This window comes from Natronospira elongata, assembly GCF_034931365.1.
Classification (GTDB): Bacteria; Pseudomonadota; Gammaproteobacteria; order Natronospirales; family Natronospiraceae; genus Natronospira; species Natronospira elongata.
Map to the genome: position 1 here is coordinate 1 of NZ_JAYGII010000022.1, position 43,269 is coordinate 43,269.

The 43,269-nt window shown below is 61.8% G+C and carries 47 protein-coding genes and 1 pseudogene; 10 read left to right on the top strand and 38 right to left on the bottom strand.

The window, feature by feature from the left end; all coding sequences use genetic code 11:
• The 9 genes from VCB98_RS09915 to VCB98_RS09955 all read right to left on the bottom strand — a co-directional run.
• Nucleotides 1–216: hypothetical protein (locus VCB98_RS09915; RefSeq protein ID WP_346052173.1), on the bottom strand; the 216-nt coding region annotated here is incomplete at its 3' end.
• A 497-nt stretch (nt 217–713) separates the two neighbouring features.
• Nucleotides 714–1,454 (bottom strand): S-methyl-5'-thioinosine phosphorylase, encoded by a 741-nt coding sequence (locus VCB98_RS09920; RefSeq protein WP_346052175.1) that lies wholly within the window; start codon nt 1,452–1,454, stop codon nt 714–716.
• Nucleotides 1,455–1,482: 28 nt separating this feature from the next.
• Complete coding sequence (locus VCB98_RS09925) at nt 1,483–2,040, bottom strand: hypoxanthine-guanine phosphoribosyltransferase (protein ID WP_346052177.1); 558 nt, start codon at nt 2,038–2,040, stop codon at nt 1,483–1,485.
• Complete coding sequence (locus VCB98_RS09930) at nt 2,037–3,182, bottom strand: mechanosensitive ion channel family protein (RefSeq protein WP_346052179.1); 1,146 nt, start codon at nt 3,180–3,182, stop codon at nt 2,037–2,039. The genes VCB98_RS09925 and VCB98_RS09930 overlap by 4 nt, the downstream gene beginning before the upstream one ends.
• A gap of 10 nt (nt 3,183–3,192) precedes the next feature.
• Nucleotides 3,193–4,212 carry a beta-N-acetylhexosaminidase gene (nagZ, locus tag VCB98_RS09935; RefSeq protein WP_346052181.1) on the bottom strand — a complete coding sequence of 340 codons (1,020 nt, stop codon included), beginning with the start codon at nt 4,210–4,212 and terminating at the stop codon, nt 3,193–3,195.
• 4 nt (nt 4,213–4,216) lie between these two features.
• Nucleotides 4,217–4,693 carry a L,D-transpeptidase family protein gene (locus VCB98_RS09940; protein WP_346052183.1) on the bottom strand — a complete coding sequence of 159 codons (477 nt, stop codon included), beginning with the start codon at nt 4,691–4,693 and terminating at the stop codon, nt 4,217–4,219.
• Nucleotides 4,683–5,189, bottom strand: coding sequence for a CYTH domain-containing protein (locus VCB98_RS09945; RefSeq protein ID WP_346052185.1), 507 nt, complete (start codon nt 5,187–5,189; stop codon nt 4,683–4,685). Before VCB98_RS09945 ends, VCB98_RS09940 begins: the two co-directional genes overlap by 11 nt.
• A gap of 5 nt (nt 5,190–5,194) precedes the next feature.
• Nucleotides 5,195–6,523: a 23S rRNA (uracil(1939)-C(5))-methyltransferase RlmD gene (gene rlmD / locus VCB98_RS09950; protein ID WP_346052187.1), complete on the bottom strand. Its 1,329-nt coding sequence runs from the start codon at nt 6,521–6,523 to the stop codon at nt 5,195–5,197.
• Nucleotides 6,516–7,322: a 3'-5' exonuclease gene (locus tag VCB98_RS09955; protein WP_346052189.1), complete on the bottom strand. Its 807-nt coding sequence runs from the start codon at nt 7,320–7,322 to the stop codon at nt 6,516–6,518. The genes rlmD and VCB98_RS09955 overlap by 8 nt, the downstream gene beginning before the upstream one ends.
• 208 nt (nt 7,323–7,530) lie before the next feature.
• Between VCB98_RS09955 and VCB98_RS09960 the strand changes: the two genes are divergently transcribed.
• From VCB98_RS09960 to VCB98_RS09970, 3 genes are all read left to right on the top strand, one after another.
• On the top strand, nt 7,531–9,519 hold the full coding sequence (locus VCB98_RS09960) for a TonB-dependent receptor plug domain-containing protein (protein ID WP_346052191.1): 1,989 nt from the start codon (nt 7,531–7,533) through the stop codon (nt 9,517–9,519).
• A gap of 62 nt (nt 9,520–9,581) precedes the next feature.
• Nucleotides 9,582–10,484 carry an ABC transporter substrate-binding protein gene (locus VCB98_RS09965; protein ID WP_346052193.1) on the top strand — a complete coding sequence of 301 codons (903 nt, stop codon included), beginning with the start codon at nt 9,582–9,584 and terminating at the stop codon, nt 10,482–10,484.
• Nucleotides 10,484–13,255 (top strand): response regulator, encoded by a 2,772-nt coding sequence (locus tag VCB98_RS09970; RefSeq protein ID WP_346052195.1) that lies wholly within the window; start codon nt 10,484–10,486, stop codon nt 13,253–13,255. Before VCB98_RS09965 ends, VCB98_RS09970 begins: the two co-directional genes overlap by 1 nt.
• Before the next feature lie 8 nt (nt 13,256–13,263).
• Here the strand turns inward: VCB98_RS09970 and acpS are convergent, their stop codons facing one another.
• From acpS to rpoE, 13 genes are all read right to left on the bottom strand, one after another.
• Nucleotides 13,264–13,686, bottom strand: a complete 423-nt coding sequence (gene acpS / locus VCB98_RS09975) for a holo-ACP synthase (protein ID WP_346052197.1) — start codon at nt 13,684–13,686, stop codon at nt 13,264–13,266.
• On the bottom strand, nt 13,686–14,432 hold the full coding sequence (gene pdxJ / locus VCB98_RS09980; RefSeq protein ID WP_346052199.1) for a pyridoxine 5'-phosphate synthase: 747 nt from the start codon (nt 14,430–14,432) through the stop codon (nt 13,686–13,688). The genes acpS and pdxJ overlap by 1 nt, the downstream gene beginning before the upstream one ends.
• A complete protein-coding gene (gene recO / locus VCB98_RS09985) occupies nt 14,429–15,205 on the bottom strand; it encodes a DNA repair protein RecO (protein ID WP_346052201.1) in 777 nt (258 codons plus the stop codon). Before recO ends, pdxJ begins: the two co-directional genes overlap by 4 nt.
• Complete coding sequence (era, locus tag VCB98_RS09990; protein WP_346052203.1) at nt 15,202–16,101, bottom strand: GTPase Era; 900 nt, start codon at nt 16,099–16,101, stop codon at nt 15,202–15,204. Before era ends, recO begins: the two co-directional genes overlap by 4 nt.
• A complete protein-coding gene (gene rnc / locus VCB98_RS09995) occupies nt 16,094–16,768 on the bottom strand; it encodes a ribonuclease III (RefSeq protein ID WP_346052205.1) in 675 nt (224 codons plus the stop codon). Before rnc ends, era begins: the two co-directional genes overlap by 8 nt.
• Nucleotides 16,765–17,133: a DUF4845 domain-containing protein gene (locus VCB98_RS10000; protein ID WP_346052207.1), complete on the bottom strand. Its 369-nt coding sequence runs from the start codon at nt 17,131–17,133 to the stop codon at nt 16,765–16,767. Before VCB98_RS10000 ends, rnc begins: the two co-directional genes overlap by 4 nt.
• A 12-nt stretch (nt 17,134–17,145) precedes the next feature.
• Entirely contained in the window at nt 17,146–17,937 is a 792-nt protein-coding gene (gene lepB / locus VCB98_RS10005; protein WP_346052209.1) for a signal peptidase I, read from the bottom strand.
• Nucleotides 17,938–17,966: 29 nt separating this feature from the next.
• Nucleotides 17,967–19,784, bottom strand: coding sequence for a translation elongation factor 4 (gene lepA / locus VCB98_RS10010; RefSeq protein ID WP_346052262.1), 1,818 nt, complete (start codon nt 19,782–19,784; stop codon nt 17,967–17,969).
• Nucleotides 19,785–19,908: 124 nt separating this feature from the next.
• Nucleotides 19,909–20,148, bottom strand: a complete 240-nt coding sequence (locus VCB98_RS10015) for a glutaredoxin family protein (protein WP_346052211.1) — start codon at nt 20,146–20,148, stop codon at nt 19,909–19,911.
• A gap of 23 nt (nt 20,149–20,171) precedes the next feature.
• Complete coding sequence (locus VCB98_RS10020; RefSeq protein WP_346052212.1) at nt 20,172–20,639, bottom strand: SoxR reducing system RseC family protein; 468 nt, start codon at nt 20,637–20,639, stop codon at nt 20,172–20,174.
• Nucleotides 20,636–21,655: a MucB/RseB family sigma factor regulatory protein gene (locus VCB98_RS10025; protein ID WP_346052213.1), complete on the bottom strand. Its 1,020-nt coding sequence runs from the start codon at nt 21,653–21,655 to the stop codon at nt 20,636–20,638. Before VCB98_RS10025 ends, VCB98_RS10020 begins: the two co-directional genes overlap by 4 nt.
• Entirely contained in the window at nt 21,652–22,251 is a 600-nt protein-coding gene (locus VCB98_RS10030) for a sigma-E factor negative regulatory protein (protein WP_346052215.1), read from the bottom strand. The genes VCB98_RS10025 and VCB98_RS10030 overlap by 4 nt, the downstream gene beginning before the upstream one ends.
• 17 nt (nt 22,252–22,268) lie before the next feature.
• On the bottom strand, nt 22,269–22,856 hold the full coding sequence (gene rpoE / locus VCB98_RS10035; RefSeq protein ID WP_346052217.1) for an RNA polymerase sigma factor RpoE: 588 nt from the start codon (nt 22,854–22,856) through the stop codon (nt 22,269–22,271).
• 242 nt (nt 22,857–23,098) lie between these two features.
• On the opposite strand from rpoE, the gene nadB reads away from it, so the two are divergent.
• Nucleotides 23,099–24,775, top strand: coding sequence for an L-aspartate oxidase (nadB, locus tag VCB98_RS10040; RefSeq protein WP_374729208.1), 1,677 nt, complete (start codon nt 23,099–23,101; stop codon nt 24,773–24,775).
• A gap of 27 nt (nt 24,776–24,802) precedes the next feature.
• Here nadB and VCB98_RS10045 read toward each other — a convergent pair.
• From VCB98_RS10045 to VCB98_RS10075, 7 genes and pseudogenes are all read right to left on the bottom strand, one after another.
• A pseudogene (locus VCB98_RS10045) lies at nt 24,803–25,168 on the bottom strand (hypothetical protein); the annotation flags it as partial.
• On the bottom strand, nt 25,131–25,394 hold the full coding sequence (locus tag VCB98_RS10050; protein WP_346052221.1) for an FAD assembly factor SdhE: 264 nt from the start codon (nt 25,392–25,394) through the stop codon (nt 25,131–25,133). The gene VCB98_RS10050 and the pseudogene VCB98_RS10045, both read right to left, overlap by 38 nt.
• Nucleotides 25,394–26,176: a succinate dehydrogenase iron-sulfur subunit gene (locus tag VCB98_RS10055; RefSeq protein ID WP_346052223.1), complete on the bottom strand. Its 783-nt coding sequence runs from the start codon at nt 26,174–26,176 to the stop codon at nt 25,394–25,396. Before VCB98_RS10055 ends, VCB98_RS10050 begins: the two co-directional genes overlap by 1 nt.
• A gap of 48 nt (nt 26,177–26,224) precedes the next feature.
• Nucleotides 26,225–28,015 carry a succinate dehydrogenase flavoprotein subunit gene (gene sdhA / locus VCB98_RS10060; RefSeq protein ID WP_346052225.1) on the bottom strand — a complete coding sequence of 597 codons (1,791 nt, stop codon included), beginning with the start codon at nt 28,013–28,015 and terminating at the stop codon, nt 26,225–26,227.
• 4 nt (nt 28,016–28,019) lie between these two features.
• Complete coding sequence (gene sdhD, locus VCB98_RS10065; protein WP_346052227.1) at nt 28,020–28,400, bottom strand: succinate dehydrogenase, hydrophobic membrane anchor protein; 381 nt, start codon at nt 28,398–28,400, stop codon at nt 28,020–28,022.
• Entirely contained in the window at nt 28,397–28,795 is a 399-nt protein-coding gene (gene sdhC, locus VCB98_RS10070; RefSeq protein WP_346052229.1) for a succinate dehydrogenase, cytochrome b556 subunit, read from the bottom strand. Before sdhC ends, sdhD begins: the two co-directional genes overlap by 4 nt.
• Nucleotides 28,796–28,923: 128 nt before the next feature.
• Nucleotides 28,924–29,166: a DUF1674 domain-containing protein gene (locus tag VCB98_RS10075; protein WP_406672203.1), complete on the bottom strand. Its 243-nt coding sequence runs from the start codon at nt 29,164–29,166 to the stop codon at nt 28,924–28,926.
• Between the two features lie 131 nt (nt 29,167–29,297).
• Here VCB98_RS10075 and ygfZ point away from each other — a divergent pair, with 131 nt between their 5' ends.
• From ygfZ to VCB98_RS10090, 3 genes are all read left to right on the top strand, one after another.
• Nucleotides 29,298–30,230 carry a CAF17-like 4Fe-4S cluster assembly/insertion protein YgfZ gene (gene ygfZ / locus VCB98_RS10080; protein ID WP_346052233.1) on the top strand — a complete coding sequence of 311 codons (933 nt, stop codon included), beginning with the start codon at nt 29,298–29,300 and terminating at the stop codon, nt 30,228–30,230.
• A gap of 195 nt (nt 30,231–30,425) precedes the next feature.
• On the top strand, nt 30,426–30,863 hold the full coding sequence (locus VCB98_RS10085) for a hypothetical protein (protein ID WP_346052235.1): 438 nt from the start codon (nt 30,426–30,428) through the stop codon (nt 30,861–30,863).
• Between the two features lie 271 nt (nt 30,864–31,134).
• Nucleotides 31,135–31,968 carry a universal stress protein gene (locus VCB98_RS10090; RefSeq protein WP_346052237.1) on the top strand — a complete coding sequence of 278 codons (834 nt, stop codon included), beginning with the start codon at nt 31,135–31,137 and terminating at the stop codon, nt 31,966–31,968.
• Between the two features lie 77 nt (nt 31,969–32,045).
• On the opposite strand, the gene lysS is transcribed toward VCB98_RS10090, so the two are convergent.
• The 4 genes from lysS to VCB98_RS10110 all read right to left on the bottom strand — a co-directional run bounded on the left by lysS (nt 32,046) and on the right by VCB98_RS10110 (nt 37,624).
• Nucleotides 32,046–33,551, bottom strand: a complete 1,506-nt coding sequence (gene lysS / locus VCB98_RS10095) for a lysine--tRNA ligase (protein WP_346052239.1) — start codon at nt 33,549–33,551, stop codon at nt 32,046–32,048.
• Between the two features lie 68 nt (nt 33,552–33,619).
• Nucleotides 33,620–34,727, bottom strand: a protein-coding gene (prfB, locus tag VCB98_RS10100) for a peptide chain release factor 2 (protein ID WP_346052241.1) whose coding sequence is annotated in 2 segments (ribosomal slippage) — nt 33,620–34,642 and nt 34,644–34,727 — 1,107 coding nt in all. Because the reading frame shifts where the segments join, the coding sequence is not laid out codon by codon here.
• 129 nt (nt 34,728–34,856) lie between these two features.
• The gene (recJ, locus tag VCB98_RS10105; RefSeq protein WP_346052243.1) at nt 34,857–36,590 is read right to left on the bottom strand and encodes a single-stranded-DNA-specific exonuclease RecJ; all 1,734 of its coding nucleotides are present in this window, start codon (nt 36,588–36,590) and stop codon (nt 34,857–34,859) included.
• Nucleotides 36,587–37,624 carry a hypothetical protein gene (locus VCB98_RS10110; RefSeq protein WP_346052245.1) on the bottom strand — a complete coding sequence of 346 codons (1,038 nt, stop codon included), beginning with the start codon at nt 37,622–37,624 and terminating at the stop codon, nt 36,587–36,589. The genes recJ and VCB98_RS10110 overlap by 4 nt, the downstream gene beginning before the upstream one ends.
• Nucleotides 37,625–37,644: 20 nt before the next feature.
• Between VCB98_RS10110 and VCB98_RS10115 the strand changes: the two genes are divergently transcribed.
• Nucleotides 37,645–38,025 carry an Mth938-like domain-containing protein gene (locus VCB98_RS10115; protein ID WP_346052247.1) on the top strand — a complete coding sequence of 127 codons (381 nt, stop codon included), beginning with the start codon at nt 37,645–37,647 and terminating at the stop codon, nt 38,023–38,025.
• Nucleotides 38,026–38,203: 178 nt separating this feature from the next.
• Here VCB98_RS10115 and rpoS read toward each other — a convergent pair whose 3' ends face one another.
• Genes rpoS through surE form a run of 5 tightly spaced genes read right to left on the bottom strand, consistent with a single transcriptional unit; the run spans nt 38,204 to nt 42,047 of the window.
• Nucleotides 38,204–39,217 carry an RNA polymerase sigma factor RpoS gene (rpoS, locus tag VCB98_RS10120; protein ID WP_346052248.1) on the bottom strand — a complete coding sequence of 338 codons (1,014 nt, stop codon included), beginning with the start codon at nt 39,215–39,217 and terminating at the stop codon, nt 38,204–38,206.
• A gap of 41 nt (nt 39,218–39,258) precedes the next feature.
• Nucleotides 39,259–40,017, bottom strand: a complete 759-nt coding sequence (locus VCB98_RS10125; RefSeq protein WP_346052250.1) for a peptidoglycan DD-metalloendopeptidase family protein — start codon at nt 40,015–40,017, stop codon at nt 39,259–39,261.
• Between the two features lie 31 nt (nt 40,018–40,048).
• Nucleotides 40,049–40,633 carry a YqaA family protein gene (locus VCB98_RS10130; protein WP_346052252.1) on the bottom strand — a complete coding sequence of 195 codons (585 nt, stop codon included), beginning with the start codon at nt 40,631–40,633 and terminating at the stop codon, nt 40,049–40,051.
• On the bottom strand, nt 40,633–41,292 hold the full coding sequence (locus VCB98_RS10135; RefSeq protein WP_346052254.1) for a protein-L-isoaspartate(D-aspartate) O-methyltransferase: 660 nt from the start codon (nt 41,290–41,292) through the stop codon (nt 40,633–40,635). Before VCB98_RS10135 ends, VCB98_RS10130 begins: the two co-directional genes overlap by 1 nt.
• A complete protein-coding gene (surE, locus tag VCB98_RS10140) occupies nt 41,289–42,047 on the bottom strand; it encodes a 5'/3'-nucleotidase SurE (protein WP_346052256.1) in 759 nt (252 codons plus the stop codon). The genes VCB98_RS10135 and surE overlap by 4 nt, the downstream gene beginning before the upstream one ends.
• Before the next feature lie 153 nt (nt 42,048–42,200).
• On the opposite strand from surE, the gene VCB98_RS10145 reads away from it, so the two are divergent.
• Nucleotides 42,201–42,740, top strand: a complete 540-nt coding sequence (locus VCB98_RS10145; protein WP_346052258.1) for a Smr/MutS family protein — start codon at nt 42,201–42,203, stop codon at nt 42,738–42,740.
• A 47-nt stretch (nt 42,741–42,787) separates the two neighbouring features.
• The gene (locus VCB98_RS10150) at nt 42,788–42,940 is read left to right on the top strand and encodes a DUF3096 domain-containing protein (protein WP_346052260.1); all 153 of its coding nucleotides are present in this window, start codon (nt 42,788–42,790) and stop codon (nt 42,938–42,940) included.
• The last annotated feature ends 329 nt before the right edge of the window (nt 42,941–43,269 follow it).

Genomic DNA, 43,269 nt, shown 5'->3' on the forward strand with positions numbered 1-43,269 from the left:
AATCGCTTGAATCTCATCCACCGGCACCATCTCGAACAACTGTTCACCGCTATCACTAGCGATCACAGTGACCTTGTCCGGCTCCACCAACCAAATGGCATCATGAATGCGGGTAGGGCCACTCTGGGTAAACAGTGGCTGCAGGACAATTCCGGTAACGACCAGAAACAGCAGAAAAAGACCGCGAACGGACCAGGAAACTCCCTTGCTAGGCATGCCCACCCCCTTGCACTTCAGGCGAGATACGACCCTGGTGTCGAGAGGTATTCGGGTTGTGCAAGGAAACAAGGCCGGGGCAACCGCCAGGCGAGAACCACCGGTGGGCGGCCTGCAATGCGTCAGGCAGGTTCTACAACGTCATGCGAACATCAGCGAGCCAGCGGGAACGTGATCGCTGATTCCCCTGTTTGATCCCCCTCCCCCATCAATCTCTCAATACAGCAGGCTCAAGATAATCAAACCCCACATACTGCTACTGCGCGCCGATACCCCAGATAGAAAACCGGCGCCTTTCTAGCCTAACAACTGGCCCATTGAAAAATCAAACCCCAGTTGGGAGATGGGTTAGAGACTTACTTAAGATGCCCAGCTTTGAGCCTGATTTGCTTCAGAAAAACACTGCCCAAGCCCTACTCCAAGCATCCTGTTTCAGGATGGGCGGGCTTAGACCTTAGTGCATGACCTATGGGTCGATGCTCGCTGGTAGCACCGGGTCAATTCGCCTGTCGCAGCAATGCCCCCATGATTTCCCGTGCCTTATCGAGGGCACTTTTGAGGTGTGCTTCGATGTCGGCGTGGATGTCGGTGGCGCCGCGGCCGGCGGCGTGGTTGGCGATGACCGCGCAGCAGGCGTAGGAGATGCCCAGTTCGCGGGCCAGGGCGGCTTCGGGCATGCCGGTCATGCCGACAAGGTCGGCGCCATCCTTTTCGAGTTTGTCGATTTCGGCTGCGGATTCCAGGCGGGGGCCCTGGGTGGTGGCGTAGGTGCCGTCGCGGGTCACGTCGATACCGGCTTCATCGGCCGCCTTGATCAGGCGTTGACGGAGTTCGGGACAATAGGGCTGGGTGAAATCGATATGGGTAACAGCCCGCAGCTCGCCTTCGTAGAAGGTATGCTGCCGGCCCCAGGTGTAGTCGATGATCTGGTCGGGGATGGCGACGCCGCCGGGGTGCATGTCCTTGCGGATGCCGCCCACGGCGGCAATGGACAATACCCGGCGAATGCCCACGTTTCGTAGCGCCCAGATGTTGGCGCGATAATTGACCTGATGCGGCGGAATGGTGTGGCCGTGGCCATGGCGGGCCATGAAGACCACTTCGGTACCGAACAAGCGGCCGTGTGTCACCGGGCCCGAGGGCTCACCATAAGGGGTGGCCACGACTTCCCGGTGGGTAATCTCTAGCGCATCCAGTTCAGAGAGACCGGTGCCACCGATGATTGCAATTTCCGCCATGTTGTTTCCCGTTGTCTGTTTCGTCTAATCAAATGGCATAAATGCCGGTGAGTTGGCGATGATATTCATCCAGGTCCATGCCGCAGCCAAACACATAGCGATCCGGCACTTCGAGGCCGACGTAGTCCGCTTCCATGGCGGGCGACTGGCTTCGCTGCTTGCGTACCAGCACGGCCGTGCCAACCCTTTCAGCACCCTTTTCCCTGCAGTAGTCCACCAGGGCCTTGAGGGTGATGCCTTCATCGAGGATGTCATCGATCAAAAGAATATTCCTGCCCTTGAGGCTGACCCGGGGCTCGGATATCCAGTTGAGTTTGCCGCCCCGGGTTGAGCCACCGTAGCGGGTGGCATGAATACTTTCGAGCTGCAGGGGAAAGAGCAGCCTTGGCAGGAGCTGGCCGGCCGGGATCAGGCCACCCAGCAGCACCGACAGAATCAGGGGTTCAGTGCCGGCCCAGTCTCGGTTGATGGCCTGGGCCATCTGATCATAGGCTCGATTAACGGCGGCAGCGTCATGGATGAGTTCCGCGGTGGCGGGCAGTGCCATCCAGTCCTCGGCAGGCCCGTGGCTGATCTCTTCTTTCATCGCTGCCCTCCTTGAGGCTGGGGGGATGAGGCTGACGGATGTGGTTCAGCCTGGGCGATGCCGTCCGGCACATGCAGGGTGCGCGTGGGGAAGGCGATCTCGGCGCCGTGCTTCTCGATGATCCGCCCAACCTTGAGCAATACATCTTCCTTGACCGCGTGGAAGTCGGTCCACACCTTGGTATGGGTGAAGCAGTAGATGAAGAAATCCAGGGAGGACTCGCCATAGGTATTGAAGTAAACCATCAGCGTGCGGTCCTTGGTGATCTCCTCATGCTCATCGAGCATCTGCCGGATATCCTTCAGAATGGGCTCCACCCGGGAGAAATCATCATAGCGGACACCGATGGTTTCGAAGATCCGTCGATGATGCATGCGCGAGGGGTTTTCCAGTGAGATCTGGTTGAAGATCGAGTTGGGAACATACAGCGGGCGCAGATCAAATGTGCGGATGACCGTGCGGCGCCAGCCGATCTCCTCCACCGTGCCTTCGATTTCCCGGTCCGGGGAACGCACCCAGTCGCCCACGGAGAAGGGGCGTTCCATGTAGATGGTCAGCCCGCCGAAGAAATTGGAGAGCAGGTCCTGGGCCGCGAAGCCAATGGCCAGGCCACCGATGCCGCCGAACGCGAGCAAGCCGGTCAGGCTGATGCCGAGGGTCTGAAGGATAACCAGGCCGGCGGTGACCATGATGGTAACGCGCAGGAGCTTGCTGACGGCGTCCACCGTGGTCTGATCCACCGACTCGCCCTCGGCGTACCAGCGCTCGACCAGGTTGGCCTCAATGCGCCGGACGATACGGATCAGCGTCCAGGCAATGATGGCAATCAGTACCACATTGCGGACATCCGGTACCGGGTCGAGGACGGTAGCGCGGATATCATCGCCGATCAGCCCTACGGCAATGCTCAGACCAATGACCCAAATGGCGACCCGGGCCGGACGGCGGGCACTGATGGCGAAGGCATCGTCCCAGACCCGCTCGGTCTCCCTGGCACGGCGGACCAGGCGAACAAAGATCTGCCGCACGATCAGATCGGCGACGGCGGTGACGAAGATGACAATACTGATCTGAACGATGGTGGCCCAGTCCAGGGGCACAATCTCGGCGATGGTCTCCAGAATCTCGCTGGCTTCCTCCATCAAGCGCTCCTCAGTTGCTCAGTTGCGCAATCATCTGACGGGCCCGGGTCCAGGTGGCCGCCACATTATTGCATTGATCCGCCGGCTCGCCGCCCAGCAGCCGCTCAAGGCGTCGGCGGATGGCGGGAAAATCCCCATTGCCCACCGCATCGATGACCGCCACCGCGGCGGCACGGTCGTTACAGACGGGTAGCAGATCGCAGCCGGCCTCGAGGGCGGCCCGGGCCCGGTCGGCGGGCGAGCCGATGACGGCCGCCCCGGCCATGCAAAGATCATCGGCGATCACGGCCCCGCCGAAGTCCAGCTCGTGGCGGAGGATGTCCTGAATCCAGCGGCCGGAGAAACTGGCCGGCAGACTGTCGACCGCCGAATAGACCACATGGGCCATCATGATCGAGGGCAGCTCCATTCGGGCCAGGCGCATGAAGGGGATCATGTCCCATTGGCGAAGGTCGTCGAGTTCGCGCTCCTCCACGGGGCAATCCACGTGGGAATCAAGGGTGACGCTGCCATGGCCGGGAAAGTGCTTGGCGGTGGCGGCCATGCCGCCGGCATGCATGCCCGAGACCAGTGCGCGGGCAAGCCGAAACACCACATCAGGGTCATCGTGAAAGGCGCGATCCCCGATGACCTCGCTGGCCCCGAAATCCAGATCCACCACCGGGGCGAAACTGAGGTCGACATCGTGTTCCCGCAGCTCCCGGGCGAGCACCCAGCCGCAAAGCTCGGCCAGGCGCAGGCCGTGGGCGCTATCCTCTTCATAGGCCTCGCCCAGGGCGGCCATGGCCGGCAGACGGGTGAAGCCCTCCCGAAAGCGCTGCACGCGCCCGCCTTCCTGGTCCACGGTGATCAATATCGGGTTGCTGCGCGCGGCGCGGATGGCCGCGACCAGCTCCCGCAGGGCCGCGGGCGATTCATAATTGCGCGAGAAGAGAATGACCGCGCCCACGGCGGGATGGGCCAGCAGCTCCCGGTCCTCGGCCGTGAGGCGAGTGCTTTCGAAATCAATCATGACCGGCCCGGCTACCACGTGATCATCCCCTTATGTGAACCCGGGTGCCCACCGGCACCCGGTCGAAGAGTTCCACTACCGCCTCATTACGCATCCTAATGCAACCGGCCGAGCGTGGCACGCCCATGGGAAAGGCATCGGGACAGCCGTGGATGTAGATGAAGCGGCGCATGCTGTCCACCACCCCGAGGCGATTGACGCCGGGCTCGGTGCCCGATAGCCACAGTATGCGGGTCAGAATCCAGTCACGGGCGGGATCGGATTCGAACAGGGCCGCATCGCAGATCTCGCCGGTGGGGCGGCGGCCGCGAAAGACCGTGCCCAGGGGCATGCCCTCGCCGATGCGGGCGCGGATCACATGCCAGCCGCGCGGGGTGCAGCCACTGCCTTCGCGCTCGCCGGGGCCGTTACGGGCAGTGGAGACCGGCCATTCCCGCAGGCAGTGCTCGCCTTCCATCAGGCGCAGGCGCTGCTCGGGAATGGATATCTCAATCCACATCGCGGGCCTCGCGTTCCGCTTCGCTCCACTGGCTGAAGGGCCGCTGCACCAGGGCGACGTTGAAATAGCGCTCAAGATGGGTCACTTCCGGGCCCAGCCAGTCGGGGCGCTCGAAGGCTTCCTCGGGGTCGTCGAGCTCAATCTCGGCTACCACCAGGCCCTGATTGTCGCCGAAAAACTCGTCCACCTCCCAGAGATGACCGCCATGGCGGATATGGTGGCGGCGTTTTTCGATCCGCGGGCCACGGCAGAGCCCGTCGAGCATGGCCCCGGCCTCCTCGACCGGGATCCGGTAGCTGAACTCGTCACGGCTTACGCCCAACTCCAGGCTCTTGATGTTGAGCTCGCCGTGATCACCGGCCACCCGCACCCGCACCGAGGCGCGCCCGCTGCGGTGGTCGGTGAGATAGCCCTGGCGCAGGAGGAAACTGTCCTCGGCCGCCGTCCGCCAGGCCTCGCCGTGTACCAGAAACTTGCGCTCGATCTCGCGCGCCATGGACCCTACCCCTTGCGCTCGAACACCGCCATGGCCTCGGCATGACCGGTGTGGGGGAACATGTCCATGATGCCGGCGGCCTTCAAATGGTAACCGGCCTCATTTACCAATTGCCCGGCATCTCGGGCCAGGGTCGCCGGATGACAGGAGACATAGACGATGCGCTCCACCCCCATGGCGGCCAGGCGGGGAATGATTTCATGGGCGCCGCTGCGGGGCGGGTCCAGCACCGCCAGGCGATAGTCGCGTTGGGCCCAGGGGAAGACGGAGACATCCTCGAACAGGTTGGCGACATGAAAATCCACCCGCTCGCCCAGGCCGTTGCGCTCGGCGTTGTCGCGGCCGCGGGCCACCAGGCCGTCCTCGCCTTCCACGGCGGTCACCCGGGCACCAGCCCGGGCGATGGGCAGGGCGAAATTACCGAGCCCGGAGAAGAGATCCAGCACTTCGTCATCCGGCGTCGGCGCCAGCCATTCCAGGGCCTGATCAATCATGGCGCGATTGATGTCGCGATTGATCTGGATGAAATCGGTGGGCCGGAAGCGAATTTCCACATCATGGGCCGGCAGCCGGTAACTCAGCGCGGGGGCCGATTCGCTCAGGGGCCGAACAGTGTCCGGGCCCTTGGGCTGGAGATGGATCCAGAAACCGGTTTCTCGCTCGAAGTCGCGCAGGATGCCCAGGTCGTCGGGCGTGAAGGGGTCCAGATGGCGCAGTACCAGGGCGGTGTCGTCATCGCCGGCGGCCACTTCGATCTGCGGCAGGCGGGCACGGACGGACAGCTTGCCCACCAGCTCGGAGAGCGCCTCCAGGCGTTCGCCCACCTGAGGCACCAGCACCTCGCAGCGGGTCATGTCGGTGATATAGGGCGTGCGCCGCTCGCGAAAGCCGACCAGGACCCGGCCCTTGCGCGGCACGTCCTTGACCCCCAGGCGGGCCCGACGGCGATAGCCCCACTCCGGGCCTTCCAGGGTGGGCAGGACCTGCTCGGGGTCAACGCCACCCAGACGGCGCAGCTGCTCCAGCAGCATGCGCTGCTTGTAGCGGCGCTGGGCATCGGGGGCGAGATGCTGGAGGCTGCAGCCGCCGCACTGACCGAAAAAGGTGCAGCGGGGCTCGACCCGTTCCTCGGAGGGCCGTAACACGGTTTCGGTTACGCCCTCGTCCAGCTCCCGGCGTTTTTTCTCCCGGCGCACCACGACCCGTTCGCCGGGCAAGGCGCCGTGGGCAAATACGGTCTTGCCGGACTCGGCCTGGCCCACGCCACGACCGTCATGGGCCAGGTCGCGGATATCCATCTCCATCTCTACCGGCGCTTGCTTTCGTCTAGCCACGCTTGATCAGGTCCTCCCGGACGGGTTGGTCCTGCCAGCCTTCCAGGAACTGGCGGAAATGATTCTCCTCGCTGGCTTTCAGGAACTCGCGCACCCGCTCCTGCTCGGCGGTGTACTCCTCCCGGTTGAGCCGCCCGCGCATGTATTCAAAGCGCAGGAAGACGAGATAGGTATTGAGGGCATCGGTTTCGCAGTAATCGCGCACCGCCTTGATGTCGCCGTCGAGAATCCGGTCCCAGACCAGGCTGCCATGCATGCCCAGCTTGCCCGGCAGGCCCAGCATCACTGCCACTTCATCGAGCTTGGCCGTGGCCCGGCCCTGGTAGCCGCTGATCACGTCCATCAGGTCCATATGCCGCGAATGGAAGCGGTTGAGGTAGTTGTTGAAGCGGAAAGGCTGGGCGTTGTCGCCGGTTTCCCAGTAAGTGGGCGCGGCGATGCCATGGTAAAGGGCCCGGTAGTGGAGCACCGGCAGGTCGAAGCCGGAGCCGTTCCAGGAGACCAGATCGGGCTGGAAGCGCTCCACGCCCTCGAAAAAGCGGGCCACGATCTCTGCCTCGTCGGCGTCTTCCTCGCCCAGGGTCCAGACCCGGAAGCGGTCGCCCTGGCGCAGGGCCACGGAAATGGCCACCACCTTGTGCAGGTGCAGGGGCAGAAAATCCCGGCCGCCGGTTTCCTGGCGGCGGCGGTGAAGCATGGCCCGCCCGGTGTCGCGGTCGTCGAGATCACCCAGATCGAGGATGCGCCGGCCGGATTCGGTGTCCGGCACGGTTTCGATGTCGAAGGCCAGTATGTTCAAGCCGTCTCCCTTGCGGATTGCGCTCGGCGGACAAGAAGCGTCCTAGTTTACCAGAGCCCTGGAGGCCGCCGGCATGGCATACTAGGGTTATCAAGACATAAGGCGGCGAAGACCGCCGTGTTTCCGGCCTCAATTGGCCGAGGGACAATCAGGGAGGTCCACCACCATCGTTTCCAGAAGCCGGGGGAGGCAAATAGAGGACCTGTCCATGCCTGAGGTTAACGCAAGGCGCTTGGGACGTGCGCGCCTGTCCACCGTCATGTTGTTTGTCGGCAGCCTGCCGCTGGGCACTGTCCTGGCCGAGGATCAGGCCGATATCCTGACCGAGGATAGCTTCCTCGCCGAACAGCCCATGACCGTGAGCAGCTCACGCCTGCCCCAGCGGCCGGGCGACTCGCCGGTATCCGTTACCGTGATCGACCGGGAGATGATCGAGGCCTCCGGTGCCCGGGAAATCCAGGATCTGCTGCGCTTCGTTCCCGGCGCTGTGCTCACCTACACCTTCGGTCATTCTCCCTCGGCCACACTTGGCTTCGGGGCCGAGTCTTTCTCCCGCCGGATCGAGGTGCTGGTGGACGGTCGCAGTGTCTACACCCCCAGTTTCGGTGGCGTCCCCTGGGCTTCCCTGCCCTATTCGGTCAGCGATATCGAGCGCATTGAGGTGACCCGCGGGCCCAATGTGTCCGCCTTTGGCACCAACGCCTTTCTCGGCTCCATCAATATCATCACCCGGGACCCTGCGGATCAGACTGGCGGCGAGATCGAGCTCCTGGCCGGTGATGACTTCATTCACAGGGCGCAGGCCCGCTATTTTGGCTCCACCGAGCGTAGCGACTGGAATCTCTCGGCAGCCCAGTGGGGCGACAATGGCTTCGATAATCAGAACGGGGAATTTGACGGCAAGAGTTTCCGTTTCCTCAATGGTCAGATGCGGATGCATACCGGCCCATCCAGTCAGCTGCATGGCCGCTTCGGCTTGAGCCGGGGCAGAATGGAGCTGGGCCGTGTTGACCGCCCCCTTTCACCACCCCGCAACGAATATATCGAGAATCGCTTCGGGCAATTGAACTGGCAATACCGGAGCGAGGCCGGCAATCTTCACGAGGTTCAGTTTCAGCACAGCGAGGAATTGATTGATCAACGCTTCCTCACCCAACCCCTGCCCGATCTCGGCTTTCTTCAGGTGGTGGTGGACGAATCGCGGGACAGCACTCGAAGTGACATCGAGTATCAGACCACTCGTGCCCTGAGCCAGCAAAGCCGCCTGCTAACCGGGCTGGGCGTTCGCCTGGACCGGGTGAGTTCACCGGAGGCCTATTTCCCCGATGGCAGTGAAAGCAACCAGGCCGTTCGCGCCTTTGGCCAATGGGAGTGGCGCCCCACATCCGCCATGACCATCAACGTGGGGGCCATGCTGGAGGATGACGACATCACCGGCAGCGCCCTGTCGCCACGGCTCGCCTTGAATCAGCATCTAAGCAGCAACCAGACCCTGCGCCTTTCCTTGAGCCGCGCGACCCGCTCCCCCGTCTTGATTGAAGAGTATGGGGACTGGGCCGTGCATTCTCCCTTTGGCTCGGACCAGATTGTCCTGGCTTCTGGCGGTCTGGAACGGGAAACGGTGGATAGCGTGGAACTGGGCTATTTATTCCGCTCCCACAACGGCAACTGGCAAATCGATACCCGCCTGCATCATGACCGCATCGAGGACATGATCATGTACTTTACCGCCGACGTGCCCCACGACCCCTTCGATGGTGAGGCGGTGGACTTCGACAATCTCGAGGACGTACGCATCACCGGCCTTGAAACGGAAGTGGAATACCGCCCCACCCGGCAGATTCGGCTGAGACTGAGTCATGCCTACAAGGAGCTGAGCGCCAGCAATGTGGTCACGGATATTTCCGGAAGTACTCCGCGAAACAGCATGGCCTTGCTGGCCATGTACCGGGCCAGCCATCAGACCGACTTCAGCCTGGGGTATTTCCGGCACAGCAGCTACAACATCATGAACCTGAATGACGGTGCGGATTCAGCCAGTCGGATCGATCTGCGGGTCGCCCATCGCCTGCAGCCCCGTCCGGATAGCGCCCGACTGGATCTGGTCGTTCAGGCCGCGGATGGTGATTACGAGGAAAGTCGGCCACGCAATCGATTTGATCGGCGAATATTTGGCCAAATTCACATTCCCTTCTGAGCACTTGAATGTACGGGACACGATTAACAGGGAACGGTTTGCAGCATAGGGTAATGGCGGGAATGCCATGGCTTGTCCCGATCCTTTGCCTGCTGCTAGTGCTGGGCGGACCTGCCGGCGCGGCCACCGGTGAGACACGGGTACTGGTCCTGCTTAGCGGTGATGGGCGACCTTATCAGCAATTCCAGACGGGATTGAGGGAATCCCTGCCGTCTCGGGAAAGAGAGCGCCTGGATATTCGTGAACACCTGGATGATCTCCCCGGGGATGAGTCCTATCAACTTGTATTGACAGTCGGTACCGCGGCGCTGAGAGTTGCCCTTGAGAACAGCAATCTCCCCATTATCAGCACCCTGGCTCCGTCGAGCACAGTGGAGCGGCTCAGTGAAGCGCATCCCGATCGTGCCATCACCGGCCTGTACATCGACCAACCCATCGACCGTCATATTCAGCTCATCAAGGCCCTCTTCCCCGATTCGTCTCGCATCGGTCATATCGGGCCCGACGAACAAGCCCCGGACAGGCTTATCGAAGCCATTGAGCAGCACGATGTGTCACTAAGACATGTACAGGCGACTGACCGACGGGAACTCATTCGTATTCTTCCCGGCATGCTCGAAGAGGTGGAAGCGCTGTTGATTCTCCCCAATGCCCTGACCGCCGAATCGAGTCAGTTACGCGCCATGCTGTTGCACAGCTTCCGGGCCGGCGTACCCAGTTTCGCCTATTCGCCGGGCCTGGTTAATGCCGGGAGTATCGCAGCGGTCTACACCGAGCCTGATGCCCTGGGGCGGGAAACTGCGGATGTGCTGATGGAGATAATGAAACTTTCTCCCGAAGACTGGCCGGCACCCAAGCATCCAAGCACCTATGGCCTGGCAACCAATACCGATGTGGCCCGCTCCCTCAGAATCCGTCTTCCCGCGGAGGAGCCGCTGCGTCAAATGATCGAGCAGGATGAGTAATGCCCAAACTGCGACTGAGAACCCAGATTCTACTCGTGGCCCTTCTGCCAACCCTGTTGGTTAGCCTGGTCGTGAGCGGTTATCTGCTGGGGACGCGACTGGCCGACCTGCGCTCCTACCAGCAAAACACCGGGGAAACCATTGCCCGTCATCTGGCACCCGCCAGTGAGTTCGCCGTCTTCTCCGGTAACCAGTTGATACTGGACCGACTCACTGAACAACTGGTGGAAGAAGATGGTGTGCAATGGGTAAGGATTCTGGATATAAACGGCGACACACTCAGTGAGGCAGGCAGAAGCGAAACAGACGCCTCACCTGCCGGCTTGCTCAATCGTCTGTTCCCGGTTGCCCCGGAGGCCCTGCAGTTTGAATCATCCATCCGTCTGGGCGAGGAGCCCGTGGGTGAGTTCGAGGCCCTGTTTGCGGATGATGCTGACGCCGACGGGAACAACATCATTGGTTATGTGGAAGTAGGGCTCTCCACTGAGCCATTGATGGAACGTCAGGGTGAATTGCTGCGCTTTGGCCTCCTGCTGATCCTTGGGGGCCTCATGCTGGCCTGGGGCATGGCCACGCGCGCCGCATTGAGTGCCATCCGCCCAATCAACCGTGTGGTAACCGCATTGCGCGACTTCAGTAGTGGTGACCTGGATACCCGGGTACCGGAACGCTCCCAGGGCGAAACCGGCATGCTTGAACGGGGATTCAACGCCCTTGCCGAGGAAGTAAAGCTATCCCGAGAACGCATGGAAGCGCAGATTGAGCAGGCCACTTCCGAACTGAGAGAAACGCTGGAAGCGGTGGAAGTCCAGAATGTGGAGATGGATCTGGCGAGAAAACGGGCCGAGGAATCCAATCGGATCAAATCAGAGTTTCTGGCCAATATCAGCCACGAGATTCGAACGCCGATGAACGCTATATTCGGTTACACCCAGCTCCTGGCAAGAACCGAACTCGAGAAGACCCAGAAAGATTACATCGTGACCATCCAAAGGTCTGCGGAATCCCTGCTCGCCTTGCTGGAAGACGTTCTCAATCTTTCACGGATCGAGGCGGGTCGGGTCGAGGTGGAGGACTCCCCCTTCGATCCGGAGGAGCTGCTGGAGAATGTGATCTCCCTGTCCGCACCCGGAATTTTCGCCAAGGGACTGGACCTCTATTTCCATCCCCGCACGCAACTGCCTGCCGAACTGATGGCTGATGCGGTCAAGCTGCGACAGATCATTGGCAACCTGCTTTCCAACGCCGCCAAGTTCACCGAAGCCGGTTTTGTTCGGGTCGAGGCGGCGGTTGAGCGAGACAAGCAGGCCCATTGGCTGGTGGTGGATGTCGTCGACAGCGGCATTGGCATCCGCGACGAGGACGCCTCGCGATTGTTCATGGCATTCTCACAGCTTGACACCTCCAGTTCCCGACGCCACCAGGGCGCGGGACTGGGCCTTGTCATTTGCGAACAGCTCACCCGCCTCATGGGTGGGCGGATTGAAGTCGAGAGTGAGCTGGGTCAGGGCAGCCGCTTTCGTGTGGAGATACCGGTAAGGGTCATCAAGCAGAACGAGGAAGAACACCACTTGAGTGACTGCCTGGTGGAACTCCTCTGTCCAGAACCGGCCATGGGTGATGCCCTCCAGGCCCGTCTCGCCCAATGGGGCTGTCAGGTACAACGGGTGACTGCCCACGAAGCCAGTCTCAAACAGGGCAGTGAGCAGCCGCCATTGCTGGCCGCCGTTGCCCAGGCCCAACTCCAAAACGAAGAGGCCCGGCGGAGAATCCTCGCCGGCACCGTCAACCGCCCCCATTCATTGGTCCTGGCTGCGAGTCTGGACAGGACGATATTGACTGAGCTGGAAACCGAGGGGCAGACCGTCTGCCAGCCCCTGACCATGAGCAGCCGAAGCCTGAGAAAGTCCCTTCGAAACAACTTTCAGGACCTGCGTAGCAATCCCGGGAAGAACCCGTCGAGTGCCGAGGCAGACAGCCAGCCATTGCACGGGCTCAACATCCTCATGGTAGAGGACAATCGCATCAACCGACACCTCACCATGGAATTTCTGGAAAGTGCCGGGGCCAATGCAAGGGCCGCGGAAGATGGTTACCAGGCCCTCTCGATTGCCTCCGAATTCAAGCCGGACCTGGTGCTCATGGATATTCAGTTGCCGGGCATGGATGGACTGGAAACCACTGAAAGATTGAGGCATCTAGCGGGGATGGCGGCAGTTCCGGTACTGGCACTGACCGCCAGTGCCAGCGAGGAAGAACGCCGACGCTGTGAGCAGGCCGGCCTTGAGGACGTGCTGGTCAAGCCGGTTCGGGAAGAACACCTGGTGGAACGGGTCCGGCACTATCTTCCGGAGACGAGGAAGGATACCGCGCCGCCCCCGCCTGCCGACACGTCTTCCGATTCCCTGGAAACCACAGAGAGCTCCGCGAGCGACCAACCCTCAAGTGATCGCCCACCTAGTGATCGGCCGATGGGCCGAAGCGACTCCGGAGAATTGCGGCCCGAGATTGCTGCCATGGTCAAGGCCGACCTGCCGGCACAGATGGAGACCGCCCGCGACCATTACCAGAATGGCGCGTTTGATGATCTGGATGCAGAAGTCCATCGCATGCGAGGAACGGCCGCCTTCTGCGGTTTCAAGGCGCTGGCCAGTTGCTGCGAACAGATACGGCTGGTGATTGAGCAGGGCGAGACCGATAACAATCGCCTGGCCCGCTTGATGGACAATCTGTCCGAGGCCGTGGACGAGGTGCTTGACACACTGGACTGAGGCCTGCCTCAGCTGCCGGCCTCCTCCGCCTCCCCACTCCTGCGCATCATCACTGCAAAGGCAACGATCAGGCCGGCTTCATCAGTCAGACTGATCTCGGCCTGCCCTGCCCCGCGACTTCGGCGCAGGGCCTCGGCCTTGTCGGAGAATATAGGATAAGGCTTGCCGCTGGAGTGCTGGCAACAGCCCACATCACGAAGCCACATGCCCTGGCGAAAGCCGGTACCCAGGGCTTTGACCAGCGCTTCCTTGGCGGCAAAGCGCATGGCCAGATAACGAACCGGCCGTTTACTGCGTTCGAATTCGGCCCGCTCTGCCGTCATCAGCAGATGGTTGACGAACCGCTCTCCCCATCGCTCCCAGGCTCGCTCGATTCGAGCCACTTCGACAAGGTCCGTACCCACACCATAGACCAGGCCTGGAACCTCCATCAGCTTCCACCTCGCGCACGGTCCATGATGGAGCGCATGTCGGCAACCGCCCTTGGCAAGCCATCCATTACCGCCCGGGCAATGATGGCATGCCCAATATTGAGTTCACTGATCTGGGGAATGGCGGCGACTGCAGCCGTGTTGTGATAATGCAGGCCGTGGCCGGCATGCACGATCAGCCCGGCCGCCGCGGCCTTTTCTGCCCCGACACGAATACGTTCCAGGGCTTCAGCCTGACGACCCAGGGGGGCTTCGGCATAATCCCCGGTATGCAGTTCCACCACCGGGGCACCGGCGGCCGCCGCGGCCTCGATCTGTCGTGGGTCAGGATCAATGAACAGAGACACCCGACAACCCGCCTCCTTGAGTTGCGTCACGGCGCGATTCACCATCTCCTGCTGGCCGGCCACATCAAGGCCACCCTCGGTGGTCAGCTCTTCCCGTTTCTCGGGCACCAGGCAACAGGCAAAGGGCCGATACTCCCCAGCGATTGCCAGCATGTCATCGGTGATGGCCATTTCCAGGTTGATCCGGGTCTCAAGCATCTCACTCATCAGGCGAAGGTCCCGTACCTGAATATGCCGACGATCCTCACGCACGTGAATGGTGATGCCATTGGCGCCATTCTGCTCGGCCACCACTGCGGCCTGTACCGGGTCCGGATAGCGGGTGCCACGAGCCTGCCGCAGTGTGGCGATGTGATCTACATTGACACCCAGATCGATGGGACCGCTTGCCTGCTTCATGAGGGATCTCCCTTGTCATCACTGTCATTGGCCGACGGCTCACTGCGCGTCTGACGCAAACCGCGTCGAGTCAGATCCCGCATGACCCTTGCAGTCTGCAAGGGTTTACCCCCCAGATGGGGTTGCAGTGCCTCGGCGAGCAACCGCCGCATTTCAGGCTGTACCGACGGCTCATCATAGTTCGCCCGGGCTAGGGCCAGCAAAGTCCGACCACTGTAACCACGGCCTTCCGATCCCGCCAGCGGCCAGGCCCCTGATTCGGGATCGAAACGATAACGGCTGTCCGGGTCCAGCGTCTGACCGTCCATTCCGGTCTCGTGGACGGGCAAGGCATAACCCAGACCATCCAGCAACAGTTTCTCGAAACGCCGCAGCACCGGCGCCGTTGGCCCCGCCGGCAGTGCGGCCAGAGTCTCGGCATAGAGATCAAAGATGGCCTCGTTGGGATCATGCCGTCCGAGGAGACGAAGGACCAATTCGTTGAGATAAAAGCCGGACATCAGAGCGTCACCGCTCAGGCCCGGTGGGTAGCCATCCGCCTCGACAGCCGTCAGCGTACCCATCTCGCCGCCGCCCAGCCGCCAGGACAATAACAAGGGACGAAAGGGCTGCAGGAGACTGCGCTGACTGGCCCGGGGCCGCCTGGCCCCCCGGGCAACCAGTGCCAGGCGCCCGGCGGTGCGGGTAAAGACATCCACTACCAGGCTGGTATCGCGATAAGGCCGGTGATGGAGAACATAGCCGGCCTGCAACTGCGGCCGACGCGTGCTCATTCGCTGGTGATCCCGAGACTGCCTAGGATACGGGGATCATCGGGCCATCCCGCCCGGACCTTCACCCAGAGATCCAGATGCACCCGCCCGCCCCAAATCCCTTCCAGCTCCTTGCGGGCGGCGGTACCCACATCCTTGAGAACTTTTCCGCCTTGACCAATCACAATACCTTTCTGGCCTTCCTTCTCGATCCAGATCACCGCCTGGATACGGGTGAGTTGCCCCTCCCGCTCCATCTCCTGAACCTGGACCGCGACCGCGTAAGGTACTTCCTTGTGCACACGCATCATCAGCTTTTCGCGAATGACTTCGGCGGCCACCATCCGGGGGCTTTGATCACTGTGCTGATCAGCGGGGAAGAAGGCCGGCGACTCAGGCAAGAACTGCTGCAGCTCATCCAGCAGCGGGGTCAGGTTGGTCAATTTGAGGGCCGAGAGAGGAACGACAAAACGAAAATCGGCCCTGGCGGTGATCGATTCGATGAAAGGCAGGAGCTGGGACTTGTCCGCCGCCTGGTCAACCTTGTTGATCACCAGACCCACCGGTACGTCCAGACGCTTGAGACTGTCGAGGATGGCCTGGTCTTCCGCCAACCACTTGCCTGCCTGGACCACGAACACCACCACATCGGCATCCCGGGCGGCGTCCTGGGCGAGGCGGTTCATGTCCCGATTCAAGCGCCGGGGTGCTTCCGAGTGAATGCCCGGCGTATCCACGAAGACAAACTGACAGTCGTCGCGGGTCAAGACTCCCATGATGCGGTGGCGGGTGGTCTGAGGCTTGGCGGTAACAATACTGACCTTTTCACCCACCAGTGCGTTGACCAATGTGGACTTGCCCACATTGGGTCGCCCCACCACACCCACGAGCCCGGCATGACGGACAGATTCATTCATTGACCTTCTCCAGTAAGGCGGCCGCTGCCGCCTGCTCCGCCTTGCGTCGACTGCCACCGCGCCCGCGGGATTGAAAATTCGTGTCAGGGACGACACAACTGACTTCGAATACCTGGGCATGCTCCTTGCCGCTGATTGACTCCACGGCATAGACCGGCAGAGACAGTCCCCGGCCCTGAAGACACTCCTGAAGGCGGGTCTTGGGATCCTTGAGTTGCTCGGGCGGCGGCAACCGTCGCACGCGCTCCTGATACAGCTGCCGAATCAGATCACGGGCCGGGCTGAAACCGCCATCCAGATAAACCGCGCCGAGAATGGCCTCAAGACCGTCAGAGAGAATGGATGCACGACGGAAACCACCGCTCTTGAGTTCACCGCCGCCCAGACGAAGATAAGTCCCCAAATCCATCTCGGCGGCAATCTCGGCCAGGGTTTCCTGGTTGACCAGACTGGCGCGAAGGCGGCTTAGATCACCCTCTTCTACCTGCGGGAAGGCACGGTAAAGCAGCTCGGAAACACAAAGCCCCAAAACCGCATCACCCAGAAATTCCAGGCGTTCATTGTTGTTGCGGCCAAGACTGCGATGGGTCAGCGCCGCTTCCAGAAGACTCTGGTCCCTGAAATGATAACCGAGGGTTTCCAGTAGCCGGTCCAGACTCAATCTCACTCCCCCCGGAAGGTCTCTTTCTTCTCGAAGGAGACAATGAAATCGATGTTACCGATGAAGTTCACGCGATGCTCATATTCCAGCACCAGAGTCCGGCGACCATCAATGGTTTCAATGGTGAAATCGGTATCTCCCACCACACGAACGTCGTTGACGTTCAGCCGCCTGACCAGGGAGCGACGCACTTCAGACAGGGAGCTGGCGTCCACATCCGATGTCACGCCTCGCATGATGGTGTTGAGGGTCTGGGAGGTGATATACACCGGCACGAGCCGGACCCCGGCCGTGGCGATAATCCCGACCACGAACAGAACCAGTATCCATCCAATCGCCGTCAGGCCCTGCTGTGAGTGACGCAATCGCATGTCAGCTACTCCCTAATTGATTGCCTGGCCTATTCGTCCCCACTGGGGCGAGGCATTGAAGGCTTCCCAACTCAGCCACACGAACATGGCGCGACCACGGAGATGATCCTCCGGCACCAGTCCCCAGTGACGCCCGTCCAGACTGTTGTCCCGATTATCCCCGATCATCAGATACTCGCCCTCGGGGATGACAATACCGGCTTCCAGTTCCTGGCTTTCCATTGTAGCCGGTCGGGGGCTGACCAGTATCTCGTGAGCCTGCTCACCCAGGGTTTCCTTCATGAGCACGCTGCCGGGCAGCACCCGATCCCGCCGACGATCCACATCCCGCGGCTCGAAAGGACCAACTACCTCCTGTGCCACGGCCTCCCCATTGATATAAAGGGTCTTGCCACGGTATGCAACCTGATCCCCGGGAAGCCCAATCACCCGCTTGATGTAATCCTTGCGTGGATTGGGGGGATAGCGAAAGACTGCCACGTCACCCCGGTCCGGGCTGCCCAGATCCAGAAAGCGGGTCTCCAGAACCGGCAAGCGCAGCCCATAGGCAAACTTGTTGACCAGGATGAAGTCTCCCACCAGCAGGGTGGGCATCATGGAGGCCGATGGGATCCGGAAGGGCTCGGCGATAAACGAGCGCAGGATTAGGACGATCAGCAGAACCGGAAAGAAAGCCCGACACCATTCGACGATGGTAGGTTCGTGGTCCTCGGCGCTGCGGGAACGCGCCCACCACAGGCGGTCCAGGGCCCAGACCAGGCCGGTTACAAAAGATCCAATTACCAGTATCAGTGCCAGATTCATGGATGGTATCGGGTCCGCGGACCCCGCTCCTATTTCTTGTCCACCTGAAGGACGGCAAGGAAGGCTTCCTGGGGAATCTCCACCTTGCCCAATTGTTTCATGCGCTTTTTACCTTCCTTCTGCTTCTCCAGCAACTTGCGCTTCCGTGTCACGTCGCCACCATAGCACTTGGCAGTCACATTCTTGCGCAGGGCCTTGACCGTCGTTCGGGCAATGATGTGATTGCCGATAGCAGCCTGGATGGCCACATCAAACATCTGACGGGGAATGATGTCCTTCATCCGCTCACACAGGTCCCGGCCCCGACTGTAGGACTGGTCCTTGTGAACAATGGTGGACAGGGCATCCACCCGGTCCCCGTTGATGAGCACATCCAGCTTGACCAGATTGGAAGACTGAAAACGATCAAAATCATACTCGAAGGAAGCAAAACCACGACTGGAGGACTTGAGCCGATCAAAAAAGTCCAGCACCACCTCGCTCATGGGCAGTTCATAGGTCAGCTGCACCTGCTTGCCGTGATACATCATTTTCTTCTGGTTACCCCGTTTCTCCTCGCACAGGGTAATTACCGGGCCGACGAAATCCTGGGGCACCAGAATATTGGCCACAATGATGGGCTCACGAATTTCCTCGATCAGGTTGACCTCGGGCAGACGGGAGGGATTATCCACCCGCAGGGTTTGCCCGTCCCCGGTCAGGACTTCGTAAACCACCGTGGGTGCGGTGGTGATGAGATCGAGCTGATATTCCCGTTCCAGCCGCTCCTGGATGATTTCCATGTGCAGCATGCCGAGAAAGCCGCAGCGGAAACCGAAGCCCAGGGCATCGGAAACCTCCGGTTCGTAATACAGGGCGGCGTCGTTCAGCCGAAGCTTGGACAGGGCATCGCGAAAATCCTCATAGTCGCTGCTGTCCACCGGAAACAGGCCGGCGAAAACCCGCGGCTTGACCTCCTGAAAACCCGGCAGCCGCTCATCGCAAGGCCGATGATCCAGGGTCAGGGTGTCCCCCACCGGGGCACCATCAATATCCTTGATACCGGCAATGACATACCCCACCTCGCCGGTCTCCAGCGAGTCCCGTGGGGTCTTCTTGGGCGTGAAGCTACCCACTTCGGTGGCCTGGTGGGCCTTGCCGGTGGCCATCACCCGGATACGGTCATTCTTGGCCAGGCGGCCGTCAACGATTCGAACCAGGCTGACCACGCCAACGTAGTTGTCGAACCAGCTGTCGATGATCAGGGCCTTGAGAGGGGCATCCGGATCCCCCTGGGGCGCCGGCACCTTCTGTACCAACTGCTCCAGCACCTCGTCCACATTCACGCCGGTCTTTGCGCTGACCGAAATGGCTTCGTCGGCCTCCAGGCCAATGATGTCCTCAATCTCTTCCTTGACCCGCTCCGGCTCCGCCGAGGGCAGATCAATCTTGTTCAATACCGGAATCACCTCCAGGCCCTGCTCAATGGCGGTGTAGCAATTGGCCACGCTCTGGGCTTCAACGCCCTGAGCAGCGTCCACCACCAGCAAGGCGCCTTCGCAGGCGAACAATGAACGGGAGACCTCATAGGAGAAATCCACGTGGCCGGGGGTATCAATGAAGTTCAGCTCATAGACCTGACCATCCCGGGCAGTGTAATTGAGGGTGACGCTCTGCGCCTTGATGGTAATCCCGCGCTCCCGCTCCAGATCCATGGAATCCAGGACCTGCTCGGCCATTTCGCGATCCGTGAGGCCGCCGCAGACCTGAATGAAGCGGTCTGCCAGGGTGGATTTGCCGTGGTCGATATGGGCGATGATGGAGAAATTGCGGATATGCTTCATTGAGGACCCGAAGGTGTAAAACATGGAAAAGCCGACCAGACCGGGGTGCAAGCCCCTTCCCGTGGTCGGCTGCGATGACTCGTCGAAAGGCGTCGATTATACCGGGACGGGGCCGCAACTGAAATGCGCCGCCGGGCCTGCCGCTCGCTTATTTGTCGCCAGCGGCCAGCGCCGCCCGCAATCGGCTGAGATCCAGGCGGCCCTCACAGAGGGTTTCGCCATCGATTTCCAGCACCGGGATGCGCAGGCCGTAGCGGGCCTTGAGGGCCTCGTTCTCGCGAATGTCCACAACCCGAATCGGGTCCACACTGCCCAGTTCCAGCTGCAGATCCACCAGCATTTGATCGCATAAACCGCAACCGGGGCGCGAATAGACGACGATTTCCATGGCTATCCCCCGTTTCAGGGTATTCAGGCGGAGAGATCACGCACACAGCCGGGCGGCGGGCCGGGCAGGCGACGAATCACCCGGGGCAGGAAGGCAGGCCGGTCACCGAGGCCGCGGCTCAGGCGGCGGGCAGCCAGCAGGCCGAGAGCGAATCCGGCCACGCCGGCCAAAATCAACAGCCATTCGGACAGGCCCATGGCATGGGCCAGGGAACTGCCCGCCACCAGGCCCAGCAAGGGCGGGAGATAGAGGCCCAGGGCCGCTTTCAGCAAGGCACTGTCCTCCAGGCCCAGCTCGACCCAGCTTCCCTCGGGATGAAACGCGGGGTCCGCCGCCTGGACCAGATGCAGGCGCTTGCCCAGCCAGCGGCCCAGCAAACCGCCGCCGCAACCCTTGCCTTCGGCGCAGCGGGGACAATCACGGCGACTGCTGGCTTCCACCCAGGCAACGGCACCTTCGCGGCGGACAATGCGACCGGATTCAGTGATCAAGGCTCGAGCTTCTCGGCCAGACGCCGAGGCAGGCTGTCAATTTCGCTGGCGATGGCGGTCACCGTCTTCATGGGAACCTCCCCCACCACGGTGATCTGATGGTCATCCACCTGCCGGCCGTGAGCACTGACACTGCCCATGCGGGACTCGCCCTCGAAGCCCCGGCGTTCTTCGCCCAGCGGCTCCACAAAAATCGATACCTGGGCAATGCCATCGGACAGAATCAAATGATGCAGGATGACGTCATTGCCGGCACGGCGGGGTTCGGACTGAGCGGCAACCAGGCGGAAACCATCCGGCAGCGCGTCAAACAGCGTGGGTAGATCCTGCTCGGACTCACCCGGGCGCTTACGGGAATACCGGGCATGACGGGTACCAAAGGCCTCCGCCTCTTTCTCCAGCACCGGATCCAGCTCTTCATCGCTGATATCCACATCCAGCATGATGTCGGTAAACATCACCTGCTGGATGACTTCACCATCAGCGGAGACCATGTCATTGCGGAGGGGCATGCCGGTTTCCCGGTCAAGCCAGAAGCGAAATCCATAGCGCAGTTCATCCTCCGGCTGAATACCGATGATATTCGCTGCGCGGCCGGCCACCCGATCACGGCCGAGGCTGATCAGGCTGTAGTGGCCACTGTCCAGATCCTTTAGCTTGTCACCCAGGTAGGCATTGAAGCGGGCCGCGGCCTGCCTCAGGTCCACATCCCCGTCGTCATCCTTGGCGAAGATGCACTTGACCGCATCATGTTGACGCAGGAGCTCCCGTTGACTGCCGGTGAGGCTCAGCAGACGCTCACTTGAGCCGCCCTCCCCGGCCCGGTGAACCACTTGATGACTCTCCACTTCCCCGCCCTGAATCTGAACGAATGTTCCACGGAAATTCAATTCAGACATGGCCTCCGCCATGCGTTCCAGTGCTGCACGCGGGGTATCGGCCTGAACCGCTTGGCTGGCGGCCAGGGCAGCGAGACAGCAAAAGGCCACCATCAGCCGGTGACTGACTGCCTTCATTGAGGCTCACTCCCCTCGTCTCGGTCTTCGCTTTCCGCGTCCAGGGCATCGGCAGCCTGGCTCTCAATCCGCTGGAGGCCGGCGGCGCGGTCCGCGTGGTTGAGACGATAGCTGTTCAGGCGCTGCCAGGATTCACTGTCTTCCAGTTGCAGGCTTCGGCCGGCTGCCGGAGAGATGCGCGCCGGGGTTGCCCAGGGGTTGGTCTCGACAGTGGATGGCACCACTTCGGGAGTGCCAGGGCCCTCATCCAGCTCACCACCCTGCAGCCCCACCAGGGCCACCGTCGCCACACCCGCCGCAACGGCAACACCGGCCACGGGTCGCAGCCACTCTTGCCACCAGACGGTCCCTACAGCCGGGGCGGCTTCCCGTTCGATGGCGTCCATCACGCCCTTGCTGAAATCCTGATCCAGCAAGGCGAAACGCTCGGCGCTATCATCGCTGGCCTCAAGCAGTCGGGAACAGCGATGATAACGCTCCCAAGCCTCCGATAGCTCGGGATCATTGGCAAAACGCCTGACCAGCAGCTTGGCTTCCCCCTCGTCCAGCTCGCCGTCCATCATGGCCGATAGCTGTTCGCGAAGCTTCTCGCTCATCTCCGTCTCCTATTACCTCAGTCCGAGGCGCCCTCAAGCAATGGCTGAAGCCGATCCGAAATGGCTTCACGTGCCCTGAAAATCCGAGATCGCACTGTTCCGACAGGACAGTCCATGGCTTCGGCGATCTCTTCGTAAGTCAACCCTTCCAGTTCCCGTAAAACGATGGCAGTACGCAAATCATCCGGCAGGTTGGCGATGGCCTCCTCCACGGTACTGCGAATCTCTTCCGTCAGCGCCATGCCCTCCGGCGTGTCCACATGCTTTAGACGGGCCTGGATATCGAATTGTTCCGGGTCCTGCAGGTCCACATCCTGGTCCACGGGACGACGGCGCTCCGCCACCAGATAATTCTTGGCCGTATTGATGGCGATTCGATACAGCCAGGTATAAAAGGCACTATCACCGCGGAAATTGGGAAGCGCGCGATAGGCCTTGATGAACGCCTCCTGCGCCACGTCCAGGGCATCCGCCTGGTCGCGAACATAGCGGGAGATCAGCTTGACGATCTTGTGCTGATATTTGCGCACCAGCACATCGTAGGCGGCCTTGTCGCCCTGCTGAACTCGTTCAACCAGCAACTGATCCGTTTTCCTGTTGCCCATCCGGGGCCGATCCTCTGCAGAGGCGGCTTCTCCCTCGCCCTGTCGGGTGTGACCCGCGGACGCCCAGGGAGTTCGCCGAAAATGTCGGGTTTTTGATCACAGTGGCAAAGATTACACCACCCGCATGGAAGCGCCGCCGTCCCCGATCAACTGGAGGGTCCGGCGGCAGCCCGGTAAACTTGGCGGCTATTGTAACAGAGCCCGCTGCCGACGCCGCCGCGGGCCTTGCTGGAATTGTGAGCATGGCTGAACGCATACAGGATTATGACGCCATCATCCTTGGCACCGGGGCGGCCGGTCTGGCGGCCGCTGTTGGCCTGCCCAGCCACTGGCGGGTGGCCCTGGTCAGCAAGGGGCAGCCCGACGCCGGCAGCACGGCCTGGGCCCAGGGTGGCATGTCAGCGGCTGTTGACGCCGGTGACAGTATCGATGCCCATGTTCGCGACACCCTGGAGGCCGGCGCAGGGTTGGGCGATGAAATGGCCATACGGCGAGTGGCGGAAGCCGCTCCGAAGATGGCCCAATGGCTGGGTGAGCTGGGTGTCGCCTTCACTCGCGATGCCCGCAATGAATTGCATCTGACCCAGGAGGGTGGTCACCGCCACCGTCGGGTTCTGCATGTGGCCGATGCTACCGGCCGCGCCATTCAGGACAGCCTGGACAAGGCTGTCCGTGCCCAGGCCGAGCGACACTGGCTCACCAACCACATCGCCGTGGACCTGATCACCAGTCGACGTCAGGGTCTGCCCGGTGACAACCGGGTGCTGGGTGTCTATGTGCTCAATCAGCAGAGTGGCCAGGTGGAAACCCTGCGCAGCCCCAGAGTGCTGCTGGCCACCGGCGGTGCCAACAAGGTCTATCTCTATACCAGCAACCCGGAGGGCAATACCGGCGATGGCATCGCCATGGCCTGGCGGGTTGGCTGCCGCGTGGCCAATCTGGAGTTCATGCAATTCCACCCCACCTGTCTGTTCCACCCCGATGCCCGCTCTTTTCTGATCAGCGAGGCCGTGCGAGGTGAAGGAGGACAGTTGTTGCTGCCGGACGGTGACCGCTTCATGCCCCGATTTCATCCCCAGGCCGAACTGGCGCCTCGGGATGTGGTGGCACGGGCCATTGACCATGAAATGAAACGCCTTGGTCTTGAGCATGTTCTGCTCGATATCAGTCACCAGCCCGCCGATCAGGTTCGCCGCCAGTTCCCCACCATCCATGAGCGGCTGATGAAACTGGGCATCGACATGACCCGCGAAGCCATTCCGGTGGTGCCGGCAGCCCACTACACCTGCGGCGGTGTCATCACCGACCTCGCCGGTCGCACCGACCTGCCCGGGCTCTATGCCGCCGGCGAAACCGCCCACACCGGGCTGCATGGTGCCAACCGCATGGCCAGCAACTCCCTGCTGGAGTGCCTGGTGATGGGACGGGCCGCCGCCGAGGATATGAGCGAGATTGAACTGCCCCCGGCAAGGGAATCATTGCGAGCCTGGGACGAAAGCCGGGTCACCGATTCCGATGAGGAAATCGTGGTCAAGCACAACTGGCTGGAGCTGCGTCGCTTCATGTGGGATTACGTGGGCATCGTGCGCAGTGAAAAGCGCCTGCGGCGGGCGGCGGCCAGGGCGGAACTGCTGCGCTCGGAAATACAGGCTTACTATGCCGGCTTTCGCATCACCCCGGACCTGGTGGAGCTGCGCAATCTCTCTGAAGTGGCCAATCTGGTCATCCGCTGCGCCCAGCGCCGGCGGGAAAGTCGCGGCCTGCACTACAACCTGGATTGGCCCGATACCCTACCGCCGGAGCGAGCGCGGGATACGGTGCTGGTCCCGCCCAACTGGCCGGGCCGGGAACAACTGCCCCAATGGCCGAGCTTCACGGTCCACTCGCTCCCAGCGCAATCGGGTTCTGAGTCGGCGTAGGGAGTCGGCCTCGACGCCGTCGGCGGCCAATACCAGCCAGCCGCCCCCGGCCGGGCCGACCCTCAAGATCAGCAGGGCCTGGGACGACCACTCCACCCGCCGCAGGGGAATGTGGCGACGTTCCCCCTGTTCATCCACAAGATACAGGCGCCCGCCGGGCTCGAGCACCAGGGCGGTGGCCTCGTGGGCAATGAAGGGAAAGGCCCAGCAAAGCAGATGCCAGCGCAAGGCCAGCGCATTGAAGGCCAGTAGAAAGAACAGCAGCCAGGGAGGCAGTTGGGCGAGAAAGACGGCCAGGCCCGTCAGCCCGTGGAGAAGCAGAAACAAGAAGAAGAACCGGGGCGATGCCCCGGCATCAATCTGCGTACGGCTGCCGAATCCGTGATACCACATGGGCGAGATCCCTCTCTTCCGGTTCCGTCCGCCCGGTCAGCCAGTCCCACAGTTCCGGGTCCTGACGGTCCAGCAAGCGAACAAAAGCCTGCTTCTCATCCTGTGAAGCAGTCTCCCAGGCCCGGGCCAGATAAGCCTCCAGCATGACATCCAGTTCCTTCATGCCCCGCCTGCACAGCCAACGCAGGCGGGACAGAGGTGGCAAGGCCGAGGCGCCGTCGTCCATCAATGCTTGCGCTCGGCCAGCAGTTTCTTGGTTTCCACAATGGCCTTGGCCGGATTCAGACCCTTGGGGCAGGCCATGGTGCAATTCATGATGGTGTGACAGCGATAGATCTTGAAAGGATCTTCCAGATCATCCAGACGCTCACCGGTGGCTTCGTCACGGCTGTCCACAATCCAGCGATAGGCCTGCAGCAGCACCGCCGGACCGAGATAGCGATCACCATTCCACCAATAACTGGGGCAGGAGGTCTGGCAGCAGGCACAGAGAATACATTCATAAAGGCCGTCGAGCTTGGCTCGATCTTCCTTGGACTGCAGGCGTTCCTGATTGGGAGGCGCCGGCGTATCGGTCTTGAGCCAGGGTTCCACGGATGCCAGCTGGGCATAGAAGTGGGTCATGTCGGTGACCAGATCCTTGACTACATCCATATGGGGCAGAGGATAGATCTTTACATCCCCCTTGATCTCGTCACAGCCCTTGGTGCAGGCAAGGGTGTTCACTCCGTCGATATTCATGGCGCATGAACCGCAAATGCCTTCACGGCAGGAACGCCGGAACGTCAGACCCGGATCCATTTCATTCTTGATCTTGATAATGGCATCAAGAACCATGGGCCCGCATTCCTCCATGTTCACCTCATAGGTGTCCATGCGCGGGTTTTCCCCGGAATCGGGGTCATAACGATAGACATGAAAGCGCTTGACCTTGTCGCTGTCGCCTTCCGTCTTGTGTGTCTCGCCCTTCTTGATGCGGGAGTTTTTTGGCAGCCGGAAATCAGCCATGTCTGTGCCTCTCCAGTGCGGGTGCCGGGACTGGCCCGAGCACGTCAATCAGTAGGTTCGTGCCTTGGGTGGAATCACATCCACTTCATCGGTCAGGGTATCCATGCGAACCGGACGATACTCAATCTTCACCCCACCCTTGCCGTCGTACCAGGCCAGGGTATGTTTCATCCAGTTGTCATCGTCACGATCAGAGTAGTCTTCACGGGCATGGGCACCCCGACTCTCTTCACGATTCTTGGCCGATTCGATGGTGGCCATGGCCTGACCAAGGAGATTATCCAGCTCCAGGGTTTCCACCAGGTCCGAATTCCAGACCAGGGATCGATCGGAAACGGAAACCCGATCGAAAGAAGCAACCGTCTTCTTGAGCTGCTCAATGCCTTCCTGCATCACATCCCCGGTCCGGAAGACCGCGGCGTGTGACTGCATGGTCTTTTGCATGTCCAGCCGGATGTCGGCCGTTTTGAGATCGCCCTTGGCATTGCGCAGGCGGTCCAGGCGTTCCAGACAGGCATCACCGGCGTCTGCCGGCAGCGGTTTGTGACGTTGCCCCGGCTCAATCAGCTCACCGCAGCGCTCGGCCACGGCACGACCGAAGACCACCAGGTCCAGCAGGGAGTTGGAGCCCAGTCGGTTGGCCCCATGCACGGAGACGCAGGCGGCCTCGCCCGCCGCCATCAGGCCGGGCACCACATGATCCGGATTACCGTCTTTCAGGGTCAGCACTTCGCCATGGTAATTGGCCGGAATGCCGCCCATGTTGTAGTGCACGGTGGGCAGCACGGGAATGGGTTCCTTGGTGACGTCCACCCCGGCGAAAATGCGGGCGGTTTCCGCAATGCCCGGGAGGCGTTCGTTGATCACATCGGCGCCCAGATGCTCCAGGTGAAGATGGATATGATCCTTGTCCTTGCCCACACCACGACCTTCACGGATCTCGATTGTCATGGAGCGGGACACCACATCGCGGGATGCCAGATCCTTGGCGTTGGGGGCGTAACGCTCCATGAAGCGCTCACCCTCGGAGTTGGTCAGATAGCCACCCTCGCCACGCACGCCCTCGGTGATGAGACAGCCGGCACCGTAAACGCCGGTGGGATGGAACTGCACGAATTCCATGTCCTGCAGCGGCAGGCCGGCACGCAGAACCATGCCATTGCCGTCACCGGTACAGGTATGCGCGGAGGTGCAGGAAAAGTAGGCACGACCATAACCGCCCGTGGCCAGGATCACGGTATGGGCCTGGAAGCGGTGAATGGTGCCATCCTGCAGATTCCAGGCCATGACCCCGCGGCAGACCCCCTCTTCGTCCATGATCAGGTCCAGGGCGAAGTATTCAATGAAGAATTCAGCGTGGTTACGCAGGGCCTGCTGATACAGGGTATGCAGCATGGCGTGACCGGTGCGGTCGGCGGCGGCACAGGTACGCTGGGCCGTGCCTTCCCCAAAATGCGTGGTCATGCCACCGAAGGGACGCTGGTAGATCTTGCCTTCGTCGGTGCGTGAGAACGGCACACCATAGTGTTCCAGCTCGATCACCGCCTTGGGTGCTTCCTTGCACATGTACTCAATGGCGTCCTGGTCACCCAGCCAGTCGGACCCCTTGACGGTGTCATACATATGCCAGCGCCAATCGTCCTCGCCCATGTTGCCTAGGGAAGCACTGATTCCGCCCTGGGCGGCGACAGTGTGACTGCGCGTGGGGAACACCTTGGTGATGCAGGCTGTGCTGAGATTCTTCTCGGCCAAGCCCAGGGTGGCACGCAGGCCGGCACCGCCGGCACCCACCACCACAACGTCATACTGATGATCAATTATCTCGTAGGCCTTCGACATTGACTCAGGCTCCGAATGCTACCCGCAGCACGGCGATGATGCCGGCGGCGGCAAGGAAGAAATGGACGAAACGGGACAGAACAAGGAATGTCAGGCGTGATCCCTTGCTGGACACATAGTCTTCGATGACGACCTGCAGTCCCAGCTCCGAGTGATAGAAAAGCGTGCCAATGAACAGCACCAGCAGGATGGTCACCAAGGGATTGGCCATCCACTGACTGACGGTGGCGTAATCGGCACCGGTCATGCTGACCAGGGAGACGATAAACCAGATGAACAGGGGGATCAGGGCTACCGCGGTCAGACGCTGGATCAGCCAGTGATGAACACCGTCGCCGGCCGCGCCAAGGCCCTTGGCTCGCTTCAGGGGAGTTCGCAGGCTCACAGGACACCTCCGTGGGTGGCGTAGGCGGCATACCAGGTCAGCAGGGTCAGCAGGACCGCGGCGGCCACGGCCAGATAGCCGGACAGCCGAGCGGCGCCCAGGTCCAGACCCTGACCGGCATCCCAGAACAGATGACGCAGGCCATTGCAGAAGTGGTACCAGAACGCCAGGGTCCAGCCGAACAGCAACAGGCGGCCGGGCCAGGAAGCGATCAGCTCCTGGGCGGTGGCGTAGGCAGTGGGACCGGCTGCGACCGATACCAGCCAGTACACGAGAAAGATGGTCCCGATCGTCAGAAACACGCCCGTGATGCGGTGCAGGATGGACAATGCCATCGTCCACATAAAGCGATAGATCTGGAGATGGGGTGAAACCGGCCGGTTTTCTGCCGCCATGCGGGTCACCTCGATTCAATGAATGAACAATTCAGGTGGAGCAGCGATGGATTCCTTGCCACCAGAGTCAGACCAATTCCGCCTCCACAGCCATGCCGGCGATTCAGGAGGCAAGCGTTTCTCCGGTTTCAGAAATCCGAGCAGCGCCCCTTCACTTCCCAGTCGCCGTAGCGGGTCGGCTCCGGCCCCTTGGGGCCGCCGATCTCGCGCGGGCCTTGATGCTCGCTTTCAGCCGATTGCCCGTCACCTGCCACACCGGCATCCTCGCCGGCCAATCCACCGGTCGCCCGTGCCCGTCTGAATTCTCTTTCTTTCTCGGACATGGACATGGGCTCGCTCCCGGAGTGACATGAAACGGTACGACCATCCATCGAAGGCGGTGGAAACAGCTCGGCGGGCACAGACGCCCGCCGGGTTCGACCACTTTCGAAAGCTCGCAGTATTCTATACGCTGACGCGCCCTTGGCAAAGTCACCCCGAGCGGAGACAGTGGTAGAAGCCCATGACAGAATCAGCAGCGATCAACGATATCGAGACCTGGGCCGAGTTTGTGCGGTCCCGGGAGAAGGCCGATCAGCCGGATTCCACGGCCCTCGCCTGGCTGCCGGGCCTGAGCGTGGTGCGAGCGGAAGGTGGTGACGCGGAAAGCTTCCTGGACGGTCAGTTCAGCGCGGCCGTGGGCGAACTGGGCCAGGATGAGGCGGTGCTGACCGCCTGGCACGATCCCAAGGGGCGGGCGGTGACCACCGTGTTGATGAGCCGGGATGAAAGCGGCTTTGAACTGCTCTTGCCCAGCAGTCTCATGGACACGGTGCTGCCAAAACTGCGTCTCTATGTTTTGCGTGCCCAAGTGAACCTGTCGGCGCAGCAGGACACCGTCGTTCTGGGGCGGTGGGATGACAATGACAGTGGAGAAACGCCCTTCCGGCCTCTCAGCGGCCTGTCGGCGGCCGGTTTCTGGTCCGGTCCGCTCAGCGAGGCACGGTCGCTCTGGGATGAGTTCGAGGCAGCCGGCGACTTGCCGATCCGCGAGACTGAATGGCGACGCCGGGAATTGCTGGCCGGCCTGCCAAGGCTCGGCCCCGAGACCAGCGGCCGCTTCCTGCCCCAGTTTCTCGGCCTGGACCACTTCGGCGGCCTCAGCTTTCGCAAGGGCTGCTATATCGGCCAGGAAGTGATCGCCCGAACCCACTACCTGGGCAAGGTCAAGCAGGGCCTGAAGCTGGCCCGCTGCCAGCAGGCTGCTCCCGCCGGCGCAGCTGTCCGTGACAGTGCCGACCGCCTGGTGGGTCAGGTGCTGGACTCGGTGGCGGCTAGTGACGCAAGCCACTGGCTGGTGCAGATTGTGGTCAGGGAGAACCATGATGGCGAATTGCATCTGGATGGTGGTGGGGAAGCTGACGGGGAAGCCCCCGCGCTGAAGCTCTTCGACTAGTCAGCGCCTTCCAGGGCACCGCCTCGGACCCATTCCGGCGCCCGCCGGAGCGTTCTGCACCCCTCCGAGCCGTTGATGAGCGGGGCCGGGCAAGTGGAACAGGATTGATCGACGGATCCCTAAAGTTCCTCTCCAGCCGGCCGTTGAAATAGGCAATGGAAGCGTTTTTCATGTCTGCCGGAGGGAGAGAACATCATGCGGGCACCCAACCCTTACCAGGTGCAATGGCCGACCCTGCCCCGAGCCGATGGTGCCCTGTTTAACGGCATATCCCGCGCCGGGCGCTGCTTCCACCACCTGCCCACCGATAGTGTGCCCGGCCTGATTGGCGAAATGCTCAGGGACGACTACGGTTCGGTCATTTCGGTGACCGTTCGCTTCGAAGCCCGGCAACCTGGCCGGGTCAGCGTCACTACCGGCGAAATCCCGGATGCGTGGATGCCCTATGACCACGGTCATGCCCCCCAGCTCCCCGCCTACCTTTGTGCGCTCCAGCAACTCGTCCGGGATGGCGAGGAAACCGAGAATCCCCAGCAGCTTCTGGCCCACGTCGAAGGCTGGTTTGCCCTCACCTCCCGCCACACCATGAAGCTGCCACTGGATCGACGGCGCTTTCCGGCGCTGGCCTATTAGGGAAGCGCCGCCGGCGCTTCCCGATGCCCATCAAGCCTGAACCTGATGCAAGTCAAAACAGACTTGCCATCGGCTGGTAATGTAATCACTGCATAATGTTGTACAGTATCGGGTATCGGGCCGTTACTTCTGCCCCGGCGCAGTACCCGGGCTTGGCGCCGACCGTCAGGATTGGCGGCAGCGGCCAACGCTATAATTGATCGGCAAATCGCCAGGCCCAACGGTTTCAGCGTTTATGCCGGCGCCTTATAAACATCGCAAGGAGACATCAATGTACGAAAGCGCCCTGATCGCCGTGGATTTCTCCCGCTCCAGCCTGCCCATGCTCAAGCGCCTTGATTACATGGAACGAATGGGCGTCAAGCGGGTGGTGCTGGTCAATGTCAAACCCACTGCCACCGGCAGTGGCGGTGAAGGCAGCGCGAAGCTGAGCACGGCGGAACGCAAGGAAAAGCTGGAAGAGCATGCCGATGTGCTCCGCGACCGCTTTACAGTGGAGACCCGCATCGTCTCCGGCGACCCGGTTGAGCAGATCCTGACCCTGGCCAGTGACGAGGGCATGCATCTGATCGTCACCGGCTCCCGCGCCCACCATCCGGCCAAGCGCCTGCTCATCGGCAGCACTGCCTCCGGCCTGGTGCGCAAGGCGACACTGCCGGTACTTCTGGAGGATGTCCGGGATGCCGACGAGGGCGAAGACAAGGTGCCGCGCCGTGATGGCCCCACCCTGCTGGCCACCGACGGCTCCAGTGCGGCCGAGGCCGCCGAGGATCATGCCCTGCAGATGCTGGGCAAGGACAAGCACCTGCGCGTGATCACGGTGAGCTCCAGCAATGACATTGCCCGAGCCTGGCGGCGCCTGGAACGGATCACCCAGAAGGCCGCGGATGCCGATGTCCGCCTGATCCGCAGCGTTGACCTGGGTCGCGCCGAGCAGGTCATTCCCCAGATTGCCGCCGCCGAGCGAGCCTCCCTGATCATTACCGGCCGCCGTGGCCGCGAGGGCGTGCGTGGCGTCCGCCTGGGCTCTACCGCCGAATACATCTGCCGCAATGCCAACCGACCGGTACTGCTGGTACCAGGCACCGAGCAAGACCGCTCGTAATCAGTCTAAACCAGAAAAGGCCGGGGCCTTTGGCCCCGGTCTTTTTTCATCTTGTCGACGATACCGGCTGCGACAGCTCAGTCTGTGTCGCCTGAGGCCGCCTCCGGGCGCATCAGGGGGAACAGCAGCACGTCACGAATCGAGGGCGAATCGGTAAACAGCATCACCAGGCGGTCGATGCCGATGCCTTCCCCGGCCGTGGGCGGCAAACCGAATTCCAGGGCCCGGACAAAGTCGGCATCATAGAACATGGCTTCTTCGTCGCCGGCTTCCTTTGAGCGGACCTGCTCGCGAAAACGCTCGGCCTGGTCTTCGGCGTCATTGAGCTCGGAGAAGCCATTGGCCAGCTCACGGCCACCAATGATCAGCTCGAAACGCTCGGTCAGGAAGGGATCGTCATCCTTGCGCCGAGACAGGGGCGAGACCTCGGTGGGATAGTCGATCACGAAGGTCGGCTGGATCAGGCGGTGTTCGGCGGTCTTCTCGAAGATCTCCAATTGCAACTTGCCGGGGCCCCAATTGTCTTCCAGCTTGATCCCCAGCTTCTCACACACCCCGGCCAGATAGTCACGATCACGCAGGCGAGCCTCATCCAGGCCTTCGTTATAACGCAGGATGGCTGCCTCAACCGTCAAGCGTTCGAAGTCCCGGGAGAAGTCATAGGATTCACCCTGGTACTCGACCACATCACCGCCCACCACGGCCTCGGCGATACTGCGGAACATGCGCTCGGTCAGAGCCATCAGGTCATTGTAATCGGCATAGGCCTGATAGAACTCCAGCATGGTGAATTCCGGATTATGGCGGGTGGAGACCCCCTCGTTCCGGAAGTTGCGGTTGATCTCATAGACCCGATCCATGCCGCCCACCACCAGGCGCTTGAGGAAGAGCTCTGGCGCCACTCGCATGTAAAGGGGCATATTCAGGGCGTTATGATGAGTCATAAAGGGCCGTGCCGCCGCACCACCGGGGATGGACTGCATCATCGGCGTTTCCACTTCCATGAAGCCCGAGGCGTTCATGAAATCGCGCACGAGCTGGATGATCCGGGTACGGGTCTTGAAGGTCTCCATGACCTCCCGGTTCATGATCAGGTCCAGATAGCGCTGGCGGTAACGGGTTTCCTGGTCCTGCAGGCCATGGAACTTCTCCGGCAGCGGGCGCAGTGACTTGGTCAGCAGGCGGATTTCTTCCACCTTGACCGACAGCTCGCCGGTCTTGGTCTTGAACAGGGTGCCGGTGGCGCCGACGATGTCACCCACATCCCAGGTCTTGAAGGTCTTGTAGACACCTTCCGGCAGGGCGTCGCGCTGCACGAATAGCTGGATTCGGCCGGTGCTGTCCTGGAGCTTGGCAAAACTGGCCTTGCCCATCACCCGCTTTTCCATCATCCGCCCGGCGACGTGAACGCGAATCTCTCCCGACTCCAGGGATTCCCCACTGCGTTCGCCGTAAGTACCGTGCAGCTCATCGGCCAGCGAGTCGCGATGGAAATCATTGGGGAAGGCTTCGCCACTCTCGCGCCATGCGGCAAGCTTGTCGCGGCGGTGCTGGATGAGCTTGTGTTCCTGTTCCTGACTCATGACCCTGATTGCTCCTGGGAAAGCATTGAAGTATTAAGGCGGGTCGCCCCGCATCCTGGCAAGGTGGTTCAGAGACCCTTTTTCAGACTGGCCTCAAGGAAGGGTTCCAGATTGCCGTCCAGCACGCCCTGAGTGTTACCGATCTCGACACCGGTACGCAGGTCCTTGATCCGCGACTGGTCGAGGACATAGGAACGGATCTGACTGCCCCAGCCGATGTCGGACTTGCCCTCTTCCACCGCCGCCTGTTTTTCCCGCCGCTGCTGCATCTCATGCTCGTAGAGCTTGGCCCGCAGCTGCTTCATGGCAGTGGCCTTGTTCTTGTGCTGGGAACGTTCGGTCTGACACTGCACCACAATGCCGGTGGGTTCATGCACGATACGCACGGCGGATTCGGTGGTGTTGACGTGCTGACCACCGGCACCGCTGGCCCGATAGACATCAATGCGCAAGTCGGAGGGATCGATATCCACTTCCACGTTGTCGTCGATCTCCGGAGAGACGAAAACCGCAGCGAAGGAAGTGTGACGGCGATTGCCGGAATCGAAGGGAGATTTGCGCACCAGGCGGTGGACACCCGTCTCGGTGCGTAGCCAGCCGAAGGCATAGTCGCCCTCGAACTTGACGGTAGCACTCTTGATGCCGGCCACTTCCCCGGCGGAGCATTCCATCAACGTGGTCTTGAAGCCCTTCTGTTCGCCCCAGCGCAGATACATGCGCAGCAGCATCTCGGCCCAGTCCTGGGCTTCGGTGCCACCAGAACCGGCCTGGATGTCCACGAAGGCGTTGGCCTCGTCCATTTCGCCGGAGAACATCCGGCGGAATTCCATTTTCTCGACAATGGTGGTCAGGTCGTCCAGTTCACCGGGCAACTCTCGCAGGGTGTCCTGGTCATCTTCCTGCTGCGCCATATCGAACAGCTCACCGGCATCCTCGATGCGGGAGCTGCATTCTTCCAGGCTGTCCACGATTTCCGCCAGACGGGCCCGCTCCTGGCCAAGGGCCTGGGCCCGTTCCGGGTCATTCCAGACTTCGGGGACTTCCAGTTCGCGGGTGACTTCGGTCAGTCTTTCCTTGCGACCAGGGTAGTCAAAGATACCCCCTCAGCGCTTCAATGCGCTCCTGCAGGTCGCTGATCTGGCGTTGAATGGCATTGGTTTCGACGGCGTCAGACACGAGCTGCCTCTCCCGCTGTTGGTTCACTGTTTCCGGAAGTTCACCCCGGGGCCGGGGCCTTGAAACCCGCGTATGCTACACCATTCGGATGACTGGATGAAGCTTCGGCCCACGCGGGGCCCCTGTCCCTCACAGGGGCTCGATCAGGACCACCAGCAGCTGGGGACGACGCAGGCCCTGCCACTCGTTCACCTCGAGCCGGTAGGCGATGCGGATCCACTCCGGCAGGCCGCCCAACTGTTCCGGCGGCGGATTGAAGGCAATGGCGTCGATGGGCGTGGCCGCATCGGGATGTTGCAGGCGCAGCTTGAGGTGATGCTCCCCCACCACCCGCTCTTCCAGAACCCGGAATTCGCCATCAAATAGGGGTTCGGGAAAGCCCTGCCCCCAGGGCCCATGCCGACGGATCAGCTCGGCCACCTCAAGCGACAGCTCCGAGACCTCCAGGGGGCCATCGCTGTGGATGATGCCGGACAGTGTCTCCGCCCCGGCACGGGCCTCCACCGCTTCCTTGAACAAGCGGCGGAAGCTGTCTAGGCGGTCTGACCGGAGACTGAGACCGGCGGCCATGGCATGGCCGCCAAAGCGTTCGATCATCCCCGGCTGTCGACTGTCCATGTCGGCCAGGACATCACGGATATGGATACCGGGGACGGAACGGAGTGAGCCTTTCAGCATCCTATCTCCGTCCGGTGCCATGACCGCCACCGGTCGGTGAAAACGCTCTTTCAGGCGGGATGCCAGCAGGCCAACGATACCGCTGTGCCAGTCGGTCCGGAACAGGGTGAGCGCGGCGGGCAACTCTGCTCCCCCGTCCAGCTTGATACGCTCCAGGGCACGCTCGGCCTGCTCCTGCATGTCCCGCTGCAGGTAACGCCGTTCCCGATTCATGGCGTCCAGCATTTCGGCGCCTGCCCGCGCTCTGCCCGGGTCTCTGGCGAGCAGGGTCTCAATGCCGTGGGAGATGTCGTCCAGGCGACCGGCGGCGTTCAGGCGTGGGGCGATGGCAAAACCGAGATCGGCGGCCGTCAGGTCGGCGCGGTTGCGGTCCGCCACCCGAATCAGGGCTTCCAGGCCCGGCCGCAGGCTGCCGGCACGGATCCGCTGCAGACCCTGGTGAACCAGAATCCGGTTATTGCGATCCAGGGGCACCAGGTCGGCGACCGTGCCGAGAGCAACCAGATCCAGCCATTCGGCGAGGCTGGGTTCGGGGATGGCCTGTTGCTCGAACCATTGTGCATCCCGCAGGTGCTGACGCAGACCCAGCAAGAGATAGAAGGCAACCCCCACACCGGCCAGGTGGGGGCTGGCAAAGCCCTGCCCCGGCAAATTGGGATTGAGGATGGCATTGGCGCCCGGCAGGGTCTCGCCGGGCAGGTGGTGGTCGGTGACCAACACATCGATACCGGCGGCCCTGGCGGCGGCGACACCCTCAATGCTTGAGATGCCGTTATCGACGGTGATGATCAAGGCCGGATCCCGCTCCCGGGCCACCTCCAGCAGTTCCGGCGAGAGGCCATAGCCGAAATCGAAGCGATTGGGCACCAGGTAATCCACCGCCGCCGCGCCCATCGCCTCGAGGCCCGATTTGAGCAGGGCGGTGGCGGTGGCGCCATCCGCGTCAAAATCGCCGACGATGAGAATGGGCCCTTCACTCAAATGGCGGGAGACCAGCGCTGCGGCCTCGGACAGACCATCCAGTCCTTTGGGTGGCAGCAGGCGGGCGGCACGATAATCGATGTCCTCGACGCTGTGGATACCCCGGGCGGCATACACCCGGCGCAGGACCGGATGAACGCTCAAGGTCTGTGCCCCGGGAGAGACGGTCGGATCGGGCTGTCGGCGGCGGATTCGGGAAATCATTCCGCCTCCGACTCAGCCAGGTGCTCCCACAAGGGCCGTTCACGTCGCCAGAAACGCCAGCGCATGCCGGGCCGCATATGCCATGGACCCAGCGGTCCCAGTGCCAGCTCCAGGCTGTCCAGCTCGCCCTTGCCCAGGGCACGCAGGGCCGCCTGCCACCAATCCCGGTCGAGCTGCTCAAGAGCCGCCTGCCAGCCCGGACCATCGCCGTCCAGCGCGGCGCGGGTGCCGGTCTCGATCACCACCAGGCTGTCGCCCCATGCCTGGCCCCGCCAGTCGGAGAAACTCGCCGGTTCCGGCCCACTCTTGCAGCCCTGATGCTGAGCCAGGCCCTGCCAGACCGGATCATTGGACAGCAGGGATGCCCAGGAGCCGAGCCTGTTTTCCACCTCATCGAGCCGCCCCCCACCCCAGGGCCAGACACCACTGACGGTGGGCAGGCCGCGGGCGGTCCGGGCCTGATTGACCGGATGATCATGAAACAGCATCTGGGTCTCATTGATGAGCTGCTCAAGTTTTACCCGATCGGGACCGGCCGGCATGAAGTGATTGATATTGCGCCCGGTCACTGCCGCCACCGGCGTGGTTTCAACGCTCAGGTCCCCGGGCGCGGCCAGATACCAACGATCGGGAGCCTGAACCTCCAGCCGCCAGCCGTCTTCAGCGAACTGCTGATTGAACTGCCCGACCAGGGCGTCGGCTTCCTCGGCGTCGAGGTCGAGAGCGCGGCCATCCCAGAGCAGAAGAAAGTCCTGATCGGGGCGAAGGTGCACCGGGTCGGCCCGCAACCAGTAGCCTTGCCCCGGGCGCTTACCTTCCCCCAACAGGGCAAGGGCAGCCTGGGATTGCCCGGGCCCCTGCAAGCTGTCAGCCGGCAGCGCATCGCCACGGGCCAGCAGACGGTGAAGCCCCGGCAGGGCCGGTGCCTGGGCCTGTAGATCTTCGACCAGTACCCGACCGACATCGAACAGACCAGGAAAATGGAGACGCAGACGGGGGCGTCGCCTGTTAGACTGATGAGCAGTTTCAGACATGCGGGAGAGTATCCGCCACCATGAAGGTTGAAAAGGATTTCCTTGCCGGCGATGCCCGGCAGATCATTCGCGCCTATGAAGCCGGCAGCATCCGCGTGAACGAGAATCTTATCACGCGTAGCTGCGTGATCACGCCATCCGCGGTGGATAGCGGCTGGCGCCCGGAGCGTTTCGAGGATCTACGACCGGAGGACTTTACCCCACTGGTCGAGGACCGGCCGGAAGTCATTCTCCTGGGCACGGGTGGCGAGACCCGCATCCCGCCTCAGGAAATCCTCGCCGCCGTGCTGGGCCAGGGGGTCGGCCTGGAATTCATGGACACCGGCGCGGCCTGCCGCACCTTCAATGTGCTGGTCGGAGAGGAAAGATCGGTAATGGCCGCGTTGTTGATGATTGATTGATGAGCTTCGAGCCTCGAGCGGCGAGCGGCGAGCGGCGAGCGGCGAGCTGGCCGTGCTGACATGAATGCCGTGCCGCTTCGAAACGGTTTGCGCTAGATTCTGGATACAGCCGGGAATGGTTGCCGCTTGCAGAAAACGGTAAGCCGTTCAGCATGCACGGCCAGCTCGGAGCTCGGAGCTACTCAAACAACGCCTCTTCCGAAAGCCCTTCCTTTTCCAGCAGGCGACGGAGTCGCTTGAGCGCGTCCATCTGAATCTGACGCACCCGTTCGCGGGTGACGCCGATACAATTGCCCACTTCTTCCAGGGTGGCTTTCTCGTGGCCATTGAGGCCAAAGCGCCGCTGAACCACTTCCCGCTGTTTATCGGTCAACCGGCCCAGCCAGATCTCCACCACGGCGTTGAGGTCTTCGTCCTGGAGGCGGCGGGAAGGGTCACTGTTGCCATCGTCGGGGATGGCATCCAGTAGCAGGCGATCCCCCTCCTTGCCGATCGGCGTGTCCACCGAGGCAATACGTTCATTGAGCCCGAGCATGCGCTCCACGTCCTGGAGAGGCTTGTCCAGGGTCGAGGCGATTTCTTCCGCGGTGGGTTCGCGATCCAGATCCTGGGCCAGCTTGCGGGCAGCGCGCAGGTAGAGATTGATTTCCTTGATCACATGGATGGGCAGGCGGATGGTGCGGGTCTGGTTCATGATGGCCCGCTCAATGGTCTGGCGGATCCACCAGGTGGCGTAGGTGGAGAAGCGAAAACCCCGCTCCGGGTCAAATTTTTCCACCGCATGGATCAGCCCCAGATTGCCTTCCTCGATCAGGTCCAGCAGGGGCAGACCACGGTTGTTGTAACGCCGGGCGATCTTCACTACCAGTCGCAGGTTGCTTTCAATCATGCGCTTTCTGGCGGCTTCATTACCGGCCAGGGCCTTGCGGGCGTAATAAACCTCTTCCTCGGGCGTCAGCAGCGGCGAGAAGCCGATCTCGCTGAGATACATGCGGGTGGCGTCCAGGTTCTCCTCGGGGAAACCGTTGCCGGCGTTATTCCAGTCCGGCTCAGGGCTGGTCTCGGCAAGCCCCTCGGCCCCGTCGCTGCCCTTATCCTCCCGGGCCTGGGTGTCAGTGGATTCCACCGCAGTCTCCATGGCATCCGAGGATTCGACCTCCTCACGGTCTTGCGGTCCGTTGGACTGTCTCACCCCCATATCACCCCTCGCTATTCACGACCCACATTCCCCACTCAATCCGACAGGTATCTCATGGGATCCACTGCCTGGCCTTCCGCACGGATCTCGAAGTGCAACATGGAACGGTTGCCCCGTCCCAGTCCGACTCGACCTATGCGTTCACCGACATCCACGTCATCACCTTCCTCGACGAGGATATCCTGATTATGCCCGTAAGCACTCAGATAAACATCATCATGCTTGATGATAATAAGCTTACCGTATCCGATCAGTCCACTACCCGTATAGACAACCCGACCGCTGGCCGCCGCGTGAACATCACTCCCCTCCTCGGCGGCAATCTGGATGCCCCGAGCCATGCTGCCTTCACCAAACTGGTTAAGCACTTCCCCTTCCAGCGGCCATTGCCAGTCGATATCACCGCGCGGCGGCATAGATTGGGTACCACTACCCTGACCACGGCTCCGTCCGGAAGCCCTGGCATCGCCAGACGAAGCGCTAGAACGGCCGGCCTCCCGGTCAGCGGACTGTTCACGCACTTCCGCGACTTGCTCAGGGCTGACGCCGGCAGGCGGCCGGCTCAGCACCAGCTCATCGCCCGGATAGATCAGATAGTTACTGCCTATGCCATTCCATTCCGCCAACGCACGGTAATCCAGGCCATGGCGGAAGGCGATGGAATAGAGGGTATCGCCTTCTTCGACGGTATAGGTCAGTGGATCCCAGCGCAGGGCACCCGCGCAAGCCGCCAGGCTCAGCGCCAGCACCAGGGAAAGCAGATTGAGGAGGGAAACTTGCCAGTACCGCTTCATGCGCCCATCCGCGAGATTCAATGGGTCAAGGCTACCGCAGAAAGCGCCAGACGAGAATGGCCACAAGCAGTATCAGGACCAGAATCCAGCCCACCAGGTCGATATGCTTGCGAATGCGCGCGGCAACCGGCGGCCCACCCCAGGCAACCAGCCAGGCCACCAGATAGAAACGTCCGCCCCGACCCAACAGCGAGGCCAGAATGAATACCGGCAGATTGAGTGACAGTACGCCGGCGGCAATGGTGAAAACCTTGTAGGGAATGGGAGAAAAGCCCGCCAGCAGGACTGCCCAGAAACCCCATTCCAGGAACCACTCCCGCGCCCGCTCGTAGGCGCCTTGATAGCTGGCCTGTTCAATGACCGGCATGACCAGTTCAATGGCGAAATAGCCCAATAGCCAGCCAACAACCCCACCAATGACGGAGGCCAGTGTGGTGATCGTGGCCAGACGCAGCCAGCGGCGCGGACGGGCCAGCACCATGGGCGCCAACATGACATCGGGGGGAACCGGAAAGAAGGTGGATTCGGCAAAGCTGAGACCACCCAGATACCAGGGTGCCCGGGGATGAGCCGACCAGCGCATGACGCGCTCATACAGCCAGGAGAAGATACGCATCAGGCGCGGCCACCGCGCAGGGGCACGAAACTGACCAGCCCCAGATTCTCGCGCGTGAATTGCTCACCGTCGCGGGTAATCCGCAGTAGCTCCTGACAGCCGGAAGGCCCAACCGGAATCACCAGGGTGCCGCCATCCGCCAATTGCTCCAGCAGCGCTTCCGGTACCGCTTCCGGGGCGGCGGCGGCAAGAATGCCGTCAAAGGGCGCGTGGTCCTGCCAGCCTTCATAGCCGTCGGCATGGTGAAAACGGACATTGCGAACCCCCAGCTGACGCAAATTCCGCCTTGCCCGCTGCAACAGGGCGGAGATCCGCTCCACGGTATCAATCTGACCCACCAGACCGCTCATGACTGCGGTCTGGTAACCACAGCCGGTGCCGATCTCCAGCACCCGCTCGGGACGACCGTTCTCTATCAGGGCCTCGGTCATGCGCGCGACCACCCAGGGCTGGGAGATGGTCTGACCGTGGCCGATGGGCAGTGCGGTATCTTCGTAGGAGCGGCTGGACAGGGCTTCGTCAACGAAGAGATGCCGGGGTACATTGCGTATCGCATCCAGCACCCCGGGGTGCTGGATGCCGTTGTCCTTGAGTCGTTGAACCAGGCGCTCGCGGGTCCGGGCCGAGGTCATGCCGATGCCTTCAATGGGTGCGTTCATTGACTCTCACCCCCCTTGTCCAGCCAGCCGGCGATCTGGTCCAGGGCCGCGTAACGAGTGAGGTCCACCTGCAGGGGTGTGACCGATACCTTGCGGTTACGAACGGCATGGAAATCGGTGCCCGGTCCGGCGTCTTCCTCGGAGCCGGCGGGACCAATCCAGTAGATGGGGCGGCCCCGCGGGTCCTTGTCACGAATGACACCTTCCGCCCGCTTGCGATGACCCAGCCGGGTGGCCTCAAACCCGTCAATGGCCTCCCAGGCCAGATCAGGGACGTTGACGTTGAGTATGGTATCAACCGGCAGCGGATCACGATGTATTCGATGGATCAGTTCCACCACCACCCGGGCGGCGGTCTCGTAATGGCCCCGCCCCTCATTGGCCAGGGAGACGGCAATCGCCGGCAAGCCCAGGAAACGCCCCTCCATGGCCGCCGCCACGGTGCCCGAATAGAGAACATCGTCTCCCAGGTTGGCACCCTCGTTGATGCCCGAAATCACCATATCCGGCTGATGGTCCAGCAAACCGGTGATGGCCACATGAACGCTGTCAGTGGGCGTACCCTCCACGCAATAGACCCGCTCCTCTGCCTGATGAATGCGCAGGGGGCGATTCAGGGTCAGGGAGTTACTGGCGCCACTGCGATTGCGGTCGGGGGCGACCACCGTCACCTCTCCGAGTGCCGACAGGGCCCCGGCCAGGGTGCGCAGCCCCTCGGCCAGGTAACCATCGTCATTGCTCACCAGAATTCTCAATTCAGCGCTCTCCCCTTGCAGACGGCAGCCCGTGGCGGCCCACGGCAGCGCGCAACACTATACTGGAATCCCGGCCCTGATCGTAGCGGCCGGCTTTCGTCCCGGGGTGTTCTTGAGTAACCTCTACCCCATGAAGCTTGCCCTGGAGGCAGCATGAGCGACCGGGATACCGTAATCACCGATGAGGACAGTGAGCTGTTTCGCCAGGCGGTGGGCGATGTGCGCCCGATCCGCGACGATTCGGCCACGGTCCAGCGTCGACGCCCCCCAGCCCGGGCCCGCTTCCGCCGTCAGGATGATCAGGCGGTGGTTCGCGAGTCCCTGGAGGGGGATTGGGATGAACCACTGGAGACCGGGGAGGAGCTACGCTTTGCCCGCCCCGGCCTGAATGGCGACGTCTTGCGTCGATTGCGACGCGGCCGGATTCCGGTACGGGATCAACTTGATCTCCACGGCATGAACTGGCGCGAAGCGCAGGAGTGCCTGCGCCTGTTTTTCGCCGAGTGTCACGACATGGGTTACGGCTGTGTGCGCATCGTTCACGGCAAGGGCTTGCGCTCGGGCAATCGCGGGCCGGTGCTGAAAACCAAGCTCAACACCTGGCTGCAGAAGCGCGACGATATCCTGGCCTTTTGCTCGGCGCGTCCCAATGACGGCGGCACGGGTGCGGTCTACGTGTTACTGCAGCGATAGCATCAGGATGGGAGCAGCCCTTTTAACCATTTCATTTTCCACTGGAGTTGACCATGAGTATCGATGTAAACCTTCTGATTGGCATCATCGCCGTGATCGCCGGGGTGCTCATTCTGATCAAGCCCAAGCTGCTCAATTACGTTGTCGCCATCTTTCTCATCGTTTACGGCGTATTGCGGATTCTTCCCTATCTGACCTAGCTCTGTAATCACCTGGCTTCGATCTGGCCAGTCAGATCGCGAATAAAGTCGCTCCTACGGTGCCATTTGCCTATTCGAAAGCCGCCGTAGGAGCGGATTAATCCGCGATTTCAGCGAGCCAATCGAAGTCAATCTGCTCAAATATCAGAACAAACCTTCAGCAAGCACCGCCCAGGTGCCCCCCACCAAAGGCAGGCCTAGGTGGCGACAGACCTTTCCAAGACTGTGTGAGCCAGGGTGAGGCAAGACCGATGGTCCAGTGGACCATCGCAGCTTGCCGAACGCCCGCACAGGGATGTGCGGGCTGGACCGGGAGGCGGAGCAGGAAT

What these genes read in the sequence shown, in the direction of transcription:
- VCB98_RS09920 (WP_346052175.1), bottom strand. Translation starts at nt 1,454, where the DNA reads ATGGCGGAAATTGCAATCATCGGTGGCACCGGTCTCTCTGAACTGGAT.
- VCB98_RS09925 (WP_346052177.1), bottom strand. Translation starts at nt 2,040, where the DNA reads ATGAAAGAAGAGATCAGCCACGGGCCTGCCGAGGACTGGATGGCACTG.
- VCB98_RS09930 (WP_346052179.1), bottom strand. Translation starts at nt 3,182, where the DNA reads ATGGAGGAAGCCAGCGAGATTCTGGAGACCATCGCCGAGATTGTGCCC.
- VCB98_RS09940 (WP_346052183.1), bottom strand. Translation starts at nt 4,693, where the DNA reads ATGTGGATTGAGATATCCATTCCCGAGCAGCGCCTGCGCCTGATGGAA.
- VCB98_RS09945 (WP_346052185.1), bottom strand. Translation starts at nt 5,189, where the DNA reads ATGGCGCGCGAGATCGAGCGCAAGTTTCTGGTACACGGCGAGGCCTGG.
- VCB98_RS09960 (WP_346052191.1), top strand. Translation starts at nt 7,531, where the DNA reads ATGCCTGAGGTTAACGCAAGGCGCTTGGGACGTGCGCGCCTGTCCACC.
- VCB98_RS09965 (WP_346052193.1), top strand. Translation starts at nt 9,582, where the DNA reads ATGCCATGGCTTGTCCCGATCCTTTGCCTGCTGCTAGTGCTGGGCGGA.
- VCB98_RS09970 (WP_346052195.1), top strand. Translation starts at nt 10,484, where the DNA reads ATGCCCAAACTGCGACTGAGAACCCAGATTCTACTCGTGGCCCTTCTG.
- acpS (WP_346052197.1), bottom strand. Translation starts at nt 13,686, where the DNA reads ATGGAGGTTCCAGGCCTGGTCTATGGTGTGGGTACGGACCTTGTCGAA.
- pdxJ (WP_346052199.1), bottom strand. Translation starts at nt 14,432, where the DNA reads ATGAAGCAGGCAAGCGGTCCCATCGATCTGGGTGTCAATGTAGATCAC.
- recO (WP_346052201.1), bottom strand. Translation starts at nt 15,205, where the DNA reads ATGAGCACGCGTCGGCCGCAGTTGCAGGCCGGCTATGTTCTCCATCAC.
- era (WP_346052203.1), bottom strand. Translation starts at nt 16,101, where the DNA reads ATGAATGAATCTGTCCGTCATGCCGGGCTCGTGGGTGTGGTGGGGCGA.
- VCB98_RS10000 (WP_346052207.1), bottom strand. Translation starts at nt 17,133, where the DNA reads ATGCGATTGCGTCACTCACAGCAGGGCCTGACGGCGATTGGATGGATA.
- lepB (WP_346052209.1), bottom strand. Translation starts at nt 17,937, where the DNA reads ATGAATCTGGCACTGATACTGGTAATTGGATCTTTTGTAACCGGCCTG.
- lepA (WP_346052262.1), bottom strand. Translation starts at nt 19,784, where the DNA reads ATGTTTTACACCTTCGGGTCCTCAATGAAGCATATCCGCAATTTCTCC.
- VCB98_RS10015 (WP_346052211.1), bottom strand. Translation starts at nt 20,148, where the DNA reads ATGGAAATCGTCGTCTATTCGCGCCCCGGTTGCGGTTTATGCGATCAA.
- VCB98_RS10025 (WP_346052213.1), bottom strand. Translation starts at nt 21,655, where the DNA reads ATGAAGGCAGTCAGTCACCGGCTGATGGTGGCCTTTTGCTGTCTCGCT.
- VCB98_RS10030 (WP_346052215.1), bottom strand. Translation starts at nt 22,251, where the DNA reads ATGAGCGAGAAGCTTCGCGAACAGCTATCGGCCATGATGGACGGCGAG.
- rpoE (WP_346052217.1), bottom strand. Translation starts at nt 22,856, where the DNA reads ATGGGCAACAGGAAAACGGATCAGTTGCTGGTTGAACGAGTTCAGCAG.
- nadB (WP_374729208.1), top strand. Translation starts at nt 23,099, where the DNA reads ATGGCTGAACGCATACAGGATTATGACGCCATCATCCTTGGCACCGGG.
- VCB98_RS10050 (WP_346052221.1), bottom strand. Translation starts at nt 25,394, where the DNA reads ATGGACGACGGCGCCTCGGCCTTGCCACCTCTGTCCCGCCTGCGTTGG.
- VCB98_RS10055 (WP_346052223.1), bottom strand. Translation starts at nt 26,176, where the DNA reads ATGGCTGATTTCCGGCTGCCAAAAAACTCCCGCATCAAGAAGGGCGAG.
- sdhA (WP_346052225.1), bottom strand. Translation starts at nt 28,015, where the DNA reads ATGTCGAAGGCCTACGAGATAATTGATCATCAGTATGACGTTGTGGTG.
- sdhC (WP_346052229.1), bottom strand. Translation starts at nt 28,795, where the DNA reads ATGGCGGCAGAAAACCGGCCGGTTTCACCCCATCTCCAGATCTATCGC.
- VCB98_RS10075 (WP_406672203.1), bottom strand. Translation starts at nt 29,166, where the DNA reads ATGGATGGTCGTACCGTTTCATGTCACTCCGGGAGCGAGCCCATGTCC.
- ygfZ (WP_346052233.1), top strand. Translation starts at nt 29,298, where the DNA reads ATGACAGAATCAGCAGCGATCAACGATATCGAGACCTGGGCCGAGTTT.
- VCB98_RS10085 (WP_346052235.1), top strand. Translation starts at nt 30,426, where the DNA reads ATGCGGGCACCCAACCCTTACCAGGTGCAATGGCCGACCCTGCCCCGA.
- VCB98_RS10090 (WP_346052237.1), top strand. Translation starts at nt 31,135, where the DNA reads ATGTACGAAAGCGCCCTGATCGCCGTGGATTTCTCCCGCTCCAGCCTG.
- lysS (WP_346052239.1), bottom strand. Translation starts at nt 33,551, where the DNA reads ATGAGTCAGGAACAGGAACACAAGCTCATCCAGCACCGCCGCGACAAG.
- recJ (WP_346052243.1), bottom strand. Translation starts at nt 36,590, where the DNA reads ATGATTTCCCGAATCCGCCGCCGACAGCCCGATCCGACCGTCTCTCCC.
- VCB98_RS10110 (WP_346052245.1), bottom strand. Translation starts at nt 37,624, where the DNA reads ATGTCTGAAACTGCTCATCAGTCTAACAGGCGACGCCCCCGTCTGCGT.
- VCB98_RS10115 (WP_346052247.1), top strand. Translation starts at nt 37,645, where the DNA reads ATGAAGGTTGAAAAGGATTTCCTTGCCGGCGATGCCCGGCAGATCATT.
- VCB98_RS10125 (WP_346052250.1), bottom strand. Translation starts at nt 40,017, where the DNA reads ATGAAGCGGTACTGGCAAGTTTCCCTCCTCAATCTGCTTTCCCTGGTG.
- VCB98_RS10130 (WP_346052252.1), bottom strand. Translation starts at nt 40,633, where the DNA reads ATGCGTATCTTCTCCTGGCTGTATGAGCGCGTCATGCGCTGGTCGGCT.
- VCB98_RS10135 (WP_346052254.1), bottom strand. Translation starts at nt 41,292, where the DNA reads ATGAACGCACCCATTGAAGGCATCGGCATGACCTCGGCCCGGACCCGC.
- VCB98_RS10145 (WP_346052258.1), top strand. Translation starts at nt 42,201, where the DNA reads ATGAGCGACCGGGATACCGTAATCACCGATGAGGACAGTGAGCTGTTT.